We start from the raw sequence: 57671 nt of genomic DNA, 5'->3' as shown, positions 1-57671 counted from the left end.
TGCGCTTCACCGTGTGCGACGCCGGCCCGGGCATGAGTGCCGAGCTACGCACGCGACTGGGCAACTCGCCGGTCATGAGTACACATGGCGGGCACGGCATGGGGCTGTATCTGGCCTTTGCCAGCGCCCAGCGTCTGGGCGGCGACATCACCCTCACCCCCAACACGCCGCAAGGCACGCGCGCCGAGCTGCGCCTGCCGATGGCCACCTTCTTCTTCGGCTCGCGGAGTCAGACATGAACGCCTCCCACTTCCTTCTTATCGACGACGATGTCGTCTTCGCCGAAACGCTTGCCCGCGCGCTGACCCGGCGCGGCTATGACGTGCAGATCGCTGCCGACAGCGCCGCTGCATTGCTGGCGGCCCGCACGCGTCAGTTCGACCTGATCTCGGTCGACCTGCACCTCGGGCACGACTCGGGGCTGCCGCTGATCGCGCCGCTGCGAGCGTTGCAACCGAAGGCCCGCATGCTGGTGCTCACCGGTTACGCAAGCATCGCCACGGCCGTGCAGGCGGTCAAGGACGGCGCCGACAACTATCTCGCCAAGCCCGCCAACGCCGACACGATCCTGGCGTCCTTGCGCAGCGACGCGAGCGAAGCCCAGGCCGACGAAGCCATCGAGAACCCGTCGCCGCTGTCGGTCGCGCGCCTCGAATGGGAACACATCCAGCGCGTACTTGCCGAGCACAACGGCAACATCTCCGCCACGGCACGCGCACTGAACATGCACCGACGCACCCTGCAACGCAAGCTGCTCAAGCGACCGGTAAAGCAGTAACGCCGCCGACCGGTACGCGCGTTCGGGGGATCGCCTCCGGCGACACCCATGAAAAAAGGCCCCGAAGGGCCTTTTTTACAACCACAAACCGCAAACCATCACAGCACGTAGCGCGACAGATCTTCGTTCTGCGCCACTTCCTCGAGGAAGCGGTTGACGTACTCCGTGTTGATCGTCACCACTTCGCTCGACTGCTTGCCGGCGGAGTACGAAATCTCTTCGAGCAGCTTCTCGATGACGGTGTACAGACGCCGTGCGCCGATGTTCTCCGTCTTCTCGTTGACCGAGAAGGCGATCTCGGCGAGACGCTTGATGCCGTCCGGCGCAAATTCGAGCGTCACGTCTTCCGTGGCGAGCAGGGCCTGATACTGCTTGACCAGGCTCGCGTCCGTTTGCGTGAGAATCGCCTCGAAGTCCTCGACCGAAAGCGATTCGAGTTCGACGCGAATCGGGAAACGACCTTGCAGCTCGGGAATCAGATCGCTCGGCTTGGCCAGATGGAACGCCCCGCTCGCGATGAACAGGATGTGATCCGTCTTGATCATGCCGAACTTCGTGCTCACGGTCGTGCCTTCGACCAGCGGCAGCAAGTCGCGCTGCACGCCCTGACGCGACACATCGCCACCGCCCACTTCGCTGCGCGTGGCGATCTTGTCGATTTCGTCGAGGAACACAATGCCGTTCTGCTCGACGTTACGCAGGGCCAGTTGCTTGACCTCTTCGTCGTTGAGCATCTTCGACGCTTCTTCGTCGGTGAGGATCTTCAGCGCGTCCTTGATCTTGAGCTTCTGACGCTTCTTCTTCTGGTTGCCCAGATTCGCGAACATGCCCTTGATCTGCTCGGTCATTTCTTCCATTCCCGGCGGGCCCATGATTTCCATGCCCTGTGCGGGAATTTCGACTTCCAGCTCGATTTCCTTGTCGTCGAGCGCCCCTTCGCGCAAGCGCTTGCGGAACGTCTGGCGCGTGGCGTTATCCTCGGTGCTCGGCTCGCTCTCGTGCGAGGCCGCGCCGAAACGGATATCGCGCGACGATTCGCGCCCGGTCGGCAGCAGCAGATCGAGAATGCGATCCTCGGCACGATCTTCGGCCTTGGTGCGCACCTTCTTCATTTCGGCTTCGCGCGTCTGCTTGATCGCGATTTCCGCGAGGTCGCGCACGATGCTGTCCACATCGCGGCCCACATAGCCGACTTCGGTGAACTTGGTCGCCTCGACCTTGATGAACGGCGCGTCGGCCAGCTTGGCCAGACGGCGCGCGATTTCGGTCTTGCCGACACCGGTCGGGCCGATCATCAGAATGTTCTTCGGCGTGATTTCCTGACGCAGGGGCTCCGCCACCTGCTGACGGCGCCAGCGGTTGCGCAACGCCACCGCGACAGCCTTCTTGGCCTTGTGCTGGCCGATGATGTGTTTGTCGAGTTCGGAAACGATCTCGGAGGGGGTCATATGGGTCATGACGTTCGCCAGATTAGGGGGTTCGCACAGAGGGTGACGCCCGGCCGGTCGGCTGTCGTTCAGCCACCGGCCGTTTGTTCGCGCCGCAGGAGTCCACCTGCTGCAGCGCGTGCGTCGTCCGTCATTACTTCGCAGCCTTCGGCGGCAGCGATTCGATGATGTGATTGCCGTTCGTGTAGATGCACATTTCGCCCGCGATCGTCAGCGCCTTCTTGACGATTTCGGCCGGCGTGAGCTCGGTGTTCTCGACCAGCGCACGCGCCGCCGCCTGCGCGTACGAGCCGCCCGAACCGATCGCGGCCACGCCGCCTTCCGGATCGAGTACGTCACCATTGCCGGTGATGACCAGCGTGGTCTCGGCATCGGCAACAATCATCATCGCCTCGAGCCGACGCAGCATGCGGTCGGTACGCCAGTCCTTGGCCAACTCGACGGCCGAGCGCGTCAAATGCCCCTGGTGCTTCTGGAGCTTGGCTTCGAAACGGTCGAGCAACGAAAACGCGTCGGCCGTCGCACCGGCAAAGCCGACCATGACCTTGCCGTCATAGATCGTACGTACCTTGCGTGCCGTGCCCTTCATCACGATGTTGCCGAGCGTGACCTGTCCGTCGCCGCCGAGCGCGACCTGATCGCCGCGCCGGACAGAGACGATGGTGGTGCCGTGATATTGCTCCATGCCTGTTCCTTTTCGAGGGGCAACGTTCGCCCCGTAACGATTGGCCCGACGCCCCGGCGCGTCGCACGACTGTGACGACACCCCCGGACCGGGCGAGACGTGACTGTAGTTTAGGGCAATCGAAGGAATATCAAGAGGCGTCGACGGCGATGCGCGAGCACCGCCGCCGGGCACCACGCCGACACTGTCCCGATCGACAGGCGACGTCATGGATCGCAGGATTCGCGCGGCGTTGCACCGCGCGTCACCCTTGCTGCGAGGAAATTTCTCGGAATTTGCCTCGATGTTGCGGCGCGGTGCCGCTCAGAACGTGGTGCGCAACCCCACGCGTACCGAACGTCCACCCTGCGGCGCAATGTCGCGCAGCACCGAGCTCGCCAGGCGCACTTCCTGATTGGTCAGGTTCTCGCCCTTCAGATACGCGAGCCATTGCGCGCCACCCGCCTTGAACTGATACGTGAGCGCGGCGCCGAGTGTGGTGTAACCGCTCGTCGTCAGATCGTTGGTCGGCACGCGGCCCTGGTTGCTCGCATGCACCACTTCGAGGCGCGCCCCCCAGTGACCCAGGCCGTACACGAGCGCACCGGTCAGACGCAGCGGCGCGATGCGCGGCAGCGGCTCGCCCGTGTCGCGGTTGCGGCCGACCGTGTAGTCGCCGCGCAGTTCGACGTCGAGATTGCCGTAGCCCTGCCACACGCGCGCGCGGCCCTCGGCTTCCACGCCGTAGAGATCGGCGGGTACGCCCGCGTATTGGTAGACGGGAATCGTGTCGTCGTCGAGGGCTTCGGTGCGGCCGGTGTTGTTCAGCGCAATGAAGTTCGAGAAGCGGCTGTAGAACAATCCCACGCTGCCCTTGTTCGGGCCGTCCTGGTAACGCAGCGAGACGTCGGTCGAGAACGCTTTCTCCAATTGCGCCTGCGGATTGCCGATCTCCCACACGCCGGTCGCCAGATGCGGGCCGTTGGCATATAGCTCGTAGAACGTGGGCGCACGCTCGGTGTACGACGTGTTCACCGCCACCGACCATGCGGGGGCCAGCGCAAACACGACCCCGGCGGACACGCTGCCCGGCGTGAAGTTGCGCGACGGCAGGTTGTCGAAACGCTCATTGCCACCGGCATACGGCTTCACGCTCGAATGCTCGATGCGTGCGCCGAACGACAGCTTCACGGCCTGATTGACAGCCCACTCTTCGAGGGCGAACAGCGCCACGTTGGTGGTGTCGCTCTTGGGCACGAACGCCTCTTCGCCAAGCGCGGAGAAGGTGTTCTGCGAGAACTGCACGCCGACCGCACCTTCGAGCGGGCCGATCTTTGCGTGACGCGCTTCGATGCGGCCTTCATAGCCGTGATTCTTGAACGTCGTGCCCGTCTCGCCGTTCTCGATTTCCTTGTGTTCGTAGTCGGTGTAGCCGAAGTCGAACTTGAAGGCCGTGAACGGACCGCTCAGATTGCGCACTTCGCTCGCGAGCGCCAGACGCTGCTGTCGCAGGCGGATGCGCGTGCTCTGCTCCGCGACGGTGCCGTAGTCGGAGTCGTAACCGGAGTAGGACAGACCGGCATAACCGTCGGCCCACGTCCACGACGCCCCGGCGGCCGCGCCGCTCACCTGCCCGTCGCTATTGGGCAGCGTGCCGGAGGCTTGCGGCGCATCTTCGCCGTCGAGGGCGCGTTGCTGCGCGGAATGCGCGAAGCCCGGAATACGCAGGTCGGCGCTTTTGCGCGCGAAGCCGTCGACGTGGAACGCGAACTGGCCGTTGCCGAATTCCAGTTGTGCCGCACCGGCGCGCTCACGATTCGCGCCACCGTAGCTGAAGTCCGTCGCGCCGGAAATGCCGGTGAGCGATTCGCGCGGAATGCGATTGTCGATGGTGTTGACCACGCCACCGACCGCGTTGCCGCCGTAAAGCAGCGCCGCCGGGCCGCGCACGATTTCGATGCGTTCGATCGACAACGGGTCCTGCGCTACGGCGTGGTCGTAGGACAACGATGAGGCATCGAGCGAGGCGGTGCCGTTTTGCAGCACACGGATGCGGTCGCCGTCGAGACCGCGAATGATCGGCCGGCTCACGTTCGGGCCGTACGACGTGGACGAAACGCCGGGCAGGCCGTCGAGCGTTTCACCCAACGTGCCGGCACGGCGCAACGCCAGTGCCTTGCCGTCGAGTTCGGTGACCGGCGCGGCCAGATCGGCGATGGCGCGTCCGAGCGGGTTGCCGGTGACGAACGTCGCGGGGAGTGCGGCTTCCGGCGTGGCGGCGGGCGCGATCGAGACTGCTGGCGCGGCAACTGCTGCCGGGGCTGCGACCGTATCGGCGGCTGGCGCGGCATCTGCGGCATGGGCGCCCAACGCGCCGAAGGAGAGCGTTGCGGCGAGTGACAGCGGCGCCAAACGAGGCAAGCCACGGCGAGTGCGAACGTTGGCGGTAGCGGCGAGCGAGGGCACCGCGCGCTGACGCGCGGCGTGCGAGGAAGGAATAGCCATGTCGGTCTGTGTTCTATTGGATCTGGGCGGGACACCGTCAGCCGGTTCCCGGAGCCCCGTCATGCGGGGCGAACGAATGCCTGCCCGCGTTCGCGCCCCCGGAGGCAAACAAATGCGTAGCGATAGCCCGCCCTCGCAGGCGATCAGGCCACGAAGGTCGGTGCAATTTTCGGCAGGGATTCGCGCGGATTGTCGTGCGCGCGGCACGTGGGATCAGACCGCGACGGGCGGGGCGCGCGAGTCGAACGGCAGTTGAAGCACGCTGGCATGACTTCTGCCGGTAGTGCGTAACGGCGCTTCCGTCCTGGCGGTCGCACCGCCCCAGACCAGCACCGCGACAGCGATCGCCGCCGCCAGCGTGGCCCCTTCGAACAGATGGCAATGATGATGATGGCCGCCGAAGCCGAAGTGCGACGCGTAGGCCGAAGTGCCGGGTTGCCCGGACTCGTTGGCCGCCAGGGCGAACGCATCGTCATCCGAATCGACGGTATCGGAAGACAACGTCGTCGCACCCGAACCGGCGGCAGCGGATGTGCCGTCACCGGCGATTGCCGCGCGGTCCTGGTTGATGACATCGACGACACCGGCCAGCCCGCGCGCATGCACGATCTCGTGCTGCAGGCCCCACATCTGCACACAGACGAGGGCCACGATGAGCCATGCGATCCACGCGCTGCGCCCACGGCCGACAGGCATGCGCACGCGCGCACACCAGAGGCGGGAAACAGTTTCGATGAAAGGCATGGCTGAACGAATTTGCAACTGAGTTGCAATTCTGCCATAAACCACGGCGTGTCGCGAGCCTTACCGCGCGTTGCATGCGAACCACAGTTCGCGACGGGAAGGCCGTCGCCCGTCGGTTCGCGTCAAAAAAGACAACAAAAAAGGCATGTCGCAATGACATGCCTTTTGCAAGCCGAGGGACCCGCCGCCACCGCGCGGCGAGGGCCGGATTGCGCGATGCGGATCAGTCGCCGAACAACTTCTGGCGCAGTTCGCGGCGTTCCTGCGCTTCGAGCGACAGGGTGGCCGTCGGGCGCGCGAGCAGACGCGGCACGCCGATCGGCTCACCGGTTTCCTCGCACCAGCCGTACTCACCCGAATCGATACGGGCGAGCGACTGCTGCACCTTCTTCAGCAGCTTACGTTCGCGATCGCGGGTGCGCAGCTCGAGCGCGTGTTCCTCTTCGATCGTAGCGCGGTCGGCCGGGTCCGGCACGACAACGGTTTCGCGCAGGTTTTCGGTCGTCTGACCGGCATTGCGCAGAATTTCAGCTTGCAGATTTTCCAGACGATCCTTGAAGAAGGCGAGTTGTTCTTCATTCATGTAGTCCTTCTCGCCCATCTTCAGAATTTCGGCCTCGGTCAAAAGTCTTTTCTTGCTCATGGGTTTTTGTGGCGTCTCTTTCGGATAGTCCGGCGACGCCCCTGCAGCGGGTGGGGCGTCTTGCTTACCGGCGATGCCGCGGGCGGCTTCTTGGGTTACGTTCCTGCCGGACGATTTGGGCGCCCCCTTCCTGGCGGCGGCCTTTTCGCCCGTCTTCGATTTGCCTGCTGGAGCACGCTTGGCGCCCGCATCCGGCGCCGGTTCCGACCGGCGCGTGGGGCTTGCGGTGGCTGTCTTGCGAGAGGCGGTGGCCATGACGGTGCTCCCCTGCCTACCCTCCGGAATGCCGCGTCAGCTCGCTGGCGGCAGCCCCAGTGGGCAGGTATTGTAACCGAATCGTTCGACAGCCCCGGTTAAGGGGTTTCCCGTTGCCCGATTCGGCAGTCCCGCTCAGACCAGACAGCGTTCCAGCCCTTGCAGGATGATGTCTTTCGGCAGCTCGGCGCCAATGAACACCATCTTGGTATTCGGCGTCTCACCGGGTTGCCATTTCGTGCCCACGTCGCTGCCCATCATCTGGTGCACGCCCTGGAACACGACCCGGCGGTCGATGCCACGCATGTTTAATACGCCTTTATAACGCAATAAGCGTTCGCCGTACACCTGCAGGATGCTCCCCAGGAAATCCTCCAGCTTGGCGGGATCGAATTGCTTCTCGCTGCGGAAGACGAACGACTTGATGGCGTCGTCGTGATGTGCGTGATGGTGGTGGTGCCCGTGGTCGTGCCCCTCGTGGGCACACTGGCCATGATCGTGATCGCAACCGGCGTGATCGTGGTCATGGTCGTGGTGGTCGTGATCGTGCGCGTGCTCGTCGGCCGCGAGGAAATCCGGGTCGATATCGAGCTTGTCGTTCAGATTGAAGCCGTGGATATCGAAGATTTCCTTCAGATCCGCCTGACCGAAGTCGACCACCTGCTGCGGCGCGCGCGGATTCATGTGCGCGAGGCGATGCTTGAGGTCGTCGAGCGCCTCGGGCGTGATCAGATCGGCTTTGGTGATGAACAGGCGGTCGGCAAACCCGACCTGGCGCTGCACCACCTCGTGCTGGTCGAGCTGTTGCTGGCCGTGCTTGGCGTCGACCAGCGTAATGATGGCGTCCAGGCGATAGGTGTCGGCCACTTCGTCGTCGATGAAGAAGGTCTGCGCCACCGGGCCAGGGTTGGCCAGGCCGGTGGTCTCGATGACCACGCGGTCGAACTGGATCGTGCCCGCGTCGCGCTGGCTGTTCAGATCCGAGAGCGCCTGCACCAGATCGCCACGAATCGTGCAGCAGATGCAGCCGTTGCTCATCTGCACGATCTGCTCGGCGTTGTCCTGCACGAGGATGTCGTTGTCGATGTTCTCTTCACCGAATTCGTTTTCGATGACGGCAATCTTCATGCCGTGCGCTTCGGTCAGGATGCGCTTGAGAAGCGTGGTCTTACCACTGCCGAGAAAGCCGGTCAGGATAGTGACGGGAGTCATGAATGCAATGTCCTGTTGTAATGCGGCGTCGCCAATACCGCCGGAATGTCGCCCACTGTACCCGAGGTGACGGAAACCGGCAGGGAACGCGTCAGTTGGGGGCGCCCGCGCACTGGGCGCAAGTGCCGTGAATGAGCAGCTCGACCTGTTCGCCCACGAATCCCTTGGGCAGGCGCTTGAGTTCGCGCTCACTCAGTTGGGGATGCTGGGGCCAATCGTCAAGACAGAACGTTCGGTGGCAGCGTACACAACGGAAATGACCGTGTTGCGTATGCGGACGAGGAGAGGCGGCACGTTGCGGATCGACGTGCTCGGCCATGACAAAGCGGAAGATCCGGTCGTCGCCCGCCTGCTTGATGGCCCAGCCCTGGGCGACCAGCCAGTCGAGTACGCGGTAGGCTGTCACGCGGTCGAGCGGATCGGCGTCGGTGGCCAGGTCGGCCAGCACTTCCTGATGGGTGAGTGGGCGGCCAGCTTTGAGCAGCAGCGCCAACACACGTACACGCCCCGAAGTCACGCGGCCCGATTGCTCCTGCAAGCTCGCGCGGGCGGCTTCCAGATACGGTTGTAGTTGAGTAAGGCTCATGAATCGATTTAAGCACAGCCCCGCGAGCGCTGCAACCGAGTTGCAAAAACGACCGTCGCGACCATTTCCGGGGCAGATGACGACAATTTCGGCAAAACGTGACCGGAAGTGCGCAGGTAATGCGTCATACAATTGTCACAAAAAACGCCCGCCGCCATGTCGCTCACCGCTCTCGCCCTCGTCGTCACCGCCGCATTCCTTCACGCCACCTGGAATTTTCTCGCCAAACGCATCGATACCAGCGAAGGCGGCGGTCCGCAGCTCGTTTTCCTTTACGCCCTGCTCACGGTCGTGCTGTACACGCCGCTCGCGCTGTATTTCCTGATCGGCTCGGAAGCCCACTGGCCGACGGCGCTCGGCTGGGGCGTCATTACGTTGAGCGCCCTGCTGCACTATGGCTACACACTGGTGTTGCAGCGCGGCTACCGCGTGGGCGACCTGTCGGTGGTGTACCCGCTCGCGCGCGGCACCGGGCCATTGCTCTCGTCGCTGGGCGCCATCGTGCTGCTCGGGGAGCGACCGGGCTGGCTTGCCCTCGTGGGCATCGGGCTGGTGGTGGTCGGTGTGCTGGTGATTGCCGGGGGCGAGCGCCTGTTCCGTCGCGGCAGCATGCACGCCGGTGCGGGCTGGGGCGTACTGACAGGGGGCTTCATCGCCGCGTACACGCTGGCCGACGCGTATGCCGTTCGCACGCTGCTGCTCGCCCCGCTGGTCTATTACTACCTGGAGAACGTGCTGCGCGTGGTGCTTTCCGCGCCGATGGCCTGTGCGCGTCCGGGCCGCATGGCGATGCTCTGGCAGGCGAACTGGCGCAAGATCGTGCTGATTTCGCTGATCTCGCCGATGTCGTACTTCCTGATCCTGACCGCGCTCCAGTACGCGCCGGTGTCGCACGTTGCCCCCGCCCGGGAGATGTCGATGATGATCGCCGCGCTGCTCGGCGTGCGGCTGCTGGGAGAGGGCGAGATGCACCGCCGCGTGGGCGGTGCCGTGCTGATTGCGTTGGGCGTGGTGGCGTTGACGTTGGGTTGACGTCACCCGGACCAAAAAAGCAAGTGCTTACATCCGCTGCAACCAAAGCCCCTTGAGGTATTCGCCTTCGGGGAATTGCGTAAGCATCGGATGATCCATGCCGGCCGAGAGGCGACGCAGAATACGCGCATCGACAGCGGCGTCGACGGCCGCGCCCGCCACGATCTTCTGGAACAGGGCGGCATCGATCGCCCCCGAGCACGAGTACGTCAGCAACTGACCGCCCGGGCGCAGCAGCTTGAAGCCTGCCATGTTGATGTCCTTGTACGCCCGCGCCGCACGATCGACGTGATGGGCCGACGGTGCGAACTTGGGCGGGTCGAGCACGATCAGGTCGAACATCCGGCCTTCTTCGCGCAGGGCGCGCAGTGTCTTGAAGACGTCGGCATCGCGCCACTCGGCACGGGCCGCATCGAAGCCGTTGAGTTCCACGTTGCGCGCCCCGATGGCCAGCGCATCGCCCGACGAATCGATCGACAGCACGCTCTGCGCGCCGCCGGCGAGCGCCGCCAGCGAAAAACCGCCGGTGTAGCAGAAGCAATTCAGCACGTCGCGGCCCCTGGCCTGTTGCTGCACCAGCAACCGGTTGTCGCGTTGATCGACGTAGAAGCCGGTCTTGTGCCCGTTGCGCACGTCGACGTAGTACTTCACGCCGCACTCGTGCGTGGTCAGCGATTCCGGGGCTTCGGGCGGCTCGGCGCCGGCCAGTACGCCGGTAATGCTCGGCAGGCCTTCGCGCTCGCGCACGGCGGCGTCCGAACGCTCATACACGTTGGGGCAGCCCGTCGCGCCGACCAGCGCCTTCACGATGGCGTCTTTCCATGCTTCCACCCCGGCCGCCATGAACTGGCACACGAGCTGGTCGCTCTGCGGCTCGCCCGGTGCGGACTGGTAGCGGTCGACGATCAGTCCCGGCAGGCCGTCGGCCTCACCGAAGATCAGACGCGTGGCACCGGTGTCGCGCACCATCTGCTCGCGGTAGGCGAGCGCTGCAGACACGCGACGCTTGAAGAACGCGTGATCGACCGGCTCGTTTTCGTCGAACGTCCACACGCGGGCGCGGATGGCCGAGACCGGGCTGAAGGCCGCGCGTGCGAGGAAGCGACCGTCGGCGGCACGCACCACGACCGTGGCGCCGGAAGTCGGCTTGCCGTCCACATTCGCCACGGCGGTGGCGTAAATCCAGGGGTGACGGCGCAGCAAGGACTTTTCTTTGCCGGGCTTGAGGGTCAAGGTATTCATGCGGGACGGACCAACGGTTGCATTCGGAATGGCGGCAAGTCCGGCGATGGCGCCATCAACAGGCGATGTCCGGCACGCGGACAGCCTTCGGGACTTGCTGGGGAAGGACGCGATTCTACACCGACTCGGACGGACACCCCGGCGGCACCGCGCAATGCCGGATGGCGCCGGCGGTGCTCAAAACTTGCGCATGGGTTGACGCCCCGCGTCGCATTTCGGCCATTACCCCCCAGGCACGCACCGCGCATTGCCTCAGGGCTTCTTGCGTGAACGCGGGTGCGCCTGATCGTAGACCTTCGCGAGATGCTGGAAATCGAGCTTGGTATAGATCTGCGTCGTCGAAATGTTGCTGTGACCGAGCATCTCCTGCACCGCGCGCAGATCGCCGGACGATTGCAGCACGTGCGTGGCGAACGAGTGACGCAACATGTGCGGATGGACGTGCGTCGGCAGGCCGGCCGACAGCGCGTGATGCGCCAGCCCCTGTTGCACCGCGCGCGCGCCGATGCGTTTGCCGCGCGCCGACAGGAAGAGCGCGTGCGGCTCGGCCGTCGCCAACGGCGCACGCATCTCCAGCCAGTGCGCCAGTGCCTGCGCGGCCTTCTCGCCGACCGGTACGCGACGCCGCTTGTTGCCCTTGCCGGTCACGACCACTTCGCGTTCCGGCAAGTCGAGCCAACTTACGGAACGGTAGCCGTCGGCCTCGACATAGCGGTGGTCCAGGCTCGTGAGTTCCGACAGACGCAAGCCCGACGAGTACAGCAATTCGAACATCGCCCGGTTGCGAACGGCCTCGGCCGATGTGCCGGATTCGAACTCGACGAGTGCCGATGCCTGATCGGGCGACAGTGCTTTGGGCAGCGGCTTGGGTTGCTTCGGCGCGCGTACGCCCTCGACGGGGTTGGCCACGAGCGGCGTGCGCTGGGCGAGCCACGCGAAGTAGCCGCGCCAGGCGGAGAGCTTGCGAGCGATGGAACGGCCGACGAGCCCCTCGCTGTGCAGCTGCATGACGAAGCGACGAATGTCGCCGTGCTGCAGCGATTCGAGCGTGCGCCCGCGTGCGAGACGCTGCAACTGACGCAGGTCTCGCGTGTAGTTCTCGAGGGTGAGACCGGCGAGCTTGCGCTCGCTGGCCAATGAGGTGAGGTAGGCGCGGATGCCCGGCTCGAGCGGCAGTTCCGGCGCTTCCGGCGCAGCGTCGGCGGCAGCGGATGCCGCAGCACCGCCCGGCGTGCGGGCTTTCGCCTTGCCGGACGCCGCCTGCCGGGTTGCCATCAGTCGTTGGCGCGCAGCTTGCCGAGCGCCGCCCCGGCCAGCTCGCCGATCTGCGTCAGGAAATCGGTCGCCATGCCTTCGTGGAATCGGCGGGCGTCTTCCGAGCCCATCACGAGCAGGCCGAAGACCGGTCCGTCGCTCACCTGCGGGTCGCGCAGCGCGAGCAGCGCCACCGACGCCGGATCGCTCGGCGCCCCCAGCCACGTCACGGCCTCGAAGCCGGTGTTGGCGCCGCAGTACGGCGTGACGAGACTGTTCGCGAAAATCTTGACCTCTTCGCTCACGCTGCGGGCGAATTCGGCCGGCTGATACGGCGCGGCCACGCTCCACAGGCGCACGGCCGCGTAAGGGACGTTGAAGACGTCGCGCAAGCCGCGGGCGATCGCGTCGGGCAAGGCGTGCGGATCGCGCTCGCCGAGCAGGCCGAGCGTCCAGCGGTGCAGCTTGGCCGAGATGTCGTCGTTCTCGTGGCCGTAACGCATCAGTTCGGCGAGGCGTCGCTCGATCTGCTTGGTCTTCTCGCGCTGCATCTCGATCTGGCGCTCTTGCAGCGACACCGCACGCTGGCCGTGCGGGCTCGTAAGCCGCACGCCGGCCAGCAATTCGGCATGGCGCTCGAAGAAGTCGGGATGCGCGATCAGGTATTCCGCAATATCTCGGTCGTTCATGAGTGTCCGTCTGCTGTTCGTCAACTGCCGCACGCTATCCCTGAGCACAAGGATGGCCCGCGGCCGCCTGGGTCGCTAAATCAGAATCTGTCAGAAACCGGTATCGTACACGCCAGCGGCGTGGCGTCAGATCTCGATCGTGCCTTCGAAGACCGTGGTGGCCGGTCCCGTCATGATGACCGGGCCGGTGGTGCCGTCCCAGTCGATGGTGAGCGTGCCGCCATGCGTCTCGATCGCCACGGGCGTGCTGAGCAGCCCGCGACGGATGCCCGCCACGGCCGCAGCACATGCCCCGGTGCCGCAGGCCAGCGTCTCGCCGGCCCCGCGCTCGTACACGCGCAAACGTGCCTCGTGCGGCGACACCACCTGCAGGAAACCGGCGTTCACGCGACGCGGGAAGCGCGCATGACGCTCGATCAACGGGCCGTCCGTCTCGACCGGCGCCGTATCGACGTTCTCCACCACCTGCACGGCGTGCGGGTTACCCATCGAGACCACGGAAATCCACGTCGTCTTGCCTGCCACGTCCAGCGGCCAGAGCGTGTCGGCCCCCTCGCGGCGACCTTCCAGCCCGGCGGCGTCGAACGGGACATCCGACGGCGTGAGGATCGGGGCGCCCATATCCACGCTGACCTGCCCGTCTTCGCGCATCGTCAGCGTAATCACGCCCTGCTGGACTTCGACGCGCACCGAGCGCTTGTCGGTCAGCCCCGCGTCGCGCACGAACTTCACGAAGCAGCGCGCGCCGTTGCCGCAATGTTCCACTTCGCCGCCGTCGGCGTTGAAGATGCGGTAGCGGAAGTCGATGCCCGGCAGCGTCGAGCGTTCGACGAGCAACAGCTGATCCGCGCCGACGCCAAAATGGCGGTCGGCGAGGCCACGCCACTGTTCGGGCGTGAAATCGATGGTCTGCGAGATGCCGTCGATCACGACGAAGTCGTTACCGGCGCCTTGCATCTTGGTGAATTTGAGCTTCATGCCGCTATTGTAGTGGAGAAGGTCGACGCCCATCCGGTACCGTCAATACACGCCCGGCTGGCCCTCGGGGCGCGTCTTGAAGCGCTTGTGTACCCAGTAGTACTGCTCCGGCATCTTCAGGATCTGTTCTTCCAGGAAGGCGTTCATGCGGCGCGCGTCGGCGACCGGATCGCCGCTGGGGTAGTTCTCCCAGATCGGGAACACTTTCAGACGATAGCCCTTGTAGTTCGGCAGCACTTCGCCGATGAACGGCAGGATCTGGGCGCGGCCAACTTCGGCCAGTCGCGAAACCGAGGTCAGCGTGCAGGTTTCGACCCCGAAAAACGGCACGAAGGTCGAATTGCGCGCGCCGTAGTCCATGTCGGCGGCCAGCATCACCGGCTTGCGCTTGCGGAACATGCGCAGCACGTCGCGGGCGCTGTCGCCGCGCGGCATCATTTCGGCGTCGAAGCGGCCGCGCTGCTCGCGCGCCATCTCGTCGAAGGCCGGATTCGACATCGGCGTGTAGAGCGACGCACACGGCCGTTTCAGCGAGTAATTGATGAACACCGACGCCGCCTCGATGCCGACGAAGTGAAAGCCGAGCAGAATCGTGGGCGGCATGTCGGGATCGGTCAGATCGACGGCCGAATCAAGCTCGATGAGGCGCTCCAGTTTCTTGCCGTCGGCGAACCATTGCACGCTGCGCTCGGCGTAGCTGCGAATCGCATGCACGAACGACGCCTTGGCCACGCGCTCGCGCGTCGCCTCGTCCCAATGGGGGAAACACAGGCGCAGGTTGGTATGCACCACGCGTTTGCGCGAGCTGGGGATGGCGTAAAGCACGTGGCCGAGGCCCGCGCCGAAGCGGGCCACCCAGCTGTAGGGCAGCAGGTTCAGCCCGCGCAGCAAGCCGACGCTGAGGTAGTACCCGAGGGATTTCTTGGTGGTGGTAGCCATGTCGCAAGCAGGATTTCTTCAGGGGCGTATAATAAGCGACATCGCCGAGTTAACTGACAACTTGCGGGGCGATTCGAATGAGCCACCCTTTTTGGGCAGCGAATTCGACCAATTTTCCGCTAAAGCGTCGCCGCTTCCCCTCCGATGACGGCAACGTGAGTCGCCAAAATCGTTAGAGGAGCCAGAAGTGGCGAACGACTATCTCTTTACCTCCGAATCCGTTTCCGAAGGCCACCCGGACAAGGTCGCCGACCAAATCTCGGACGCGGTTCTCGATGCCATCCTGACGCAAGACAAGTACGCGCGTGTTGCTGCGGAAACGCTGTGCAACACGGGTCTCGTCGTGCTCGCAGGTGAAATCACCACGACCGCCACCGTCGACTATCAGCAAGTGGCGCGCGACACGATCCGCCGCATCGGCTACGACAACACCGACTACGGCATCGACTACAAGGGCTGCGCCGTGCTGGTCGCCTACGACCGCCAGTCGCCGGACATCGCCCAGGGCGTGGACCGTGCCCACGACGACAACCTCGATCAGGGTGCCGGCGACCAGGGCCTGATGTTCGGCTATGCCTGCGACGAAACGCCGGAACTCATGCCGCTGCCGATCTACCTGTCGCACCGTCTGGTGGAACGCCAGTCGCAGGTGCGCCGCGACGGCCGTCTGCCCTGGCTGCGCCCGGACGCCAAGTCGCAGGTCACGATCAAGTACGAAAACGGCCGTCCGCACAGCATCGACACGGTCGTGCTCTCGACGCAGCACCATCCGGACATCGCGCTGGAAGCCCTGCGCGAAGCCGTCATCGAAGAAGTCATCAAGCCGGTGCTGCCGGCCGACCTGATCAAGGGCGACATCAAGTTCCTGGTGAACCCGACCGGCCGTTTCGTGATCGGTGGCCCGCAGGGCGACGCCGGCCTCACGGGCCGCAAGATCATCGTCGACACGTACGGCGGTGCCGCACCGCACGGCGGTGGCGCGTTCTCGGGCAAGGATCCGTCGAAGGTGGACCGCTCGGCCGCCTACGCCGGCCGCTACGTCGCGAAGAACATCGTGGCCGCCGGTCTGGCATCGAAGTGCGTGATCCAGGTCTCGTACGCCATCGGCGTGGCGCGTCCGACGTCGGTCATGGTCAATACGTTCGGCACGGGCAAGATCAGCGATCAGCGCATCGCCGAGCTTGTCGAGAAGCACTTCGACCTGCGTCCGAAGGGCATCATCCAGATGCTCGATCTGCTGCGCCCGATCTACGAGAAGACGGCCGCCTACGGTCACTTCGGCCGCGAAGAGCCGGAATTCTCGTGGGAAGCCACCGATCGCGCCGACGCCCTGCTGGCCGACGCCGGTCTGCGCGCCGTGGCCTGATTACCACTCAGGTAGCACACTCACGACGACGACCGGTGCGAACCGGTCATCGCCGAAGACAAAACCCCCGCCCGGGTCACCCCGGCGGGGGTTTTGTTTTGCGCGGCGGCCTCGGGGGCGGCCTGCGTCAGCGCAACAGCTGGCGGATCATCGTCGCAAACAGCTTGCCGTAGGGCGGATTGAGCAGTCCGGCGCCGTTCCAGCGCGCCTGCCGGAAGATCGGCTTCTCCTTCGAGAACGTGCGGAAGCCCGCCTCGCCGTGATACCCGCCCATGCCCGACGGCCCCACGCCCGAGAACGGCAGTGTGTGCTCGCCCACGTGCAGCAGCGTGTCATTGACGGTCACCCCGCCGGACAAGGTGTTCTGCACCACCCGGTCGATGCGCACGTTGTCCGTATCGAACATGTACAGCGCCAGCGGATGCGGCCGCTCGTTGACATAGGCGATGGCCGAGTCGAGATCGTCGTAGGGCACCACGGGCAGCAACGGTCCGAAGATCTCCTCGCGCATCACCCGCATGCCGTCGTGCACGCCCGTCAGCACCACCGGCGGCAGTCGGCGGCGAGCCGCTTGCGGCGGCGTATCGAAGAGCGCATGCGCCGTCGCCCCCTGCGCCGTTGCTTCGCTCGCCAGCCCCGAGAGCCGCTCGAAGTGACGCGGCGACACGATGCTCGTGTACTGCGGGTTATCCACCGCGTTCGGATAGAGACGCACCGCTGCCTGCCGCGCCGTCGTCACGAAAGCATCGAGCTTTTCGCGTGGCACGAGCACGTAGTCGGGCGCGATACAGGTCTGCCCTGCATTGACGAGTTTGCCGAACATGATGCGCTCCACCGCGTGCTCCCAGCGCGCACCGGGGCCGATGATGGCAGGCGATTTGCCGCCGAGTTCGAGCGTCACCGGTGTGAGGTGCTCGCTCGCCGCGCGCATGACGTGATGGCCGATCGATGTCGCCCCGGTGAACAGCAGATGATCGAACGGCAGCGTCGAGAACGCGCGTGCGACCTGCGCGTCGCCGATCACGACCGTCACCCATTCCGGCGGGAACGTCTCGGCCACGGCCGACGCGAACACTTCGGCGAAACGTGGCGTGATCTCCGAAACCTTGATCATCACGCGATTGCCCGCCGCCAGCGCGTCGGTGAGCGGCCCCACCGAGAGCAGCACCGGATAGTTCCACGGGGCGATCACGCCCACGACGCCCAGCGGTTGCGGCACGATGGCGCGTCGCCCCGGCAGCAGCCACAGATTCGCCCAGCCATGCTCGCCGCGCATCCAGCCTCGTGTGTGGGCGAGCGCATGCTTCAGGTTGCCGTGCGACGGGAACAGTTCGAGCAAGTCCGTCTCTTCGGCACAGCGTCCGTTGAAATCCGCGTCGATGGCTTGTGCGAACGGTTCACGATACTTGTGCAGCATCGCTTGCAACGCCTGGAGATGGCGCTTGCGCGTCGGCCAGTCGACGTGCGGCGCGGCGTCGTGCGCCTGGCGCATCGCGTCGAAACGCGGCAACAGCAACGCGCGTGCAATGTCGTCGTCGATCGGCGATGCGGGTGCTGCTGCAGCGTCATGCAATCCGCCGATCTCGTGGTTGTGGCCCATGTCTTGCTCCTCCCTGCGCTCACGCGCGATGCGGATCGCATCGCACGTTGGCGTCGAATGTCGTGTTGTCGTTATACGTAAAACGAAGCGTGCAAACGGTACTAACGGTGCTAACGGTATCGGCAGCGTCAGGCAAGAAACGCCCGATCGAGCCACGCTCTTTGTGCCGCCACCGCGAGCGTGTCCGGCATCACGCCGTAGACCCGCCCGCCCGTCATACCGAAACGGCTTTCGATGAAACCATGCGCCAATTCCGAGGGCGCATGTTCGAGCAACAAGGCCGCTTGCGCCAGCAGCACGACCTGTTGCGCGATGGCGCGTGCACGCACCGCATGCGATGTCGGATCGGCCGCCAGCCAGCCGTGCAACTGCGCGAGCGCCGCACGCAGTACTGCGTGCGATCCCACGCGCTCGGTGAGCCATTCGAACCAGCGCTGCGCGACCTCGGGCTCGCGGCTCATGGCGCGCAGCACATCGAGACACATGACGTTGCCCGATCCTTCCCAGATCGAATTGACGGGTGCCTCGCGATACAGCCGCGCCAGCGGCCCCGTCTCGACGTAACCGTTGCCGCCCCACACCTCCATGCACTCGCCCGCGAGTTCGAGCGCACGCTTGCAGACCCAGAACTTCGCTGCGGGCAGCACGATGCGCCGCCACGCGCGCTCGACGGGCGAATCGTCGTCAGAGGCGCTCGCATCGAACGCGCGCGCGAGCCGCATCGCGAGCCACGTCGCCGCTTCGGACTCCAGCGCCAGGTCGGCGAGCACCGTCGTCATCAGGTCCTGATCGACAAGCTTCGCGCCGAACGCTGTGCGATGCCGTGCGTGATGAATCGCCTGCACGACACCCGCGCGCATCATCGCCGCGCTGCCGATCACACAATCGAGCCGTGTGTACGTCGCCATCTCGATGATCGTCGGCACGCCGCGCCCCGGGGCGCCGACGCGCGTGCCGTATGCCCCGAGAAATTCCACCTCGCTGCTCGCGTTCGAGCGATTGCCGAGCTTGTCCTTGAGGCGCTGGATCTGCACGGCATTCTTGCTGCCGTCGGGTCGGTATCGGGGGACGAAGAAACACGAGAGGGCATCGGTGTCGCTATCGCGCGCGAGCACCAGATGCGCGTCGCATTGCGGCGCGGAGAAGAACCACTTGTGACCGACGAGAGAGAACGCCTCGCCGCCCGCCGCCGTGGCGACGGTGGTATTCGTGCGCACGTCGGAGCCACCCTGCTTCTCCGTCATGCCCATGCCAACGAGCATGGCGTGTTTCTGCGCAAGCGGCACGTCGCGCGGATCGTGTTCCGGCGCGAGCAACTTGTCCTTGAGCATCGCATAGAGTGCGGGCGCCGCGCTCGCGAGCACGGGAATGCTGGCAAACGTCATCGTCGTGGGACACAACGCGCCCGCTTCGTTCTGCGCATGCAGGAAATACGACGCCGTACGCGCCGCCATCACGCCACCCCGCGGATGCGCCCATGGCAGCGATTGCAGTTGTGCACCGCGCAACAAACCCAGGAGCGCATGCCACGCCGGATGGAATTCGAGGTGGTCGATGCGATTGCCTCGCGAATCGAAGGATTGCAGCTCGGGCTCGTGACGGTTGGCCGTCTGCGCCCAGTCCTGCACCTCGGCTTCGCCCAGACGCGCCCCCTGACGATGCAATTCCCTGGCGTGCCAGTCGGCGTCGAACGCCGTCACGGCAGCTTGCAGCGCGGTGTCGGTCGCGTACAGGTTGTAGTCGACGAGTGGCGGCACCTGATTGGTGACGTCGTGGGTCTGCCAGGCTTCAGTCATCCGTGTCTCCCTGCCCGCTATCGGACGGTCACCCAAGTGCATCATTTCATCATAGCGGGTAGACCCGGTTGCGCCCGGAAATTAGAGGAATGCTTCACTTCGCCCCCGCGCACAGGGTTTGTCTGCCTACAATGAGTGCCGCTGCGAAGGGGTCACCGCGTCGCCTCGGACGTGCACCACAAAGAAGGTCACTCGCGGCGTGACACGAGACAGCGACACGCGCATAACGATAAGCAGAAGACCGCGAACAAGAAGTCAACAACAGGCAGTTCGAGCAGTGCCCATCCAAGGGAGGATGACAGCATGGACTACGACTACGTCATTGTCGGCGGAGGGTCGGCCGGTTGCGCCCTGGCCGCGCGGTTGGCTGACGGTGCGCCCGGGCGCACGATTGCGCTCATCGAAGCGGGCCCGCCCGACAACAGTTTTCTCGTGCGGCTGCCGCTCGGTCTCGCCGCGCTCGTGCCGTTTCGCTCGCGCCGCAACTATGGTTATCGCACCACGCCGCAGGCGGGACTCGCGGGGCGTCAGGGTTATCAGCCGCGCGGGCGTGGCCTCGGCGGATCGAGTTCGATCAACGCGATGATCTACACGCGCGGCCATCCGGACGATTACAACGACTGGGCACAGGCCGGTTGTACCGGCTGGGGCTGGGACGACGTGCTCCCGTATTTCCGTCGCAACGAGAACAACGAGCGTGGCGCCAACGCGTGGCATGGCAGCGACGGTCCGCTTAACGTGGCCGATCTGCGCACCGTCAATCCGTTCTCGCAGCATTACGTCGATGCCGCGCGCGAAGCGGGTTTTCCGGTCACCGACGACTTCAATGGCGAGCACTACGAAGGCGCCGGCATCTATCAGGTCACACAGAAGGACGGGCAGCGCTGGAACGCGGCGCGTGCGTATCTGCACAGCAAGTCTCGCGCAAATCTGCACGTCATCACCGACGCACTCGTGCAGCGCGTCGTCTTCGAGGGCAAGCGCGCGACCGGCGTCAAACTGCAACGGCGCGGTACGCTCGAAACGATTCGGGCGCGCGTGGAAGTCGTGTTGAGTGCCGGCGCATTCAATTCTCCGCAACTGCTGATGTGTTCGGGCATCGGCCCGGCGCAGCAGCTCCGCGCGCAGGGATTGACGGTGCTCGTCGACGCGCCGGGCGTGGGTGAGAACCTGCAGGATCACATCGACTTCATCATCAACAAATACGTCGGACATCGCGATCTGGTCGGGTACACGCCGGCCGGACTGTGGCATCTGCTCACACAGGGCGTCGATTACCTGCGCGAGCGGCGCGGGCTGTTCGCCAGCAATGTCGCCGAAGCAGGCGGCTTCCTGAAAAGCGACCCGGCGCTCACACGACCCGACTTGCAGATGCACTTTCTGGTGGGCATTTGCGACAATCACAACCGGCGTCCGCATTTGCCTCGCGGCCTGTCGTTGCACGCCTGTGTGCTGCGTCCGAAGAGTCGCGGACGCGTCACGCTGGCGTCGACCGACATGCGCGACGCGCCGCTGATCGACCCGGCATTCCTGCAAGCGCAGGAAGACGTCGACACATTGCTGCGCGGCGCGCGCGTCATACGACGCATTCTTGCGGCGCCGTCGCTTGCGAAGTTCGGAGGACGCGAATTGCACAGCCGGGGCGTCGAATCGGATGAAGCGCTCACCGCGCTGATTCGCGCGCGCGCCGACACGATCTATCACCCGGTGGGCACCTGCCGCATGGGGCGTGACTCAGCATCGGTGGTCGATCCGGAACTGCGTGTGCGAGGTGTCGAAGGGCTGCGCGTGGTCGACGCATCGATCATGCCGACCCTCATTGGCGGCAACACCAACGCCCCCTCGATGATGATCGGCGAGAAGGCTGCGGATCTGATGCTCGGACGCGTGTCGGGCGACGTCCGCGTGGTCTCGCCGGTGTCTTCCCCTGCCGGCACCCATGCAGAAGCCGAAGCGACATCGATGGCTTCATCGGTGCCCCTAGGGGCCCGCGCGGAGCCACAGGTTTAGGAACGACTCGCCCCACAGGACGCTCCCCATCGCGCCGAGACTCAACCACGGCCCGAACGGCAGCGGCTCGCGCAACGCGCGGCCGCGCCACATCGCGAGGGCAGCAAACGCAAGCGTGGCCGCCAGCGCGCCGAACGTCAGCATCAACGGCACGCCCACCCAGCCGAGCCATGCGCCGCATGCGGCCACCAGTTTGGCGTCGCCACCGCCCAGCCCGTCCCGGCCACTGACGGCGCGAAAGCCCGCAGCCATCGCCCACATCACGCCGTAGCCGAGTGCCGCACCGAGCACAGCCTCATCCACCGGCAGCGTGAGGCCCGCCACACTGCACAGCAATCCCGCCCAGAGCAGCGGCAGCGTGAGCACGTCGGGCAGCAGCCTGGTGTCGAGGTCGATGAGTGCGAGCGCCAGCAGCGTCGCTCCGAAGCCGCACCACGCGAACAGGGTGAGGTATTGCATCGACGGCACGAGACCCCATGCGATGCCCGCGAACATGGCGCCGGCGGTCAGTTCGACAAACGGATAGCGAACGGAGATACCTGCGCGGCAATGCACACAGCGTCCGCGCAGCCACAGGAAGCTGAATACGGGAACGTTGTGGCGTGCAGCGATGCGCGCGTCGCAACGCAGACAATGCGACGGCGGCCACGCGAGATGAAAGGCAGGGGTCACCGGCGGCAACTGCCCGGCCCACTCGGCGACGTCGCATGCCCATTGCGTCTCGAGCATACGCGGCACGCGATGCACGACCACGTTGAGGAAGCTCCCCACGAGCAGGCCGAGCACGCCCATTGCGGCGACGACGGCTTCGCGCGGCAGCGCGCGCAGGGCCAGCGAGAGGGCATCGAAAAAGCCGGTCATGGTCATCGTCAGAACATCGACTGGGCATACTCGCCCGCGGCGTGACCGATCTGCAACATGCCGCCCACGGTGAAGATGATGGTCAGACCCACAAGGGCGAGGAGCACCGAGCGCAGCGCTGCCGAACGCGACTTGATTCTTTCCGCGACTTCTTCGATGGTCATCAGCCCGATCTTGCGAATGCCGGCATCGAAGTTGGTGCGGCCCGAGTACTCGACGAGTCGATCGAACACGTCTTCGTTGAAGAGCCCCGTGTCCATCGCCTTGATCATGCTCCGGTCGCTCTTGAGCGACGCGCGCATGCGCAGCAGATGCCATCGCAGCCAGGGCGACGCTCGCGTCAGCAAGACCGAGACGGCGTCGAACACGGAAGTCTTCGCGCCGGTGAGCGCGGCGAGGGCGACGAGAAACTCGCCCGCCCGCACGTCGCGAAACACCGCGTAGGGACCGAAGGCATCGAAGCGCTGACGCAGCGGCCCCGTCCACCGGCTGAACGAGAGCGACATCAGCACCACGAGCACCGCGGGCACGCCATAGAGCAACGGCCACCAATTCGCCACGAAGCCCGACATCGCATAAAGGCCCGCGCCGACGAGCGGGAACTGCTCCGGCGGCATGATCTCGGTCATGATCGGCATCATGCCGTAGGCCACGCCCAACTGAATCGCCGCGAGCAGCACCGACATGAAAATGGGCAACGCGACCGCGCCCGCAATCGCGGCACGCGTCTGCTGCTGGAGCGTGACCACGCGCGCGAGAAAGCGCAGCGTGCCCGCCAGATCGCCCTTCTCTCCGGCCGCGATGACCACGAGATCCTCCTCGGGAATGGTGCCGGCCCAGGACTTCTGCAGGTTCTTCGAACTCGCCCTGTCGCGCCACACGGCATAGAGCGGTGCCATCGGATTGCGCCGCTCCTTCGCGCGCGCATAGCGGCGCGAGAACAACTCGAACGGGTTGGCGCCGTCGTCGATCGCGTCGGCGAAATCGCTGTAGAACTTGGCGCGATGCTTGCGGAATCGCCGCTTCGCTTTCGATAGTCCCGGATAGGGATCGCGGCCGCGCGTGAGATTGGCGAGAAGTCGGTTGGCTGCTTCGATCATGGGCCGTTGTGAAGAAGGTCAGACGAATCCCGGCGAGGGCGATGAACGTCGGGCCGGCGCGTCAAACGCTGGCGAGCCGCCGGGGCGTGAGTGTGTTGGGCGACGCCGACAGACGGGAATGGAATTTCTTGAGCTTGCAGAACGCGGCCTCGATGTCGCGCGGATCGACGAGCCCTTGCGACATCTTGTACATCGCATGCTCCATCGCGGACTTGCCGGTCATGTTCGGGCTACTGAGATCGCCGTCGTGAGAGGTGCGCCATTGCCGCTCCGCTTCCCAGAAATGGGCGTCGCGCAGCAGGTCGAGCAACTCGTCGGTGAGCTCGCACACTTCCGCCACGACCGTCTGCCCGCGCGTGCCACGCCCGTGACAGCGCTCGCATCCGGGGCCTTCCACGCGCACAATTGTCGGGTCGATGCCCAGCGAGCCGATCACCGTCAGGGCGGCCGCGTCGAGCACCTCGGCGGCGGCACGCTTGCAGTGCTCGCACAGTACCGGAATGAGCTTCTGGTAGACGATGGCCGTCAGGAAATTCGGAGCGGTCACTGCGGCGAGCGGCATGCCGATCTCGTCGCTGACCAGTCGCGTCACGATACCGAACGCGCTCGACGCGTGCACGGTCGACAGCACCTGATGCCCGGTCTCCGTCATCGACTTGGCGAAGGAGCCAGTCTCGGCATCGCGAATTTCCCCCGGCATGAGCTTGTCCGGGTCGCCGCGCAGCAGTACCTTCGCTGCGGCACCGAATGCCGATTCTCCGAAGCCGTCTTCTGCGCGTCGCTGAATCGGAATCTGCGTCATATGCGGCTGGATGTACTCGACCGGGTCTTCGATGGAGAAGAATTTCTTGCCGGAGTCGCGCTCGTAGGTCATCAGCGTGCGCAGCGTCGTCGACTTCCCCGAGCCGGTCTCGCCCGCGATGACGGTCAGCCCCGGGCTACGATGTACCGCGTCTTCGAGCATCTCGACCTGATCGTCGGAATAGCCGAGTTGCGAGAGCGTGAGCACGTCGCCTTCCATCGCTTCGTTCACGAGCAGGCGCAGCACCACGTCCACGCCGCGGTTCTCCTTCACGCTCTGAAAGCGCAGCTGGTACTTGCGCTGGCGCAACGTCAGTGGAATCGAGCAGCTCTGATGTTGCGCTTCGTCGAAATGGTTGTGACTGCGACTGCTCGGATCGGCGCGGGAGTTGTAGGCTGCCGAGACGGCGTCGAGCATGGCGTGATAGTCGCGCGCCAGACGGTCGCTGTCGCCGGTCATGCGCAGCTTGCCGTGAATGCGCATGCGCACGCGCACCTTGCTGTCGTCGCGGAACTCGAAGTGGATGTCCGAGGCGCCGGCGTCGATGGCACGCTCGATGATGAGATCGAAGTTGCGATACGTGCCGGTACGCCGTTCGTCGGAACGGTCACCGCCGTCGCCCTGCTGCTGCAGACGCGACTGCATGAGCAGGATCTCTTCCGTCGTGCCGACATAGATGCCTTCCAGGTCGAGACGATGTCTCGCGCGTACCGCCTGATCGAAACGTGCCAGCAGATCGGAACCTTGTGTGCGCACGAACGTGGTGTGCTCCAGCAACAACAGGTAGAGACGCGGCTTCATCGCCACGAGCACCAGCGAGCCGTGCTCGGCCCCTGCCAGCGTGATGCCGAGATCCTGGCGCCAGCCGAAGGTCTGGAGATCGGCCTCGTGCAGATCGGTGATGGGGCGCGCCACCACACGCGCACCGGTGCGTGTGCCCAGGCGCAGCAGCGTGGCGCGAACCCGTTCAGCGAGCGTTGCCATAGGACCGCTCGTCCGTCGTCTGCACCGGGACAGGTGCCGCACCGAACGCACTGGGCAGCAGCAAACGTTGCCGACGCGCACCACGGCGCACGTCGACGAAGTCGTCGCCGATCGCCACGATCTGCCATTCGCCGACCTTGTCGCCCTTCGTCACATTGCGGCCATAGCGACCGTCCACGCGCAGATGGGCGACCGTCGCGTTCTCCACGCTGTAAATGTAGAGCAGCTCGGGGGGCACTTCCGGGCGCGGCGGGGCGTCGTCCTGCGCGTTGGACGTGGCCGGAGCGCCCTGGATGGCGGCCTGCGATGCCTTGAGGTGTGCCCGCGCAAACGCGTCGATGGTCTCTTCGGCATTGGCGGACGCAGTTGCCGCCAATGCCAGCGGTGCGACCCAATGCGCCACACGGAGCGTGCGAAACGCCTTAGTGAACATAGTAGGTTCCTTGTGCGGAGAAGACAGGCTTGCCGTCGTCGATGGCGACCTTCAACTCGGTGAGCGACATGTTGCCCGCGCGCATCATCAGCCCGGCGACCGAGTCGAAGAAGGCCAGATGCCCGGCAATCTTCCACTCCCCTTTCGAGACGGCTGGCGGAATGTCGTTGCGCGATGCGGCGTCCGGCGGTAGCGGCACCAGCGGCGAAGGCATCGACAGCGCGATGTCCATGCCGTAATCGCCCAACGCCTGCAGACGCGCCCCCGCCGTGCGCAGGAATTGATTGCGCGGCACCGGCGCGACGCGCGCGTCGGCTGCCTCTTCGGGGGACTCGGCATCGCTTCCTGCTGCGCTGTCGCGCGGGTCCGCGTGCGGCGGCGTGGTAGTCGCAGTAGTCGCAGTAGTCGCGCTAGTCGCGGCAGAAGCACTCGACACCTCATCCGTCAGCATGAGCACCTCGCGCGCATGATCCAGATCGACGATCTGCGCGTTCGGACGCTGCGAAAGCAGCAGATCGAACGTGCCCCCCTCCTGGCGCTGCCACGCGATGTCGCAACGCTTTGCCTTGCAGTCGATCGTGACGGGCCGCCAGCCGCCGGCGTTCACCGGCAGTCGCTGTACCACACGCTGCACGTGCCGCGCGTACGAAGCGCCCGTGGAGAATGGTTCCGCCGCGATGGCCCGCGCAAGCGCCCGCTGGTAGGCAACAATCGGATCGACGCGGTTGGCGGCCGCAAGCTTGGCCTGCTGTGCACTGTCGTACCACGACCATCCCCACCAGAGCCCACCGCCCACGACGGCGAGTGCCACGACCAGCCCTGCGGCGATCTTGAGCTCACGCGCCGGGAGCGCCTTGCGCACGAGCTTGATACGCGCCTGCTCGAGCGCCTCCCGGGTCGCTTGCGCGTTGGACGGGTCCTGCCTGAGCGATGCCGCAATGTCGTCGAGCGTGAGCACGACGTCCGCATGCGGCAGGTCCATGCGCATCACGCCGACCCGCTTCACCGGCCCGTCGATCTCGGCGCACCACTGCTCCAGACGCTCCCGCAATGCCGACGCGGGTACGCTCAAATCGAGTTCGGGACGGTGATCGCGCAACGTGACGAACAACGCCATCGCCGGATCGTCGGGATCAGGGTGGAGGAAGGCGACGTTAGGCGCGTCGACGAAGGCGCCCAGTAGCGCGGCCAGCGCGTAGCAGGCGGGTGTATCGGCGGGCGAGGCACCCAAACCGGCCGCCAGACCCACCGTGCGCGTGCCCGCCCCGTCGTCGGTGACGGCGAAGTGCGAGGCGTCGCGACTGCGCGCCAGACTGCGGATCTCCGTCATCTCCTTCTGCAGGCCGATGAGCGTCTCCCACTGCGCGCCGACAACGAGGTGATTGGACAGTACGCGCGCCATCTCACACGCCCTCGGTCAGTTCTGGCGAGATCAGAATGACGACCTCGTTCACGCGCTGGTGCGCCTCTTTCGTCCCGCCTTCGTAGGCGTAGATGCCGTCGCGATCGGTGCTGTTGTCCTTGCGACGGAAGCCACTGAGCACCAGCGTGTCGCCCGACTTGAGCGACGCGCGCTGCATGGTCTGCAACGACGCCGTAAGCGGCAGCTGCATGAACGTGCCGATGCCCAACCCGTCGTCGCTGCGATCGCGATCGTCGCCCTTGCCACCGTCGACGTCGACCTGGGGTCCCTTGCCGTCGCCGGTGTTCACGTTCACGCTCGGCTTGCCATCGCCGCCGCTGTCCGACTCCTTGCCGGTGCGCAGATTGATCTTCTCCAGCTTCTTGAGATCGGACATGTCGATCTGCACTTGCAGCATCACGCTCCGGTTGTCCATGAGCGTGGGCAGCAGGTTCATGACGAAGCCCGTGGTCAGCACCGATTGCTCGGCCGTCACGATCGCCTGCCCGCCGTAGTTGCCCGGCGTCATCTTGGTTTGCGCGACGAACCCCTGGTTCTGCGTGACCGCCACCGGCGCGGGCTGGTTGTTCAGCGTCACGACCGTGGTGTCGATGACCGTGCTCACGCGGCCCTGCTGGCTGAGCGCCTTGAAGAAGGCAGTGGAACCGGCGAGGCGCCCGTTCGGAATCTTCGTCACGCTCAGGCCGCCGCGGTCGCCCATCAGCGCGCCGCTCAGCGCGGGGCCGCCCAGCTTCGCCACCAGACCGCTCGCAGACTGATACACGAGATTCCAGTCGATGCCGGCGGCCGAGCGTTCCGTCAGGTCGACGGAGTACACCTGCACCCGCAACTTGACCTGACGTCCGAGCACTGCGTTTTCCGATTCGATGTAGCGCGCAACGCGCGCCATGACATCGGCCGTGTCGGTCACGACCAGCGAGCTGGTGACGACCGACGGTGTGACGCGCCCGCCCGGCGAGAGCATGTCGCCCACCGTCTTCACGAGGTCTCTCCAGTAGTCGAGTTCCGACTCCACACTGACGTTCGCGTCGGCGTTGAAACTCAGATCGACCCCGCCGGACGAGCTTCCGCCGCTACCGCCCGACGCACCCCGGTCGGCCTTCATCTTCGAGGCCTTGCCGACCGATGCCGTGTACGACGAGCTGCCCGGCATCATCTTGATCTGGAACGTTTGCGTGACGTAGCGCGCGAAATGCACCACGCCGTCGCGATAGGTCCAGTGAGTCCCCGAACGTTGCGCAATGGCGTCGAGCAAACCGGCAAGCGGGCCGTTGTATTGGAGCGGCACCGCCGGCTCGCCCGACGCCGAGCAGTTGATCTGAAACACGGAAGTACCGCGACCGACTCCGCCCGGTCCCCGCCGCCCGTCCGGGCCACCGTCGCCGTTGCGCGATGCCCCGCCCTCGCAAGCGACGTCCGACGCGATGCGCACGGTCAGTCCGTTGCCGCGCGCCACCTGCGCAAGCAGCACCGACATGGGCAGCGGTGTCCCGGTGGAAAAGCGCACGTTGCGCTGGAAGAATTCGGGCAGTGCGACCGTTGCGTTCACGGCAACCGACTTTCTCGACAACCACGCACCGTCGACGTGTTCGATGGCGCGAATCGGCGGCGCCGAATGCGTCTCGAGCGACGCCTGGGCGCTGGCGCGGGTCTCGGTAACGTTCTCGTCGGTCTTCGACAACATGCCCGGCGTGCCGCATGCCGTCAGTAACGTGATGGCGCACAACACGCCGAGTCGCTTTCTCATTGAAATCCCGCATCCATTGTCATGGGCCGCGCGCCAGGCGCGGTGCTTGTCATTGCGTGGCGTGAACAACGCGCAGCACACGGTTGGCGGCGTACACCTTCACGCGAATCGGCGCGTCGGTGCTCTGCAGCGAGTGCACGATCTGCTCGACGATGCCGAGGAAGTCGCCGCGAAACGTCGCCGGATACTCGATCGGAAAATCGCGCTCGATCTCCCAGGCGAGTTGCCAGCCATGCCGTTCCGCGTAGCGACGAACGGCCTGCGAAACGCGCCCGTCCGTCGGCGTGAGCGCGAGTTCGAGTCCCGGCTCGAGGGCCGGGGCGGGTGTCACCTGCAACGCGGGCGCGTCGACCGTCTCCGAAACCAGATCGTCCGCATTCGCTTCGTATGCCTGCTGCGTCGTTACCCGACGCATGTCCTCGCCCTCCGCTCCCACGTCGGATGCAGCGCTTGCCTCCTGCGTGGGCGGTGTTGTTTGGGGGGACAGCGTGGACTGCATGAGCGGCTTATGGCTCGCCAACGTCCAGGTCGCATTGGGCGATGGCGCGAACGGTGTCGTTTCACCCACTACCGAGGCCTGCGCCGCGGTGACACCGCCGCACAGCGCCACGAGGAACATGCCGATACGCGTGCAAGAGAGAGTCATGATCTGTGCGCCTCCATGTCAGGTCCCCGGCCATCCTTCTCATCCGGCGATGGTGAAATCCAGCTCCGCCTGGGTGACGTCGTCGCCGCTTTTGCTTTTCTTGCACGCATCGACGATCTGCGTCTTGTCGATCTTCTCGCCCTTCTTGATCGACGTGCCGTTAATGTCGAGCGTGGCGAAAAGGCCGATCATCTTGGCCGAGAATTCCTCGCACTGTGCACTCGGGTAACCGAGCGACTTGACCTTCACGCCACTCGACGGATAGCCCTTCCCGTCGACCGGAGCGATGGTGATCGCCCCGCCGAAGCGGTTGAGCATCCGTGCGCCGCCGTCGGTGCGGTTGAACGGTTCGGCGATCGCCATCTCCTTGATGTTGTCCTCCGTCGACGTGGTCGTCAGAATTCCAGACGACACGCCGTTCTGCACTGCCAGCGCCGACATCTGCCAGTCCTTCATTTCCTGCGAGAGCTTCACGTTGTTCATGAGACGTGGCACCCCGACCATCGCCCCAGCCATGATCAGCCCCATCACGGCCACCGCCACAGAGAGTTCCACGAGCGTTACGCCGCGCTGACGGCGATTCCGGAGGCGTTCCATCATCGTTGGTTTGCGGTGCGTCATCGCGTTCGCGTTGGTACGTGCGGTCATATTTCCAGTCCGTTTGCTTTGAGAGGTTGAAAGAAACGACGCCGCGTTTCGTGATACCTCGCTCGCGACGACAGGGGCGATTTATGCCCGAACGTCGCCCGGCGCGTTGTCGCGTGCGGCCCGCATTTTTCGCAAATTGACATTCGCCGAACGCGAGGAATCGCCCATTGACGTGCCATTTCCGATACCGACGGACACGCGACGACAGTCACATCAGCACCGACAAATCGCGCGTTGCCCCCAATCCGCGCAAGCGTTCGGACACCACGACGCCGCGCGGCGCGCTCAAGAAAATTTCGGAATGGGACTAGACGCAAGCCGAGGACCCGCTAAGGCACGCGAATAAGAAAGGAATTAAGCGATTTCACAAGCCACAGAGCGTGGCGTGAAGCGGCGCGCGATCGGGGTCGTCGCGTCGCGAGACAACTACCGGAGGGATCGGTGACACGCGGCATTCGTTTCCGAATGCCGCGTGTCACACCAGTGAAAACGCAGTGCTTAGTGCGCGTGACCCGTCTGGCGCAGGTCGGCGCGCGCGGTGCCGTGGGCGTCGTGATCGCCGTCGCCGGCCGTACCACGATCGCCCGCATCGTTCGCCGCCTTGTCGCCGGGCAGCACGAGTGGCCCCTTGCCGGCGAAGCGGTCGAGATAGAGATAGATCACCGGCGTGATGTAGAGCGTGATGACCTGCGAGAACAGCAGGCCGCCCACGACCGCCAGACCGAGGGGCTGCCGCAGTTCCGCACCGGCGCCAAGGCCGAGCGCGATCGGCAGCGCCCCCATGAGGGCCGCGAGCGTCGTCATCATGATCGGCCGGAAGCGCAACGCACAGGCCTGTCGAATCGCCTCGGCCGGTGTCATGCCGCCGTTTCGCTGCGCGTCGAGCGCGAAGTCGATCATCATGATCGCGTTCTTCTTCACGATACCGATCAGCATCAGAATGCCGATCACGGCGATGAGCGACAGATCCATGCCGAACAGACGCAGCGTGATGAGCGCCCCGACCGCCGCCGACGGCAGGCCCGCGAGAATCGTGAGCGGATGGATGTAGCTCTCATAGAGCACGCCCAGCAGCACATAGATCACGAGCAGCGCGCCCACGAGCAGCACAACCTGACTCGACTGCGATTTCTGGAACGCCGCCGCGTCGCCGCCCCAACTCGTGATGATGCTCGGCGGGAATCCCAGTTGATGCTGGAAGCCCACGATCTTCTGCGACGCATCGCCCAGTGCCGCGCCCGGCGCCAGGTTGAACGACAGCGTCACCGCCTGCAACTGGCCCTGGTGGTTCACCGAAACGGGTCCCATCTTGCGCGCGACCGTCGCCACGGCGGACAGCGGCACCAGCGCACCGCCCTTGCCGCGCACGTAGATCTTGTCGAACGCCCCCTCGTCGCGACGGTCGTTGTCGGTCGCCTGCAGAATCACCTGGTAGCTGTCGCTCGGCGTGTAGATCGTCGACACCTGGCGTTCGCCGAACGCGCTGTACAACGCGCTGCGAATGTCGCCGATCGCCACACCCAGCGTGTTCGCCTTGTCACGGTCGATGGTGAGCTGCGCCTGCAACCCCTTCATCTGCGCGTCGGTGGTCACGTCTCGGAAGATCGGATCGGCACGCATCAGGTTCATCAGCCGGTCGGACCACATCTGCATCTCGCCCGGCTTCACGCTCTGCATCACATACTGGTACCGGCTCTTGCTCTGCTTGCCGCCCAGTTGCAGGTTCTGCACCGGGTTGAAGTACACGTTCAGGCCCGGCACCTGCTTGACGTCGTGCCGCAGCTCTTCGAGCACCTCGCTCATGTGCGGACGCTGACCATGCGGCTTGAGGTTGATGAACATGCGGCCCTGATTGCTGTCGTTGGCCGACACGATCACGGTCTCCACCGCCGGATTCGCGCGGATGATGTCGCCCGCGCGGCGAAGCAGCGCCGACATCGCGGTAAACGAAATATCCTGCGCGCCTTCCGCCGTCACCTGCACCTGCCCGATGTCCTCGCTCGGGAAGAAGCCCTTCGGAATCGTGGCGAACAGCACGCCGGTGGCCACGAACGTCGCGGCGGCAGCGCCCATCACCCACTTGCGATGCTCGAGGCACCAGTCGACGCTACGCACGTAGGCGTTCTGCACCCACACGAAGCCGTCTTCGAACCACTGTGTGGCGCGCAGCCCGATGCCTTCGTCCTGCTCGTGCTTGAGATAACGGCTGCACAGCATCGGAATCAGTGTGAGCGAGACAGCGGCCGACACCAGAATCGCCAGCGACACCACTACGGCAAATTCGTGGAACATCAGGCCGATCACGCCCGGCATGAAGAAGATCGGGATGAACACCGCCACGAGCGAGATCGAAATCGACAGGATCGTGAAGCCCATCTCGCGCGAACCGACCAGCGCGGCGCGCAACGGCGGCACACCGTTCTCGATGTGACGCACGATGTTCTCGAGCATCACGATCGCGTCGTCCACGACCAACCCCACCGCGAGCGTGATGCCCAGCAGCGAGATGTTGTCGATCGAATACCCCATGCCCTTCATGAGCGCGACGGTGCCGATCAGTGACACCGGCAGCGACATCACCGGAATCAGCGTGGCCGCGAGGCGCCGCAGGAACAGGAAGATCACCAGCGTGACGAGAATCACCGTCAGGCCGAGCGTGAACTGCACGTCGTCGATGGATTCGCGAATCGAGACCGAGCGGTCATTGAGCAGCTTGACCTGAATCGACTGCGGCATCTGTTCCGCCAGACGCGGCAGCGCCGCCTTGACCTGGTCGACGGTCGCCACCGTGTTGGCGTTCGGCTGACGCAACACCGCGAGCACGATGGAGCGCTCGCCGTTGACCCAGCTGCCGGTCTTGACCGACTCGACGCTGTCCTGCACTTCGGCCACGTCGCGCAGGTACACGGGGCTGCCGTTCACGCTGGCGATGATGAGATTGGCAAACTGGTCGGCCTTCGTCATCTGACGGTTGGCCTCGATGGTCAGCGTCTGGCGGTTGCCGTCGAGCGTGCCCACGGGGCTGTTGGCGTTGGCCGAGGCCAGTGCCCGCGCCACGTCGTCGAGCGTGAGCTTGCGCGCAGCGAGTGCATCGGGGCGCGCCTTCACGCGCACGGCGAAGCGCTTCTGCCCGAAGATCAGCACCTGCGCCACGCCGGGCAGCGTGGAGAGCGTGGGCGACACCAGGTTTTCCGCGTAGTCGTCGAGTTCGGCCAGCGACATCGACGGCGAATTCATCGCGAGGAACAGGATCGGCGCATCGGCCGGATTCACCTTGCGATACGACGGCGGCGTGGTCATCTCCACCGGCAGCTTGCGCTGCGCACGGAAGAGCGCCGCCTGCACGTCGACGGCCGCTGCGTCGATATCGCGGTCGCTGTCGAACTCGATGATGATCGACGTGGTGCCCTGCGTATTGGTCGAGCTGATGACCGCCACGCCTGCAATGGTCGAGAACTGCTTCTCCATCGGCGCGGCCACCGACGCGGCCATCGTCTCCGGACTCGCCCCCGGCAGCGTCGCCGTGACCTGAATGACCGGCGAGTTATAGCTGGGCAGCGCGGAGATCGGAATCTGGCCGTACGCGATCAGGCCCGCGACGACAGCTGCCACGCACAGCAGGATCGTCATGACCGGCCGGCGGATACACAGTTCGGAGAGGTTCATTGCGCCTTCCCTGCGGCGGCCGTAGCGCCGCCTTCACCGGCCTGAGCGGCCTGAGCGCCCTGGCCACCGTCACGCGACGCCACGATCGTCACCTTGTTGCCCGGACGCAGGTTTTCCGCGCCCTCCTGCACCACGCGCGCACCTGCCGCCACGCCGTCGACGACCGCGAGCTTCGCTTCCACATAACCGACCGTCACCGGCTTGGCGCTGACCTTGCCGTCGGCGCCGATCACGTAGACGAATTTCCCGTCCGGGCCGGTCTGCACCGCCTGCGGCGGCACCACGCTTGCCTGCTTGAGTACACGACCGATCACGGCCACGTTCAGGTACATGCCCGGCCACAATCTGGCATCGCGGTTGTCGTACGCCGCTTTGAGCCGGATGGTGCCGGTCTGCGAGTCCACCGCGTTGTCGATGAAGCTGAGTTGCCCCGTGGCGGTCATGCCAGTGGTGCCGAGGGTGGCCGTCACACTGACCGGACCGCCCGCACGCGCGGCCTGCAATTCGGCGAGGGCGCCCTCGGGCAGGGTGAAACTGATGTCGATGGGATCGAGCTGGGTGATGCTCACGAGCGCCGCCCCGCCCGGCGTGACGAGACTGCCCGGATGCACGTTGATCGCGCCGGTGCGCCCGTCGATGCCCGCACGAATCTGGTTGTAGTCGACGGCAACCTGGCTGGCCGAGATGGCGGCACGATCCGCGGCGACCTGCGCCGAGAGGCTGTCCACGCTGCTCTGCGCCGTGTCGAGCGCGCTCTGCGAGACGAAGTGTTCGGCGATCAGTTGTTTGGTGCGCGCAAGCGTGCGGCGGGCGTTGGCCAGATCGGCTTCGTCCTTGGTCAGTTGCGCCTGCACCTTCTTGAGGTTGGCCTCGTCCATGCGGGCGTCGAGCGAGAACAGCAACTGCCCGGCTTTGACGAAATCGCCTTCCTTGATGTGGACCTGACGAATCGTGCTGGAAATCTGCGGACGCACCTCGATGGTCTGACGCGCCGTGACCGTGCCGTTGGCGATGAGCCGAACGGGCACGTCGCGCACCTCGACCGTGGCCACCGTGACGGACGGCGATGCCGCCGCGCGGGCGGGCTTCTCGGCGCCGCGCGAACGCAGCCAGGCCCCGGCGCCAAGCGCCACCACGACGGCCAGCACAGCCACCAGCCAACGGCGTGAGCGCGGTCCGCCCGCCTTGCCCGGAGGCTTGCCACCGGCGTCGTGTGTGCCGGACGGTGTTGTGCGCTGTTGCTGTGTCGCCTGCCCGCGGGCAGCCGCGTCCTCCGGCAACGACCGGTGGGCGTTCTCGTCACTCATCTTCTTCCCCGTTCCCCATGCGACGCCCGCTCCCCGGCAAACCCCCGTTCGCCCGGCGGCGTCTGTTTCTTCTGTCAAAACGGCCGGAGAGGCTCCGGCCGGTTACGTCCTGCCAATGTGTCGTTTGCTGCGGTGCAACGTCACCGGTTTATTCCACCTTCATGCCCGTCAGCTCGGGCCTGGGCGGCGGAAAACTAAGTTTCAGCTCGGTGAGCGCCTGCACCAGCAACTCTGCCACCATCAGATTACGGTGGCGTTTTGAGTCGGAAGGCACGATATACCACGGCGCATATTCCGTCGAGGTGGCCGATAAAGCCGCCTCGTACGCCTTGGTGTACTGCGGCCAGAAGCTGCGCTCCTTGATATCGTTCATCTCGAACTTCCAGTGCTTGTTCGGATCGTCGATGCGCTCCTGCAAACGCTTGCGCTGCTCCTCGGCCGAGATGTACAGGAAGCACTTGATGATGTGCGTGTGGTTGTCGGCCAGCAGGCGCTCGAATTCATTGATGTGATCGAAACGGCGTTTGCACTCGCTGGCATCGATCCAGTCGTGCACGCGCGTGATGAGCACGTCTTCGTAATGGCTGCGGTTGAAGATCGCCAGTTCGCCCGCTGCCGGCACGACCATGTGGACACGCCAGAGGAAATCGCGCGCCAGCTCGATGGGCGTAGGCGACTTGAAGTTGGCCACGCGGATACCGAGCGGATCGACGTTCTGGAAGACGGCGCGAATGGTGCCGTCCTTGCCGCTGGTGTCCATGCCCTGCAATACCAGCAGCACGCGATGCTTGCTGTTGGCGTGCAGGATCGTCTGAAGCTCGTCGAGCTTCGCGCCCAACTCGGCCATGCGCGCCTTGTCGTCGTCCTTGGTGTCGCCGGAGAACGGTTTCTCGCCCGGGTCGAATGTCGACAGGTCGAGCTTCTTGCCAAGCGGTACGCGGTATTTCTCGAACATCGCCAATTCCTCATGACACGCCAAACGGCTAACCGGCAGTATCGCGCACTTTGCGAAGCACGAAAAAAAAGCGCGGTGCCGTCATGGCAACCGCGCCTTGTTTCCGTCGCCCCGGCCAGTCAGCGCACGGATGCACCGCCCGGGAGCGTCGGGCTTTTTCGCCTATCGGCCCGACTTATGTAGCCCACTTGTGTGGCCGGCTCAGGCGCCGAGCTTCTTCTTGAGCAGTTCGTTGACCTGCGCAGGATTGGCCTTGCCCTTCGTGGCCTTCATCGCCTGGCCGACCAGCGCGTTGAACGCCTTCTCCTTGCCCGCACGGAATTCCTCGACGGACTTGGCGTTGGCGGCCAGCACTTCGTCGATGATCTTCTCGATCGCGCCGGTATCGGTGATCTGCTTGAGGCCCTTCGCCTCGATGATGCGGTCCGCCGCGCCGTCGTCGGTGGCACGTTCTTCCCACATCAACTGGAAGACTTCCTTGGCGATCTTGTTGGAGATCGTGTTGTCGGCGATACGGGCGAGCAGACCGGCCAGTTGGGCGCTCGAGACCGGGCTCGCGTCGATGGCGATGTCTTCGCGATTGAGCAGCGACGAAAGCTCGCCCATGATCCAGTTCGCGGCCGGCTTGGCGCTCGCCTTGCCTGCCTTCGCGACCACAGCCTCGAAGTACCCGGCCTGCGCCTTCGACTGCGTGAGCACGGCAGCGTCGTAGTCGGACAGGCCATAGGCCTCGACGAAACGCGCCTGCATGCCGGCGGGCAGCTCGGGCAGCGCACTGCGCACGCGTTCGACCCAGTCGCTGTCGATCACGAGCGGCATCAGGTCCGGGTCAGGGAAGTAGCGGTAGTCGTGCGCGTCTTCCTTGCTGCGCATCGAACGCGTTTCCTTCTTGTCCGGATCGTACAGACGCGTTTCCTGCACCACCTGGCCACCGTCTTCGATCAGTTCGATCTGACGACGCACTTCGTAGTGGATCGCCTCTTCGAGGAAGCGGAACGAGTTCAGGTTCTTGATTTCGGCACGCGTGCCGAATTCCTTCTGACCCACCGGACGCACCGAGACGTTCGCGTCGCAACGGAACGAACCTTCCTGCATGTTGCCGTCGCAGATGCCGAGCCACACCACCAGACCATGCAGCGCCTTGGCGTAGGCCACGGCCTCGGCGGCACTGCGCATGTCGGGCTCCGTCACGATCTCGAGCAACGGCGTGCCGGCGCGGTTCAGGTCGATGCCGGTCATGCCCGCGAAGTCTTCGTGCAGCGACTTGCCGGCGTCTTCCTCGAGGTGCGCACGCGTGAGCGTGACGACCTTTTCGTAGGCCTCACGGCCGGTGCGGGCGTCGGCCTCGACCTGGATCTTCAGCGAGCCGCCCTGCACCACCGGAATCTCGTACTGGCTGATCTGGTAGCCCTTGGGCAGATCGGGATAGAAGTAATTCTTGCGCGCGAAGATGCTGCGCGGCGCGATCGTGGCGCCAATGGCCAGGCCGAACTCGATCGCACGCTCCACGGCGCCGCGATTAAGCACCGGCAGCACGCCAGGCAACGCCAGATCCACCGGGCAGGCCTGCGTGTTGGGGGCCGCGCCGAACTGCGTCGATGCGCCCGAGAAAATCTTGGAAGCAGTGGAGAGCTGTGCGTGCGTCTCCAGACCAATAACGACTTCCCATTGCATAAGGTTCACCCTGTCTCAACTTGTCGGCACGGCGTATTCGCCCTGCCGTTACTGCCGGCCGCCCCCTTGGGCGACATTCCGGCCTGTACTTTCGGTTCGTGCCGATGGCGCGACAGACTCCTGTGCGCCCCGTCCGACTTCCGCCCAATCCCTGCGACGGCCGTCGATGGCCGTCGATTGCCGCCGATGACCGCCGATTACCGGCGCGTATCCGACGCGCAAATCCCCGAGCGCGGATCGAAGCTCACCGGCCACGCGTTCTCGTAAATGCCCGGCGTGCAATATGCCTCGCAGTTGGCATGGCCGATGGTCACGTTGCCCGGATCCTGCCAGATGAGCAGCTTGCAGCTCCCGCTGTTCGCGCGCAGCTCGATGCTCGGCTTCCACTGCGTCTGGTGGAAATCCGCCAGATTGAAGTGGCAGCTCCCGCGCTTGCCGACCCACAGCCGCCAATCAAGCGCCTGCACCTGATTGCCCGACACCTTGAGCGTCGCCTGCTCGCGAAAACCGTCTTCGTCCGTCTGCGAGCAGTAGCCCGACAGATTGATTTCGCGGTAGGCGATGGGCGTCGGACGCCCGAACGGCAGCGAGCACGACGCCAGCGTGAGCACCATGCCCGCCAGCGCCAGCCCCTTCGAGGCAAAACCGGTCAGTCCACCGATACGGCCGATGGAGCCGGTGCTTTCGAGCGACGTCGACACGCGGGGGGCGCTCATGATCAGACGCCCGACGGTGCGCGCTGGTGCCAGTCGGTCGCGCGCTGGAACGCGTCGGCCACTTGGAGCAGGCGGGCTTCGTCGAAGTAGTTGCCGATCATCTGCAGGCCGACCGGACGCGTGTCGCGCCCCGTGCCGACCGGCAGGCTCATGCCCGGCAGACCGGCCAGGCTCACCGACAGCGTGTAAATGTCGGCCAGATACATCTGCACCGGATCGGCGCTCTTCTCGCCAAGGTTCCACGCCACCGACGGCGCCACCGGCCCCATGATGACGTCGCACTGGGCGAACGCATTCTGGAAGTCCTGCGCGATCAGGCGGCGGATCTTCTGGGCCTGCAGGTAGTAGGCGTCGTAGTAGCCGTGCGAGAGCACGTACGTGCCCACGAGAATGCGGCGTTTGACTTCGGTGCCGAAGCCCTCGGCACGCGACTTCTTGTACATGTCGAGCAGATCGCGGTACTCGGCGGCGCGATGACCGTAACGCACGCCGTCGAAACGCGACAGGTTCGACGAGGCTTCGGCCGGGGCCAGCACGTAGTACACGGGGATCGACAGTTCCGTCTTCGGCAGCGACACCGGCACGCGCACGGCGCCGAGCTTCTCGAACTCGCCGAGTGCGGCGTCGATGGCTTCGCGCACGTCGGCGTCGAGGCCTTCACCGAAGTACTCGGCCGGCAGGCCGATGCGCAGACCGGCCAGCGGCTTGTCGGCCGTGGCGCCGTCGAGCGGCTTGCCCAGACCGCGAGCGAAGTTTTCATCGGCGCGCTCGAGGCTGGTCGAATCACGCGCGTCGAAGCCTGCCATGCCGTTGAGCATCCAGGCGCAGTCGGCCGCGCTGTGACCGAACGGGCCGCCCTGATCGAGCGACGAGGCAAACGCGATCATGCCGTAGCGCGACACGCGGCCATACGTCGGCTTGATGCCGGTCACGCCGCAGAACGCCGCCGGCTGACGGATCGAGCCGCCGGTGTCGGTGCCCGTGGCCACCGGTGCGAGACGCGCGGCGACGGCGGCTGCCGAACCACCCGACGAACCGCCGGGCACGGCGCGCTTGTCCCACGGGTTCTTCACCGGGCCGAAGTGCGAGTTTTCGTTCGACGAGCCCATGGCGAACTCGTCCATGTTGGTTTTGCCCAGCGTGACCATGCCGGCGTCTGCGAGACGCTCGACCACGGCCGCGTCGTACGGGCTCGTGTAGTTCTCGAGCATGCGCGAGCCAGCGGTGCTGTGCCAGCCGCGCGTGACGAACACGTCCTTGTGCGCGACCGGGATGCCCAGCAGCGGCTGGTTCGCACCGTCGCCCGCGGCAATGCGCGCATCGGCCGCACGGGCCTGCGCGAGGCTCGCCTCGGCGTCGACATGGACGAAGGCGTTCAGGTCGGCCGCACCGGCGATGCGGTCCAGATAGTGCTGCGTGAGCTCGACGCTCGAGACGCGCTTGGCGTCGAGCGCGGCGCGCAAATCCTGCAAATGAATCAGATCTTGTTCCATGGTGGCTGCTGTACTGGGTAGCGCATGAGGGAATGAGGCTTGGCGTGGCGGGATACGCGCCCGGCAAGGCACGGGCCGCGCGCCGGACTCACTCGATGACCTTCGGTACCAGATAGAGGCCGTCCTGCACGGCGGGGGCCGGACGCTGATTGCTCTCGCGATCGACCACCTCGGTCACGGCGTCGGTGCGAAGGCGCTGGGCAACCGCCTGGATTTGCTCGATCGGGTGCGCCAGCGGCGCGACGCCGGTCGTGTCGACCGATTGCATCTGCTCGACGAGCGCGAAGAAGCCGTTGAGCTCCTTTTCCATGTGAGCCGCCTCGTCATCGGCCAGCTCGAGACGCGCGAGGTGAGCGATGCGTTTGACGTCTGAGAGATTCAAAGCCATGAAGAAATCCCGAAAAATTGCGCATTGGAGGGCAGCCGGATGCATACATGACGCCGATATTAGGGCCAGAATGCGGAACCTGTGCGAATGCGCAGCGACTTGTCTGCGGTTTCGCTCCATGCACCGGGCTGCGCAGCAGGGCCGGCACGCCGTGCCACAAGGCTCCCGGCGTGAGTGCCGGGGGCACCGAATGTGGTGTCAACGTGCTCGTTTTTCCTGCAAAACCTGCGAAATTATAAGGTATCATTGCGCATTAAATTTGCGTCGGAGCGTGTTTTTGCACCCTTCGACGCTGTCGCGCAGGCGGGCCACGGCAAGTCCGGGGGGCGCGACAGACGATTGCGCAGTCCATCGGAAGACCCTGACGCGACGGATTTATGACGGCAGCCCCGCCTCCTGCCCGGTACAGCATTCCTCGGTTTGTCCGCACGTTTCGCGAGCCGCTAAGTAGCGCCTGGCGATTTTTTTGCGAACAGGCCGGAACCCAGATGACAGGCCGCCGTCCCAGTCACATCCATTGGGACGGCCTCACGCAAACACAGGATTTTGCATGTTCGGTTTTCTTCGCAGCTACTTCTCCAACGACCTGGCCATTGACCTGGGCACGGCCAACACCCTCATCTACATGCGCGGCAAGGGCGTCGTTCTCGACGAACCGTCGGTAGTCGCCATTCGTCAGGAAGGTGGCCCGAGCGGCAAGAAGACGATTCAGGCCGTCGGCAAGGAAGCCAAGCAGATGCTCGGCAAGGTGCCGGGCAACATCGAGGCGATCCGCCCGATGAAGGACGGCGTGATCGCCGACTTCACCGTGACCGAGCAGATGATCAAGCAGTTCATCAAGATGGCTCACGAGTCGCGTCTGTTCTCGCCGTCGCCGCGCATCATCATCTGCGTGCCGTGCGGTTCGACCCAGGTCGAGCGCCGCGCCATCAAGGAAGCCGCACACGGTGCCGGCGCCTCGCAGGTGTACCTGATCGAAGAGCCGATGGCCGCTGCCATCGGCGCCGGTCTGCCGGTCTCGGAAGCCACGGGCTCGATGGTCGTCGACATCGGCGGCGGCACGACCGAAGTGGGCGTGATCTCGCTCGGCGGTATCGTCTACAAGGGTTCGGTACGCGTGGGCGGCGACAAGTTCGACGAAGCCATCGTCAACTACATCCGCCGCAACTACGGCATGCTGATCGGCGAACAGACCGCCGAAGCGATCAAGAAGGAAATCGGCTCGGCCTTCCCGGGCTCGGAAGTCAAGGAAATGGAAGTCAAGGGCCGCAACCTCTCGGAAGGGATTCCGCGTGCCTTCACCATTTCGAGCAACGAAATCCTCGAAGCCCTGACCGATCCGCTCAATCAGATCGTGTCGTCGGTGAAGATCGCCCTGGAACAGACCCCGCCGGAACTGGGTGCCGACATTGCCGAGCGCGGCATGATGCTCACGGGCGGCGGCGCGCTGCTGCGCGATCTCGACCGTCTGCTCGCCGAAGAGACCGGCCTGCCGGTGCTCGTCGCCGAAGACCCGCTCACCTGCGTGGTGCGCGGCTCGGGCATGGCACTCGAGCGCATGGACAAGCTCGGCAGCATCTTCTCCTACGAGTAATCCAACGTGCGTGGTTCGTCATCCGGCGCGGTGGGACCTTTCCCCCCACACCTCGCCCCGGATGACCGGCCACGCAGCAAGACCACGCGCACGGAGCCAGACCTCATGCCGTTCCGTCGCGCCCGACTGAACTCACTCGCGCACCGCAGCGTTTCGCTGCGCGTGCTCCCCTGAAGGGCCCACCATGCAGTACAGTCCGCCGCCACTGTTCAAACAGGGTCCGTCGGCGTTGGCCCGGCTGATCTGTTTCGTCGCGCTCGCCATCGGCCTGCTCGTGGTCGACTCGCACTACAACACGCTGGAACGGGTTCGCGCTGTCGTCGGCACCGCCCTCTATCCCGTGCAACGCATGATGCTGTTGCCCCGCGATGCCATTCTGGGTGTCGCCGGCTTCTTCTCGACCGAATCGCAACTGACCGGCGAGAACCGCACCCTGCGCGAAAAGAATCTCGAACTCTCGGTTCAGGCCCAGCGCAACAATCAACTGGTCGCCGAGAACGAACACCTGCGTCAGATGCTCGACCTGCGTCAGCGTCTGGCCGTGCCCAGCATTCCCGCCGAAATCGAATACGACACCCGCGACCCGTTCACGCAGCGCGTGGTGATCGATCGCGGCACCAAGCACGGCGTGAAGCTCGGCGCGCCTGTCGTGACCGAACAGGGCCTGCTCGGTCAGGTCTCGCGCGTGTTCCTGCTGCAAAGCGAGGTCACGCTGCTCACCGACAAGGAACAGGCCGTGCCGGTGCAGGTCACCCGCAGCGGCGTGCACAGCGTGATCTACGGCGGGCTGCGCGGCGACGTGCTCGATCTGCGCTTCATCCCGCTGTCGGCCGACGTGAAGGTCGGCGACGAAATCGCCACCAGCGGTCTGGACGGTATCTACCCGGCCGGCCTGCCCGTGGCCCGTATCACCAAGGTCGACCGCGTGTCCGACACGGCGTTTGCGCGCATTCTGTGTCAGCCGGTCGCCAATCTGCGCAGCCAGCGTCAGGTGCTGGTGCTGCAATACACCACCCCGCTCGCCCTGCACCCGGACGCCGCCGCCGATCTCGCGCGCGCCTCCGATCCGTCTGCCAGCGGCGGCAAGCCCGCGCCGAAGGGTGCCACGCGCGCGGATCCGAAGCTCGCGCCGGGCGCCCGCAAGGGTCATTGAGGAATCGACATGCCACGACCGCAATACATTCTGCTGCCGGTCAATCCGTACTTCATCGCGCTCAGTCTCGTGGTGGCGTTTCTGGTCAACCTGATGCCGTGGGGCCATGCCCCCGCCATGCCCGACTTCGTCGCACTGGTGCTGATGTTCTGGAACATCCACCAGCCGCGCAAGGTCGGCATGGGCGTGGCGTTTCTCGTCGGGTTGCTCATGGACGTGCACAACGCGGGCCTGCTCGGCGAACACGCCCTCGCATACACGCTGCTGTCGTACGGTGCGATCATGATTCACCGCCGCGTGCTGTTCTTCACGCTGCTCGGTCAGGCGCTGACCGTGCTGCCGCTGTTGCTGCTCGCCCACGTGGTGCCATTCATCATTCGTCTGGCGACCGGCGCGGCGTTCCCGGGCTGGTGGCCGCTCGCGGCAAGCTTCGTCGAAGCGTTGCTGTGGCCGGTGATCAGTATCTTGCTGCTGGCGCCGCAGAAACGCGCCGTCGACCGCGACGACACGCGTCCGATCTGAGGGGCCCCATGCCCGCACGATCGCACCACCGAGGCCCGCCCCAGCCAGCATGACCGAGTTCAAGAATCCCCAGCAACAACTGCAGACGTTTCATCTGCGGGTGACGGCGGCCGCGCTTTTCGTGCTGATCTGTTTCAGCCTGCTCGCGGTGCGTTTCGTCTATCTGCAAGTCTTCCGTCATAACCAGTACGCCCTGCAAGCCGACGAAAACCGCGTGTCGCTCGCCCCGATCGTGCCCAACCGGGGCGTGATCATGGATCGCAACGGCGTGGTGCTCGCCCGCAACTACTCCGCCTACACGCTCGAAATCACGCCGTCGAAGATCGGCCGTCCGCTCGAAGACGTCGTCACGGATCTGGCCGACGTGATCGAGATCACGCCGCGCGACCGTGCACGCTTCAAGAAGCTCATGGACGACAGCAAGAGCTTCGAGAGCCTGCCGATCCGCACGCGCCTGACCGACGAGGAAGTCGCCCGCTTCACGGCGCAGCGCTTCCGCTTCCCCGGCGTCGACGTTCACGCCCGACTCTTCCGGCAGTACCCGCTCGGCGAGACGGCCGCGCACGTGATCGGCTACATCGGCCGGATCTCGATGCGCGACCGCCAGCGCATCGAGGCGATGAGCGAGGAGAACGACAGCGACAGCGCGAAGTACGACATCCGTCGCGACGTCAACAACTACAAGGGCACCGACTACATCGGCAAGATCGGCGTGGAGCAGAGCTACGAAACGCAGCTTCACGGCATTACCGGTTTCGAGGAAATCGAAGTGACGGCCGGCGGTCGTCCGGTGCGCACGATCTCGCGCACGCCGGCCACGCCAGGCGACAACCTCGTGCTGTCGATCGACATCAAGCTCCAGCAGGTGGCCGAGCAGGCCTTCGCCGGACGCCGCGGCGCCGTGGTGGCCATCGAACCGAAGACGGGCGACGTGCTCGCGTTCGTGTCGGCGCCGAGTTTCGATCCGAACCTGTTCGTCGAAGGTATCGACCAGCAGAACTGGGACGCCCTGAACACCTCCGCCGACCGGCCGCTGCTCAACCGTCCGTTGCGCGGCACGTACCCGATCGGCTCGACGTACAAGCCGTTCATGGCGCTCGCCGCGCTCGAACTCGGCAAGCGCACCACGAACTGGGGCTTCCAGGATACGGGCTCGTTCACGCTGGGCAATCACACGTTCCGCAACGACGTGCGCAACGGTCAGGGCTGGATCGACATGTACCGCTCGATCGTCGTGTCGAACGACACGTATTACTACATGCTCGCGCACGATCTCGGCGTGAACGCCATTCACGACTTCATGGCGCCGCTCGGCTTCGGTCAGTTGACGGGCATCGACATCGAGGGCGAAGCGCGCGGCATCCTGCCGTCGACCGAATGGAAGCGCAAGGCGTACAAGAAGCCCGCGCAGCAAAAGTGGTACGACGGCGAGACGATCAGTCTGGGCATCGGTCAAGGGTACAACTCGTTCACGATCCTGCAACTCGCCCACGCCACGGCTACGCTGGCCAACAACGGCGTGGTGATGAAGCCTCACCTCGTGAAGGCCGTCGAAGACCCGGTCACGCACTCGCGCCAGCTCACCGTGCCGAAGGAAAGCGCCCGCCTGCCCTACAAGCAGGCGGACATCGACTTCGTCAAACGCGCGATGGTCGGCGTGATCAAGGAAGGTACGGGCCGTCAGGCCTTCGCAGGCGCGCCGTACGATGCCGGCGGCAAGACCGGCACGGCGCAGGTGTACTCGCTCGGCAAGAACGAGAAGTACAACCACAACGCCATTCCCGAATTCAAGCGTGACCACGCGCTGTTCATCGCCTTCGCACCGGCCGAAGATCCGAAGATCGCCATCGCGCTGATCGTCGAGAACGCCGGCTGGGGTGGTGCACAGGCCGGTCCGGTCGCCCGCCGTCTGCTCGACTACTACCTGATCGACGAACCGAAGGAACGCGCCGCCGAGGCAGCAGCGCTGCAGGCCGGCGCATCGGGCGCGAGCGCCGCCTCGGGAGCGCTCGCCGTATCGGCGACACCCGATGCACCGCCGGCCAGTGCCGCCGAACTGGGCGCACGCCCGGCTGGCAGCGCGGCCACGTCAGCGGCCCGTGTGGCCCCCGGCGATGCGAAGGCGTCTGCCGCTGGCGCCCCCGCCGCGCCGGGCACACCCAAGGCACCGCAGCGGCAGCAACCCGCCGTGAGCCCGACCGTCGCCGACGAGGCCCGCCATCGCGCCGCGATCCGTGCGCAAGGAGGAACGCCATGATGGCGCTCGACAAACATACGTGGAAAGAGCACGTCAAACGCATCTTCGTCGCGTTCGACAAGCCGCTCGCCCTGATCGTCTTCCTGCTGCTCTGCGTCGGCCTCGTCACGCTCTTCAGCGCGAGTATCGACGTACCCGGACGCGTGGAAGACCAGATCCGCAACATCGTGCTCACGTTCATCCTGATGTGGGTGCTGGCCATGTTGCCGACCCAGACCCTGATGAAGTTCGCGGTGCCGCTCTACACCGCCGGGGTCGCCCTGCTCATTGCGGTGGCGATGTTCGGCCTGACAAAGAAGGGTGCGAAGCGCTGGCTGAACGTCGGCATGGTGATCCAGCCGTCCGAAATCATGAAGATCGCCATGCCGCTCATGCTCGCGTGGTACTTCCAGAAACGCGAAGGCAACATTCGCTGGTTCGACTACCTCGTGGCGCTGGCCCTGCTGGGCGTGCCCGTGGGGCTGATCGCCAAGCAGCCTGACCTTGGCACCGGCCTGCTGGTGGCGGCCGCGGGTCTTTACGTGATCTATCTGGCGGGGCTGTCGTGGAAGCTGATCCTGCCGGTGCTCGTCGCCGGCGTGCTCGGCATCGGCACCATCCTCGCGCTCGAAGACAAGATCTGCCAGCCGGACGTCGAGTGGCACATCCTTCACGACTACCAGAAGCACCGCGTGTGCACGCTGCTGGATCCGACCTCCGACCCGCTCGGCAAGGGCTTCCACACGATCCAGTCGGTCATCGCCATCGGGTCGGGCGGCACCATGGGCAAGGGCTGGCTCAAAGGCACCCAGGCGCACCTCGAATTCATTCCGGAAAAGCACACCGACTTCATCTTCGCGGTGTTTGCCGAAGAATTCGGGCTGATCGGCGAAGGCGTGCTGCTGGTGCTGTACCTGCTGCTCGTCGCCCGTGGCCTGATGATCGCCGCGAGCGGAGCAACGCTGTTCGGCCGGTTGCTCGCCGGCGCCGTGACGATGATCTTTTTCACCTATGCCTTCGTGAACATGGGCATGGTGAGCGGCATTCTGCCGGTGGTGGGGGTGCCTCTGCCGTTCATGAGCTACGGAGGCACGGCGCTGGTGACGCTCGGCCTCGGGGTGGGCATTCTGATGAGCGTCGCGCGCGAGAAGCGGCTCATGCAGAGTTAGCGCGCCGCGCACGCATCGTTTCGCCAGAACGGCAGGGTCTTCGCCCTGCCGTTTTTTTATGCGGCGGAACTGCGCGCAACCCGAAGCTTCGCCACGCGTCAGGGGCGGTCCGCCGTGTCCTGGATCGACGGCATTACTTCGCGACAGGTGCGCCGGGGCTGGCCCCCGGCTCACGAAGCGGCGCGCGGCTGCGTTCGCGATTCATGGCGTCGAGCTTGCCTTGCGCGGCGACGTCGCCTTGCGCAGCCGCCTTCTCGTACCAGACGCGTGCCTGTGCGAGATCCGGTGTCACGACGCCGTAGCCGCGCTCGTAGTAGCTCGCCACGATGTATTGCGACGGCAGGTCGCCGCCCTGCGCCGCCTTCTCGTACCAGCCGAACGCGACCTTGTAGTCCTTCGGCACGCCGCGACCGATGAAGTACTCGTTGGCGATGGCCGCCTGTGCTTGTACGTGGCCCTGCTTCGCCGCTCTCTCGTACCAGCGATTCGCGTCGGGAATGGATTTGCCGACAACGTAGCCGTCGTCGAACATCTTCCCGTAGACGTATTGCGCCTGCGTCATGCCCGCGTTGGCGGCACGCTCAAGCCAGTGCACGGCGCCATTCGGATCGGCGGCAACGCCCTCGCCATTGAGCAGCATCATCGCGTAATCGAACTGTGCGAGACGATTGCCCTGCTCGGCCGCACGACGAAACTCGTCGAGCGCCTGCGATTGCTGCCCGGCTTCGTAGTGATGCACCGCCTGATCGGTGAGCGACTGCGCGGGCGCTTGCGCGGCAGCCACCGCATAAGGGATCGGGGTACACGCGGCACTGATCAGCGCTGCGGCAAAACCGGCGAAAAACCGGCGCGTAGCGTAAGACGTCGACATGACAGACCTCCGGGGGCAGGCGTTCGCCTATTGTGCGCCCATCCGCCACCACGTGCCCGACCCCGCCGGGCAAACAAAAAGCCCCGGCACGCGGCCGGGGCTTCGGTTCGTCGCGAAAGACGCGCGTCTCAGGGCTTGATGTACGCGTAACCCTTCTGCTGCAGGCGCGTGATCTCGACCACGCCGGACGGCGTGAAGTCGGCGTCGAGCACGAACTGCTCCTTCTTCAGGTTGCGCTGCTTCATCGTGATCTCGCAGACCTCGAATTTCACGCCGCGCGCGTGCAGGGCAGACACCAGCGGGTCCACCACCGCGGCATCCTTGTAGTTTTCCATCAGGAAGTCGACCCCCTTCGCATGCGCGACGACCACGATATCGGTGTCAGGCGCCGTATCGAGCTGGTTGCGCACATTTCGCAGGCCAGCCAACGCCTGGCTCTCGGCGTCGTTGATGTGATACACGACCTTGTCGCGCGCGAACGCCGACGTTGCCGGCATGGCAAACACGGAAAACAGGAATGCGGTCAGCAGGCCGCGCAGCAGCGTCTTCATTGGAGGTGTCCCCTGTCAGTTGCGTTGTGTGACTCGCATGATAGCGCGCCAGATGCGTCCACGGGCAGGCGAAAGAAGCTCTGATGAGGCTCCCTCCACGCCGGGCGGCAGATACACGGGTGGCGCTTCGAACAGCTCGATCGCACCGTATGGCGGCGGCGGACTCGCGGGAAGATAGGGCGCGCTTACGCCCGGCGGCGAGTACGGCGGCGGTGGATCGTCGAAACCGGGGGACGACGGTGGCGGGATGTCCAGATGCAGGCCCTGGGTCTCGGGGGCGACGTTGCCGCGTGCCGCCCGGAGATCGTCGCGAAACGCGTCTCGCGAGGCCGCCGAGGGCTCGGTAAACGTAGCCGGTGGTATTTCCGCCGATCGAACGTTCAACACGCGCGCAAGCGAGCGCAGGCTTTCCTGTGAGCCGACCCGATGGATTCCGGTTATCCGGACATGTGCGGAATCATCGAACGCGACGATGCCGTTGGACGCTGAAATTCGTGCCATACCTTCTCCGAAAATGAAAAACCCGCCAGACAGAGGTCTGACGGGTTGGCACTTTCGGTGATCGGCACATCGACGGGCGTCGACTTCGGGAGAAGAGTATCGAAATCGGTCGGCTCTGGGCCGGCTCCCGGCCAAACGACGGGCAAGTCGGCCGATCGGTCTTCAGCGCGTCCGGTGGCTCAGGCGGTGACTTCCGACCAGCAGTTCGGCGTCTCGTACAGGCGCAGACGCACCAGGCGCAGGTCGCGACCATAGTGCGCGTCGAACACGCCGCTCAGCTTGTCGAACGCGGCTGCCGCGAGATTCTCGACGGTCGGCACACGATCGAACACGACCGTCTTGTGATCGGGCATGGTGTCGAGGAACGCACGCACGGCGGTGTCACCCTCGTACACGAGAAACGCGTGATCCCACACCGACACGAGATGCTCGTTGGCGAGCGCCTTCACGTCGGCGAAGTCCATCACCATGCCGTTGTCGGACGCACCGCTCTCACGGCTCACTTCGCCCGCGAGCGTGATCTCGAGCACGTAGCGATGCCCGTGCAGGTTGCGGCACTGGCTTCGGTGATCGGGAATGCGGTGGCCCGCATCGAATTCGAGTTTCCGGGTAATCGTAATCACGGCAACGGCTCAGGGAATATTCAGGTATTTGTGCGTCTGCATCGACAGCGACCAGCGCGGATGCGACTTGCAGTAATCGATGGCCAGCTTCGTATTGGTGTCGCGCAGCGGACCGTCCATCGGCTGGAGGTAGAAGTGCTGGAAGTCGAGCGCCTCGTAATCGGCCAGACGCTGACGATCCTGCGGCACGACGACCTTCAGTTCGTCGCCGCGCGTGACGACCAGCTCGGCGTCGGCCTTCGGGCTCACGCACACCCAGTCGATCCCGTCGGGGACGACTTGCGTGCCGTTGGTTTCCACGGCAATGCGAAAGCCTTCGGCGTGCAAGGCGTCGATGAGCGGCGCATCGAGCTGGAGCAGCGGCTCGCCGCCGGTGCACACCACGAAGCGATGCGCGCGATCCGCTTGCGGCCACAACGCCACGATCTGCGCGACCAGCTCGGCCGGCGTACGGTACTTGCCACCGTTCTCGCCGTCGGTGCCGACGAAATCGGTGTCGCAGAACTGGCAGACGGCCTCGGCACGGTCCTCTTCGCGGCCGGTCCACAGGTTGCACCCTGCAAACCGGCAGAACACCGCCGGACGACCGGCGTTCGCGCCCTCGCCCTGCAAGGTGTAGAAGATTTCCTTTACCGCGTACGTCATGATTCTCTCGATTCTCGAAGGGTCAGGCCGCGCCGCGATCCTGATCGTTACCCCGGGCACGCCATTGTTCGTAGCCGCGCTGGCGCAGCTGGCATGCCGGACATTCGCCGCAACCGTAACCCCACGGATGCAGCACGCTGCGCTCGCCCAGATAGCATGTGTGCGTATCTTCGCGCACCGTCTCGACGAGCACGTCGCCGCCGAGATCCTTCGCCATCTGCCACGTGTCGGCCTTGTCGATCCACATCAGCGGCGTTTCGACGATGAAGCGCCGGTCCATGCCCAGATTGAGCGCGACCTGCAGCGCCTTCATGGTGTCGTCGCGGCAGTCGGGATAGCCGGAGAAGTCCGTCTCGCACATGCCGCCGACCAGCACGCGCAGACCGCGCCGATACGCAATGGTCGCACCGATCGTCAGAAACAGCAGGTTCCGGCCCGGCACGAACGTATTCGGCAGATTATCGGCCGCCATCGCAATGGTGGTCTCGCGCGTAAGCGACGTCTCGCTGATCTGCCCCAGGATCGAAAGGTCGATCATGTGGTCGTCGCCCAGACGCGGTGCCCACTGCGGGAAGCGCTGACGCAGCTTCGCGAGCACGTCGGTGCGGCACTCCAGCTCCACGCTGTGGCGCTGGCCGTAATCGAAACCCAGCGTCTCCACGCGTGCGTAACGCGCCAGTGCCCATGCAAGGCAGGTGGTCGAATCCTGTCCACCGGAGAACAGGACCAGAGCGGAATCGGTGCTTGTCGTCATGATCATGCGCTAGCAGTATCGCCCTCGCCGTCTGAGCGACGGGGGCCGGGGCACGGGTGGCGATGCCGTCCGGCCATCGGTGACCGATTGGACCTGCCGGAGCCGCCTGCGTGCGGAATATGTCACGCGATTTTGAACCGCGTTGCCCCGCGTCGCTATCGCCGGAGCGTTATACCCATCATCGGGTGGCGTTTTCGTTCAAACGCAAAAAGGGCTTGCGATATGCGCAAGCCCTTCGAATTTGGTGGCCTGGGTCGGAATCGAACCAACGACACGCGGATTTTCAATCCGCTGCTCTACCAACTGAGCTACCGGGCCAAGAGAAAAGCGATTATAGAGACTGCAGACGCTTTATGCAAGCCCTTCGTCGAAAAAATCTGCGAGAAAGCGGCATCGACGCGTGCGGGCATGCGTCAAGCCGCGATCAGGTCTTGCTCTTGGACAGCTCCACGCCCAGTTGCTTGAGCTTGCGATACAAGTGCGTGCGCTCCAGACCGGTCTTCTCGGCCACGCGCGTCATGCTGCCGTGTTCCTTGGCCAGATGGTAGGCGAAGTAGGCACGCTCGAAAGCATCGCGCGCTTCGCGCAACGGCACGTCGAACGAGATGTCCGACGACATGGCCGCGCTGGCAGCCCCTGCCCCGGTCTCGGCATCGAGACCGCCAAGCGGTGCGTGATGCGTTGCCGCGCCATTGAGTCCGGCGCCCGGGTGACGCGAATCGCTCTCGCCGAAGACACCGGCGTCGAGCACTTCGTCATCAGCATCGAACGCGCTCGGCGCGCCGCCGGACGCATCGCGCTTGCCGCGGGCGAGACCCTGCTCCACCGCCTGCAAGAGCTTTTGCAGGGCGATGGGTTTCTCGAGGAAGTTGAGCGCACCGATCTTGGTCGCCTCGACGGCGGTGTCGATCGTGGCGTGTCCCGACATCATGATCACGGGCATGGTCAGCAGTTGCTGTGCCGCCCACTCCTTGAGCAGAGTCACGCCATCGGTGTCGGGCATCCAGATATCGAGGAGCACGAGGTCGGGCGTGTTCGCGGCACGGAACGCGCGCGCTTCCTGCGCGTTCTCCGCCACTTCCACGACGTGCCCTTCGTCGCTCAGAATCTCCGAGAGCAGCTCCCGGATTCCCATTTCGTCGTCCACCACCAAAATGGTTGCCATTTACGCTACCTTCGTGTGTTCTGCCGGCTTGTTGCGCGGCAGGTCCTGGTCGTCAGCCAATTGAGTAAACAAGATCGAAATCTGTGCACCTGCACTGCCTTCGCCCTCGGGTAATGACCGGTTGCGAATGTCGATTCGCGCCTGATGCTCGTCGATGATCTTCTTGACCATCGCCAGCCCAAGCCCGGTGCCCTTCGCCTTGGTGGTCACGTACGGCTCGAATGCGCGGGTCAGAATGCGTGCCGGGAAACCCGGGCCGTTATCCGTGATCGTCAGCCGCACTGCCGTGCGTTTCGGTTCACCCGGATGCACATCCGTTCCTGCGTATTCTACTGTCTTCGTTTCCACCGTGATAAGAGGGTTTTCGGTTCCGCCAACGGCATCTTGAGCATTCTGCAGCAGATTGTGAATAACCTGCCGCAATTGCGTCGAGTCGCCGCGAATTTCCGGCAGGTCCGCGTCGAGGTACGGACGGATCGTGCCGCGCCCTTCATCGACACCGTATAACGTCAACACCTCGCCGATCAACTCGTTGAGCTGCAGCGGATGCATGATCGCCGGCGGCAGACGCGCGTAATCGCGGAAATCGTCGACCATGCGCTTCATTGCCGCCACCTGATTGACGATGGTCGTGGCCCCTTTGCGCAGGAATTCCGCTTCGGTCGGCGGCAGCTTGTCGGACAATTTCATCTGCAAGCGCTCGGCCGAGAGCTGAATCGGCGTGAGCGGATTCTTGATCTCGTGTGCGAGACGTCGCGCCACTTCGGCCCACGCCACCGAGCGCTGCGCCGAAATCACGTCGCTGATGTCGTCGAACACCACCACGTAACCGCCACCGGCGCGCGTGGGCACACCGGCCACCGCCACCATCGGTTCGGGCAGATGCGAGCCGCGCACGAGCAACGTCACGGGATCGGTTTCGCCGGGCAGTGTCAGGCCGATCTGCTGCTGCCAGTGCCCGCCCGGGCCGAGATCGACGTTCGCGTCGCGATCGGCGAAGGCACGGCGCAGCGTCTCGCCGAATTCCACCAGCGCCGGAATATGCGCCGGCGAACGGTTCAGCTCACCCTGGAAGCTCTGCTTGAAGATGCGCTCGGCACCCGCGTTGGCCGTCGTCAGATGAAAGTCGCGGTCGAACACGAACACCCCGGCGGTCAGGCTCGACAGGATACTTTCCAGGTGAGCCTTCGAGCTTTCCAGCGCCAGACGATTGCGCTCGACCGTGGCACGCGCATCCGAGAGCTGACGCGTCATCGCATTGAACGCCTGCGTGAGAAAACCAAGTTCGTCGTTCGTGCGCACTTCGCCTTTGGGCGACAAATCGCCTGCGGCCACTTCCTGCGTGCCGCGTGCGAGCAGGAACAGCGGACGCGCAAGCTGATTGCCGAGCGCCAGCGCGAGCATCATCGCGACGAACGTGGCGAGGAACAGCGACAACGTCAGCGTGCCGATGTACATCTTGCGCAAGCCGGTGCGGCCCAGCGCCTTCTCCTGATACTCGCGATAGGCGTTCTGCACCGCCTCGGCGTTTTGCGCCAGATTGGCAGGCACCAGCTGCGTGACCTGGAGGAATCGCTCTTCGTCCTGCAACGACGACGAGTAGGCCGACGGAATGCGCATCACCACGCGCCAGCGCAACTGATCGTGGTCCTGATGCCTGTCGTAGCCCTCGCTGCCGCCCTCGATAGCCGTATAGCCGCGCGACTGCGCCCGCGCCTGACGCAGCATGAGCGGCGTGGGCAGATCCGGCACGAGCGCGTTGAAGTTGCCCGAGGCGGACGCCAGCACCCGGCCGTTGCCGTCGACGATCGTGGCGTCCTGCAAGCCGAACTGATCGCGCATGCGCAGCAGCGTAAGGGTGCCGCCCTTGTCGCCGCTCGACGCCAGATTGTCGGCCACCAGTTGTGCCTTGGCGCTCAGGTCCGACAGGCCATTGTTAAGGATGGCGCGTCCGAGTTCGAGTCCGGAATCGAGCGCGGTTTCCACGCGCACGTCGAACCATGACTCGATACTGCGCGAGACGAACTGCAGCGACACCAGGTAGATGATGCCGCCCGGCAGCACGCCCACCAGCGCGAAGAAGATGGCGAGCTTGGCCAGCAATCGCGTGCCGAAGCGGCGCTGACGCAGCCGCACGAGAATGATCCAGACCAGTGCGCCGACGATGAAGATGAAGATGATCGCCACCGCGACGTTCGCGGTATAGAGCAGCGAATAGTAGCGATCGAAGAATTCGGTGTTGGCCGACGCGAGCGCGAGCAGGCCGAACAACCCGATGGCGACGAGCGCCATCGTGACAATCGATGTTCGGATGACGATCTGCTTGAGCAGGTTGCCGCCGTTATTTGACACGGGCGGCTCCGGGCGGCAGTGCCGCGTTGAAGGCGAGCGGCAAGGTGCCCGTCAGGCGCGCCGGGTTCGACGTGTTAGGTCCCGCGCCGCCCGGCCGGGCCGTCGGCACCAGCGACGCGCCGGGTGAGGACGCTGCGGCGCTGACCGGCGACGATGCCGACGCCACGGCCGGTACCGCCGCGCTCGTCGCGTTGGCCGCAGCCGACGGTGGCGTCGGCGTGAACATGAAGCGCGACCAGTCGGAACTCAGATTCCAGTCGCGATTGTTCACCGCGTCGATCTGGAACGGCTTGGGCATGAGCGCGTTGTCGAGCCGCATGCGCACCGATGCCTGATATTGGGTGCCGGGCTTCACGACACCCTTTTCGATCACCCGCCAGCCGCTGACATTGCGCACCAGCGCCAACGCATCGCGCAACGAGCCGAAGCCGAGTTGCAGGCCGTTGCTGCTGTTGTTGCCGCTGTTGCTCGACACACGGTACTGGCGCGTGAGCGGCTGGAACCACAGCCGTACGCTTTGCGAGGTCGTGACGACCTTTTCGTCGAACCAGTACCAACGCGAGCGTGTGAGCTCGAAGTCGGTCGTGAAATAGAGGGAGATGCCGCGATTGACGGCGTCTTCGAGACTGCTGTTGAGTTCGAAGGCGAAGCGCGCGTCGAGCGACCAGCCGCCATCGGACGGTTCCAGCCGGGCTTCGCGCACCTGGATTTCATTTTCGGCGCGCGCAGGCGCTGCGAAGCCGAGCGAGAGAACGCACAGCAGCAGCGGCAGCAGACAAGCCAGTAGCCGTTGGGAGAAGGTCACCGTTTCTGGAAGCGAGCGTAATAGAAGCCATCGTGGGCGCCGCCAGGGGTCATCAGCAATTGCCCGGGAGCGTCCAATCGTACCGCATCTGTGCGAACACGTTCAAACCATTGCGCTTGCTGTTCATTTTCCGCCGGGAAGACGGAGCAGGTGGCATAGATCAACTCGCCACCCACGGCCAGCGTGTCCCACAACGCCAGCAGAATGCGCTGCTGTTCTTCCACCAGCGCGGCGATGTCGGCCGCACGACGCAGCCAGCGAATATCGGGGTGACGGCGCACGATCCCGGCCGCCGAGCACGGCACGTCGGCCAGAATGCGGTCGAACGGCACGCCGTCCCAACCGCCGCCCGACCACTTCGACGGCGCGCCGGCGTCGCCGATGCGCACGTCTGCCGTGAGGCCCAGTCGCTCCAGATTCTCGTAGATGCGCGGCACGCGGGTGCGATCCGACTCCAGTGCCGTGACCTGCACGTCGGCCAGTTCCAGCAGGTGGCCGGTCTTGCCGCCGGGCGCTGCGCAGGCGTCCAGCACGCGCATGCCCGGGCGCGGGTTGTCGCCGAGCACGAGCGGTGCGGCCAGTTGCGCCCCGGCATCCTGCACCGAGACCCAGCCGTCGGCAAATCCGGGCAGGCGATCCACCGGCACCGCCTGGGCGAGTCGCAGCGCGACCGGGCCGATCACTTCGGATTCCATGCCCGCCAGCGTCAGGCATGCCTGCATCGCAGCCACGCTGATGCGGCGCGTATTCACACGCAGCGTCATCGGGCCGCGACTGTCGCCGGCGGCAAGCAGCGCCTCCCATTGATCGGGATAGGCGTCGCGCATCATGTCGATCCACCAGGCCGGATAGTTCCAGCGTGCTTCGGGCTGGGAGGCAATCTCGGCCATGAGCGCGTCGCGCTCGCGCAGGAAACGACGCAACACGGCATTGGCAAGCCCCTTCGCGGCCACCGTGCGACGCTGGGCGGCAATCGCCTCCACCGCCTGATCGACGACCGTAAATTCGGTGTACGCAGCATCTTCGGCGGCGTCTTGCAGCAGGGCGAGCGCGCACAACAGGATGTCGCGCACGCGGGCTTGCAGCGCAGGCTTGACCAGCACGACGAGCAAGGCTCGGCTGCTACCCAGGCGGCGCACGGCCCGGTAGGCCAGATCCTGGGCGGCGGCGCGCACGGGCGGCGCGCACTGCGCGGTGGCCAGCGCCAATGCCTGCGGCAATGCCGTGCCCTTCTGGACGGATTCGAGGGCCTGCGCGGCGCGCTGAAGCGCGTAGGCCAGGGATTCGGTGGGCAGACTCGGTTGCGGCATGGGCGTTCTGGAAACAAACATGCCCGCACGACGGCGGGCATGGGGGGCTATCGGATGGCTGTCGGGCGACAGGATAGCAGACTGACCGTTGCCGATCAGGCAGGGTACTGGCCGGTACGCGCCATCTCCATCAGGCGGGCAATGCGTTCTTCCGTCGCCGGGTGGGTCGAGAACAGATTCGCGATCGTGCCGCCGGACAGCGGGTTCATGATCATCATCTGTGCCGTGGCCGGGTGCTGCTCGGCGGTTTCGAACGGGATGCCCTGCGCATAGCGGTGGATCTTGTCGAGCGCCGCCGCGAGCGATTGCGGGTCGCCGGAGATCTCGGCTCCGCCACGGTCCGCTTCGAACTCGCGGGCACGCGAGATCGCCATCTGGATCATCGCCGCCGCCAACGGTGCGAGCAGCGCCACGGCAATGCTGGCAATCGGGTTCGCCGGACGCCCGTTCTGGTCGCGTCCACCGAAGAACATGGCGAAGTTGGCCAGCGCCGAGACGGCACCCGCCATCGTGGCCGAGATCGTCGAGATCAGAATGTCGCGATGCTTCACGTGCGCCAGCTCGTGCGCCATCACGCCGCGCAGTTCGCGGTCCGAGAGCACGCGCAGAATACCCGTCGTGGCCGCCACGGCCGCGTGCTCGGGATTGCGGCCGGTCGCGAACGCGTTGGGGGCGTCCTCGTTGATCAGGTAGACCTTCGGCATGGGCAGGCCCGCACGTTGCGACAGCTCACGCACCATGTTGTAGAACTGCGGCGCACTCGTCTCGTCGACCTGCTGCGCGTTGTACATGCGCAGCACCATCTTGTCCGAGAACCAGTACGAGAAGAAATTCAT

Annotated in this window: 49 protein-coding genes, 1 tRNA gene and 1 pseudogene (1 of these 51 running past the window's edge); 10 read left to right on the top strand and 41 right to left on the bottom strand. The window is 65.1% G+C overall.

The window, feature by feature from the left end; translation table 11 throughout:
- Positions 1-239, top strand: the final stretch of a protein-coding gene (locus ABWO90_RS18725; protein WP_353192727.1) for an ATP-binding protein. Its footprint begins 1030 nt before the window's first position; 239 of the gene's 1269 nt are visible here — the last part of the coding sequence; the start codon falls outside the window, past its left edge; it ends in the stop codon at positions 237-239.
- Positions 236-778: a response regulator transcription factor gene (locus ABWO90_RS18720; protein ID WP_150667641.1), complete on the top strand. Its 543-nt coding sequence runs from the start codon at positions 236-238 to the stop codon at positions 776-778. Before ABWO90_RS18725 ends, ABWO90_RS18720 begins: the two co-directional genes overlap by 4 nt.
- Before the next feature lie 98 nt (positions 779-876).
- Here ABWO90_RS18720 and hslU read toward each other — a convergent pair whose 3' ends face one another.
- The 7 genes from hslU to ABWO90_RS18685 form a co-directional block, all read right to left on the bottom strand.
- Complete coding sequence (hslU, locus tag ABWO90_RS18715) at positions 877-2235, bottom strand: ATP-dependent protease ATPase subunit HslU (protein ID WP_353192726.1); 1359 nt, start codon at positions 2233-2235, stop codon at positions 877-879.
- Between the two features lie 124 nt (positions 2236-2359).
- Positions 2360-2911, bottom strand: a complete 552-nt coding sequence (hslV, locus tag ABWO90_RS18710; RefSeq protein WP_023598076.1) for an ATP-dependent protease subunit HslV — start codon at positions 2909-2911, stop codon at positions 2360-2362.
- Between the two features lie 303 nt (positions 2912-3214).
- On the bottom strand, positions 3215-5395 hold the full coding sequence (locus ABWO90_RS18705) for a TonB-dependent receptor (RefSeq protein WP_353192725.1): 2181 nt from the start codon (positions 5393-5395) through the stop codon (positions 3215-3217).
- Positions 5396-5608: 213 nt separating this feature from the next.
- Entirely contained in the window at positions 5609-6139 is a 531-nt protein-coding gene (locus tag ABWO90_RS18700; protein WP_353192724.1) for a hypothetical protein, read from the bottom strand.
- A 223-nt stretch (positions 6140-6362) separates the two neighbouring features.
- Complete coding sequence (gene dksA / locus ABWO90_RS18695; protein ID WP_353192768.1) at positions 6363-6782, bottom strand: RNA polymerase-binding protein DksA; 420 nt, start codon at positions 6780-6782, stop codon at positions 6363-6365.
- 390 nt (positions 6783-7172) lie between these two features.
- A complete protein-coding gene (locus ABWO90_RS18690) occupies positions 7173-8249 on the bottom strand; it encodes a CobW family GTP-binding protein (protein WP_353192723.1) in 1077 nt (358 codons plus the stop codon).
- Between the two features lie 91 nt (positions 8250-8340).
- Positions 8341-8835, bottom strand: coding sequence for a Fur family transcriptional regulator (locus ABWO90_RS18685; protein ID WP_150566077.1), 495 nt, complete (start codon positions 8833-8835; stop codon positions 8341-8343).
- A gap of 156 nt (positions 8836-8991) precedes the next feature.
- On the opposite strand from ABWO90_RS18685, the gene ABWO90_RS18680 reads away from it, so the two are divergent.
- On the top strand, positions 8992-9867 hold the full coding sequence (locus ABWO90_RS18680) for an EamA family transporter (RefSeq protein ID WP_353192722.1): 876 nt from the start codon (positions 8992-8994) through the stop codon (positions 9865-9867).
- A gap of 27 nt (positions 9868-9894) precedes the next feature.
- Here the strand turns inward: ABWO90_RS18680 and ABWO90_RS18675 are convergent, their stop codons facing one another.
- The 5 genes from ABWO90_RS18675 to ABWO90_RS18655 all read right to left on the bottom strand — a co-directional run bounded on the left by ABWO90_RS18675 (position 9895) and on the right by ABWO90_RS18655 (position 14969).
- Complete coding sequence (locus ABWO90_RS18675; protein ID WP_353192721.1) at positions 9895-11109, bottom strand: class I SAM-dependent rRNA methyltransferase; 1215 nt, start codon at positions 11107-11109, stop codon at positions 9895-9897.
- Positions 11110-11361: 252 nt separating this feature from the next.
- Positions 11362-12384 (bottom strand): tyrosine recombinase XerC, encoded by a 1023-nt coding sequence (xerC, locus tag ABWO90_RS18670; RefSeq protein ID WP_353192720.1) that lies wholly within the window; start codon positions 12382-12384, stop codon positions 11362-11364.
- Complete coding sequence (locus tag ABWO90_RS18665) at positions 12384-13052, bottom strand: DUF484 family protein (RefSeq protein WP_353192719.1); 669 nt, start codon at positions 13050-13052, stop codon at positions 12384-12386. Before ABWO90_RS18665 ends, xerC begins: the two co-directional genes overlap by 1 nt.
- A gap of 126 nt (positions 13053-13178) precedes the next feature.
- Positions 13179-14030, bottom strand: a complete 852-nt coding sequence (gene dapF / locus ABWO90_RS18660; protein WP_353192718.1) for a diaminopimelate epimerase — start codon at positions 14028-14030, stop codon at positions 13179-13181.
- Positions 14031-14072: 42 nt separating this feature from the next.
- Positions 14073-14969, bottom strand: a complete 897-nt coding sequence (locus ABWO90_RS18655) for a lipid A biosynthesis lauroyl acyltransferase (RefSeq protein WP_353192717.1) — start codon at positions 14967-14969, stop codon at positions 14073-14075.
- A gap of 187 nt (positions 14970-15156) precedes the next feature.
- Here ABWO90_RS18655 and metK point away from each other — a divergent pair, with 187 nt between their 5' ends.
- The gene (gene metK / locus ABWO90_RS18650; RefSeq protein WP_353192716.1) at positions 15157-16335 is read left to right on the top strand and encodes a methionine adenosyltransferase; all 1179 of its coding nucleotides are present in this window, start codon (positions 15157-15159) and stop codon (positions 16333-16335) included.
- A 127-nt stretch (positions 16336-16462) separates the two neighbouring features.
- Here the strand turns inward: metK and ABWO90_RS18645 are convergent, their stop codons facing one another.
- Together ABWO90_RS18645 and ABWO90_RS18640 are read right to left on the bottom strand one after the other, a co-directional pair.
- Positions 16463-17827 (bottom strand): coniferyl aldehyde dehydrogenase, encoded by a 1365-nt coding sequence (locus ABWO90_RS18645; RefSeq protein WP_353192767.1) that lies wholly within the window; start codon positions 17825-17827, stop codon positions 16463-16465.
- 236 nt (positions 17828-18063) lie between these two features.
- Positions 18064-19731, bottom strand: a complete 1668-nt coding sequence (locus ABWO90_RS18640) for an isovaleryl-CoA dehydrogenase (protein WP_353192715.1) — start codon at positions 19729-19731, stop codon at positions 18064-18066.
- Between the two features lie 303 nt (positions 19732-20034).
- Here ABWO90_RS18640 and ABWO90_RS18635 point away from each other — a divergent pair, with 303 nt between their 5' ends.
- Positions 20035-21741: a GMC family oxidoreductase gene (locus ABWO90_RS18635; protein ID WP_353192714.1), complete on the top strand. Its 1707-nt coding sequence runs from the start codon at positions 20035-20037 to the stop codon at positions 21739-21741.
- On the opposite strand, the gene ABWO90_RS18630 is transcribed toward ABWO90_RS18635, so the two are convergent.
- The 15 genes from ABWO90_RS18630 to gatC all read right to left on the bottom strand — a co-directional run bounded on the left by ABWO90_RS18630 (position 21712) and on the right by gatC (position 40584).
- Entirely contained in the window at positions 21712-22602 is an 891-nt protein-coding gene (locus tag ABWO90_RS18630; RefSeq protein WP_353192713.1) for a prepilin peptidase, read from the bottom strand. The genes ABWO90_RS18635 and ABWO90_RS18630 overlap by 30 nt on opposite strands.
- Positions 22603-22610: 8 nt before the next feature.
- Complete coding sequence (locus tag ABWO90_RS18625; RefSeq protein ID WP_353192712.1) at positions 22611-23702, bottom strand: hypothetical protein; 1092 nt, start codon at positions 23700-23702, stop codon at positions 22611-22613.
- A gap of 61 nt (positions 23703-23763) precedes the next feature.
- On the bottom strand, positions 23764-25488 hold the full coding sequence (locus tag ABWO90_RS18620) for a GspE/PulE family protein (RefSeq protein ID WP_353192711.1): 1725 nt from the start codon (positions 25486-25488) through the stop codon (positions 23764-23766).
- On the bottom strand, positions 25472-25921 hold the full coding sequence (locus ABWO90_RS18615) for a hypothetical protein (protein ID WP_353192710.1): 450 nt from the start codon (positions 25919-25921) through the stop codon (positions 25472-25474). The genes ABWO90_RS18620 and ABWO90_RS18615 overlap by 17 nt, the downstream gene beginning before the upstream one ends.
- Positions 25911-27323, bottom strand: a complete 1413-nt coding sequence (gene pilO2, locus ABWO90_RS18610; protein ID WP_353192709.1) for a type 4b pilus protein PilO2 — start codon at positions 27321-27323, stop codon at positions 25911-25913. Before pilO2 ends, ABWO90_RS18615 begins: the two co-directional genes overlap by 11 nt.
- Before the next feature lies 1 nt (position 27324).
- A complete protein-coding gene (locus ABWO90_RS18605) occupies positions 27325-29091 on the bottom strand; it encodes a secretin GspD/PilQ domain-containing protein (protein WP_353192708.1) in 1767 nt (588 codons plus the stop codon).
- Positions 29092-29140: 49 nt separating this feature from the next.
- Positions 29141-29737: a toxin co-regulated pilus biosynthesis Q family protein gene (locus tag ABWO90_RS18600; protein WP_353192707.1), complete on the bottom strand. Its 597-nt coding sequence runs from the start codon at positions 29735-29737 to the stop codon at positions 29141-29143.
- A 39-nt stretch (positions 29738-29776) separates the two neighbouring features.
- Positions 29777-30385 carry a type II secretion system protein gene (locus tag ABWO90_RS18595; protein WP_353192706.1) on the bottom strand — a complete coding sequence of 203 codons (609 nt, stop codon included), beginning with the start codon at positions 30383-30385 and terminating at the stop codon, positions 29777-29779.
- 498 nt (positions 30386-30883) lie between these two features.
- Positions 30884-34051 carry an efflux RND transporter permease subunit gene (locus tag ABWO90_RS18590; protein ID WP_353192705.1) on the bottom strand — a complete coding sequence of 1056 codons (3168 nt, stop codon included), beginning with the start codon at positions 34049-34051 and terminating at the stop codon, positions 30884-30886.
- Positions 34048-35358, bottom strand: coding sequence for an efflux RND transporter periplasmic adaptor subunit (locus ABWO90_RS18585; protein WP_353192704.1), 1311 nt, complete (start codon positions 35356-35358; stop codon positions 34048-34050). The genes ABWO90_RS18590 and ABWO90_RS18585 overlap by 4 nt, the downstream gene beginning before the upstream one ends.
- Before the next feature lie 148 nt (positions 35359-35506).
- Positions 35507-36313: a polyphosphate kinase 2 family protein gene (locus ABWO90_RS18580; protein ID WP_353192703.1), complete on the bottom strand. Its 807-nt coding sequence runs from the start codon at positions 36311-36313 to the stop codon at positions 35507-35509.
- Positions 36314-36514: 201 nt separating this feature from the next.
- A complete protein-coding gene (gene gatB / locus ABWO90_RS18575) occupies positions 36515-37987 on the bottom strand; it encodes an Asp-tRNA(Asn)/Glu-tRNA(Gln) amidotransferase subunit GatB (protein ID WP_353192766.1) in 1473 nt (490 codons plus the stop codon).
- 197 nt (positions 37988-38184) lie between these two features.
- Positions 38185-38601 carry a hypothetical protein gene (locus ABWO90_RS18570; RefSeq protein WP_353192765.1) on the bottom strand — a complete coding sequence of 139 codons (417 nt, stop codon included), beginning with the start codon at positions 38599-38601 and terminating at the stop codon, positions 38185-38187.
- 104 nt (positions 38602-38705) lie between these two features.
- Complete coding sequence (gatA, locus tag ABWO90_RS18565) at positions 38706-40196, bottom strand: Asp-tRNA(Asn)/Glu-tRNA(Gln) amidotransferase subunit GatA (RefSeq protein WP_353192702.1); 1491 nt, start codon at positions 40194-40196, stop codon at positions 38706-38708.
- Between the two features lie 88 nt (positions 40197-40284).
- Entirely contained in the window at positions 40285-40584 is a 300-nt protein-coding gene (gene gatC, locus ABWO90_RS18560) for an Asp-tRNA(Asn)/Glu-tRNA(Gln) amidotransferase subunit GatC (RefSeq protein WP_353192701.1), read from the bottom strand.
- A gap of 550 nt (positions 40585-41134) precedes the next feature.
- Between gatC and ABWO90_RS18555 the strand changes: the two genes are divergently transcribed.
- From ABWO90_RS18555 to rodA, 5 genes are all read left to right on the top strand, one after another.
- A complete protein-coding gene (locus tag ABWO90_RS18555) occupies positions 41135-42178 on the top strand; it encodes a rod shape-determining protein (RefSeq protein ID WP_010805637.1) in 1044 nt (347 codons plus the stop codon).
- A 184-nt stretch (positions 42179-42362) separates the two neighbouring features.
- Positions 42363-43331: a rod shape-determining protein MreC gene (mreC, locus tag ABWO90_RS18550; protein WP_353192700.1), complete on the top strand. Its 969-nt coding sequence runs from the start codon at positions 42363-42365 to the stop codon at positions 43329-43331.
- 9 nt (positions 43332-43340) lie between these two features.
- Positions 43341-43853: a rod shape-determining protein MreD gene (mreD, locus tag ABWO90_RS18545; RefSeq protein ID WP_058376794.1), complete on the top strand. Its 513-nt coding sequence runs from the start codon at positions 43341-43343 to the stop codon at positions 43851-43853.
- 49 nt (positions 43854-43902) lie between these two features.
- On the top strand, positions 43903-46110 hold the full coding sequence (gene mrdA, locus ABWO90_RS18540; RefSeq protein ID WP_353192699.1) for a penicillin-binding protein 2: 2208 nt from the start codon (positions 43903-43905) through the stop codon (positions 46108-46110).
- A complete protein-coding gene (gene rodA / locus ABWO90_RS18535; protein ID WP_353192764.1) occupies positions 46110-47258 on the top strand; it encodes a rod shape-determining protein RodA in 1149 nt (382 codons plus the stop codon). Before mrdA ends, rodA begins: the two co-directional genes overlap by 1 nt.
- A gap of 133 nt (positions 47259-47391) precedes the next feature.
- On the opposite strand, the gene ABWO90_RS18530 is transcribed toward rodA, so the two are convergent.
- The 12 genes and pseudogenes from ABWO90_RS18530 to htpX form a co-directional block, all read right to left on the bottom strand.
- Entirely contained in the window at positions 47392-48129 is a 738-nt protein-coding gene (locus tag ABWO90_RS18530) for a tetratricopeptide repeat protein (RefSeq protein WP_353192698.1), read from the bottom strand.
- A 128-nt stretch (positions 48130-48257) separates the two neighbouring features.
- The gene (locus tag ABWO90_RS18525) at positions 48258-48680 is read right to left on the bottom strand and encodes a DsrE family protein (RefSeq protein ID WP_353192697.1); all 423 of its coding nucleotides are present in this window, start codon (positions 48678-48680) and stop codon (positions 48258-48260) included.
- Positions 48681-48695: 15 nt separating this feature from the next.
- Positions 48696-49181 (bottom strand): hypothetical protein, encoded by a 486-nt coding sequence (locus tag ABWO90_RS18520; protein ID WP_353192696.1) that lies wholly within the window; start codon positions 49179-49181, stop codon positions 48696-48698.
- Between the two features lie 179 nt (positions 49182-49360).
- Positions 49361-49801, bottom strand: a complete 441-nt coding sequence (queD, locus tag ABWO90_RS18515) for a 6-carboxytetrahydropterin synthase QueD (RefSeq protein ID WP_502922658.1) — start codon at positions 49799-49801, stop codon at positions 49361-49363.
- A gap of 12 nt (positions 49802-49813) precedes the next feature.
- Positions 49814-50449 carry a 7-carboxy-7-deazaguanine synthase gene (gene queE / locus ABWO90_RS18510; protein ID WP_353192694.1) on the bottom strand — a complete coding sequence of 212 codons (636 nt, stop codon included), beginning with the start codon at positions 50447-50449 and terminating at the stop codon, positions 49814-49816.
- A gap of 22 nt (positions 50450-50471) precedes the next feature.
- Positions 50472-51209 carry a 7-cyano-7-deazaguanine synthase QueC gene (gene queC, locus ABWO90_RS18505; RefSeq protein WP_353192693.1) on the bottom strand — a complete coding sequence of 246 codons (738 nt, stop codon included), beginning with the start codon at positions 51207-51209 and terminating at the stop codon, positions 50472-50474.
- Between the two features lie 236 nt (positions 51210-51445).
- Positions 51446-51521, bottom strand: a tRNA-Phe gene (locus ABWO90_RS18500).
- 106 nt (positions 51522-51627) lie between these two features.
- Entirely contained in the window at positions 51628-52368 is a 741-nt protein-coding gene (locus ABWO90_RS18495) for a response regulator (RefSeq protein ID WP_353192692.1), read from the bottom strand.
- A complete protein-coding gene (locus ABWO90_RS18490) occupies positions 52369-54660 on the bottom strand; it encodes a sensor histidine kinase (protein WP_353192763.1) in 2292 nt (763 codons plus the stop codon).
- Between the two features lie 277 nt (positions 54661-54937).
- A pseudogene (locus ABWO90_RS18485) lies at positions 54938-55525 on the bottom strand (DUF4390 domain-containing protein); the annotation flags it as partial.
- Positions 55522-56835, bottom strand: a complete 1314-nt coding sequence (rsmB, locus tag ABWO90_RS18480) for a 16S rRNA (cytosine(967)-C(5))-methyltransferase RsmB (protein WP_353192691.1) — start codon at positions 56833-56835, stop codon at positions 55522-55524. The pseudogene ABWO90_RS18485 and the gene rsmB, both read right to left, overlap by 4 nt.
- 95 nt (positions 56836-56930) lie before the next feature.
- Positions 56931-57671, bottom strand: a 741-nt coding sequence (gene htpX, locus ABWO90_RS18475) for a zinc metalloprotease HtpX (protein ID WP_353192690.1), incomplete at its 5' end; no start/stop codon positions are given.

It is taken from the genome of Pandoraea pnomenusa (assembly GCF_040391475.1).
Taxonomy (GTDB): domain Bacteria; phylum Pseudomonadota; class Gammaproteobacteria; order Burkholderiales; family Burkholderiaceae; genus Pandoraea; species Pandoraea pnomenusa_C.
The sequence above is the reverse complement of the archived record's forward strand: the minus strand, read 5'-3'. Positions and strand labels throughout refer to the sequence as shown.

Coding starts and splice junctions, on each gene's coding strand:
- ABWO90_RS18720 (WP_150667641.1), top strand. CDS start 236: ATGAACGCCTCCCACTTCCTTCTTATCGACGACGATGTCGTCTTCGCC.
- hslU (WP_353192726.1), bottom strand. CDS start 2,235: ATGACCCATATGACCCCCTCCGAGATCGTTTCCGAACTCGACAAACAC.
- hslV (WP_023598076.1), bottom strand. CDS start 2,911: ATGGAGCAATATCACGGCACCACCATCGTCTCTGTCCGGCGCGGCGAT.
- ABWO90_RS18705 (WP_353192725.1), bottom strand. CDS start 5,395: ATGGCTATTCCTTCCTCGCACGCCGCGCGTCAGCGCGCGGTGCCCTCG.
- ABWO90_RS18700 (WP_353192724.1), bottom strand. CDS start 6,139: ATGCCTTTCATCGAAACTGTTTCCCGCCTCTGGTGTGCGCGCGTGCGC.
- dksA (WP_353192768.1), bottom strand. CDS start 6,782: ATGAGCAAGAAAAGACTTTTGACCGAGGCCGAAATTCTGAAGATGGGC.
- ABWO90_RS18690 (WP_353192723.1), bottom strand. CDS start 8,249: ATGACTCCCGTCACTATCCTGACCGGCTTTCTCGGCAGTGGTAAGACC.
- ABWO90_RS18685 (WP_150566077.1), bottom strand. CDS start 8,835: ATGAGCCTTACTCAACTACAACCGTATCTGGAAGCCGCCCGCGCGAGC.
- ABWO90_RS18680 (WP_353192722.1), top strand. CDS start 8,992: ATGTCGCTCACCGCTCTCGCCCTCGTCGTCACCGCCGCATTCCTTCAC.
- ABWO90_RS18675 (WP_353192721.1), bottom strand. CDS start 11,109: ATGAATACCTTGACCCTCAAGCCCGGCAAAGAAAAGTCCTTGCTGCGC.
- xerC (WP_353192720.1), bottom strand. CDS start 12,384: ATGGCAACCCGGCAGGCGGCGTCCGGCAAGGCGAAAGCCCGCACGCCG.
- ABWO90_RS18665 (WP_353192719.1), bottom strand. CDS start 13,052: ATGAACGACCGAGATATTGCGGAATACCTGATCGCGCATCCCGACTTC.
- dapF (WP_353192718.1), bottom strand. CDS start 14,030: ATGAAGCTCAAATTCACCAAGATGCAAGGCGCCGGTAACGACTTCGTC.
- ABWO90_RS18655 (WP_353192717.1), bottom strand. CDS start 14,969: ATGGCTACCACCACCAAGAAATCCCTCGGGTACTACCTCAGCGTCGGC.
- ABWO90_RS18645 (WP_353192767.1), bottom strand. CDS start 17,827: ATGCGCCAGGCGCACGACGCCGCGCCGCACGTCGACTGGCCGACGCGC.
- ABWO90_RS18640 (WP_353192715.1), bottom strand. CDS start 19,731: ATGACTGAAGCCTGGCAGACCCACGACGTCACCAATCAGGTGCCGCCA.
- ABWO90_RS18635 (WP_353192714.1), top strand. CDS start 20,035: ATGGACTACGACTACGTCATTGTCGGCGGAGGGTCGGCCGGTTGCGCC.
- ABWO90_RS18630 (WP_353192713.1), bottom strand. CDS start 22,602: ATGACCGGCTTTTTCGATGCCCTCTCGCTGGCCCTGCGCGCGCTGCCG.
- ABWO90_RS18625 (WP_353192712.1), bottom strand. CDS start 23,702: ATGATCGAAGCAGCCAACCGACTTCTCGCCAATCTCACGCGCGGCCGC.
- ABWO90_RS18620 (WP_353192711.1), bottom strand. CDS start 25,488: ATGGCAACGCTCGCTGAACGGGTTCGCGCCACGCTGCTGCGCCTGGGC.
- ABWO90_RS18615 (WP_353192710.1), bottom strand. CDS start 25,921: ATGTTCACTAAGGCGTTTCGCACGCTCCGTGTGGCGCATTGGGTCGCA.
- pilO2 (WP_353192709.1), bottom strand. CDS start 27,323: ATGGCGCGCGTACTGTCCAATCACCTCGTTGTCGGCGCGCAGTGGGAG.
- ABWO90_RS18605 (WP_353192708.1), bottom strand. CDS start 29,091: ATGAGAAAGCGACTCGGCGTGTTGTGCGCCATCACGTTACTGACGGCA.
- ABWO90_RS18600 (WP_353192707.1), bottom strand. CDS start 29,737: ATGACTCTCTCTTGCACGCGTATCGGCATGTTCCTCGTGGCGCTGTGC.
- ABWO90_RS18595 (WP_353192706.1), bottom strand. CDS start 30,385: ATGACCGCACGTACCAACGCGAACGCGATGACGCACCGCAAACCAACG.
- ABWO90_RS18590 (WP_353192705.1), bottom strand. CDS start 34,051: ATGAACCTCTCCGAACTGTGTATCCGCCGGCCGGTCATGACGATCCTG.
- ABWO90_RS18585 (WP_353192704.1), bottom strand. CDS start 35,358: ATGAGTGACGAGAACGCCCACCGGTCGTTGCCGGAGGACGCGGCTGCC.
- ABWO90_RS18580 (WP_353192703.1), bottom strand. CDS start 36,313: ATGTTCGAGAAATACCGCGTACCGCTTGGCAAGAAGCTCGACCTGTCG.
- gatB (WP_353192766.1), bottom strand. CDS start 37,987: ATGCAATGGGAAGTCGTTATTGGTCTGGAGACGCACGCACAGCTCTCC.
- ABWO90_RS18570 (WP_353192765.1), bottom strand. CDS start 38,601: ATGGTGCTCACGCTGGCGTCGTGCTCGCTGCCGTTCGGGCGTCCGACG.
- gatA (WP_353192702.1), bottom strand. CDS start 40,196: ATGGAACAAGATCTGATTCATTTGCAGGATTTGCGCGCCGCGCTCGAC.
- gatC (WP_353192701.1), bottom strand. CDS start 40,584: ATGGCTTTGAATCTCTCAGACGTCAAACGCATCGCTCACCTCGCGCGT.
- ABWO90_RS18555 (WP_010805637.1), top strand. CDS start 41,135: ATGTTCGGTTTTCTTCGCAGCTACTTCTCCAACGACCTGGCCATTGAC.
- mreC (WP_353192700.1), top strand. CDS start 42,363: ATGCAGTACAGTCCGCCGCCACTGTTCAAACAGGGTCCGTCGGCGTTG.
- mreD (WP_058376794.1), top strand. CDS start 43,341: ATGCCACGACCGCAATACATTCTGCTGCCGGTCAATCCGTACTTCATC.
- mrdA (WP_353192699.1), top strand. CDS start 43,903: ATGACCGAGTTCAAGAATCCCCAGCAACAACTGCAGACGTTTCATCTG.
- rodA (WP_353192764.1), top strand. CDS start 46,110: ATGGCGCTCGACAAACATACGTGGAAAGAGCACGTCAAACGCATCTTC.
- ABWO90_RS18530 (WP_353192698.1), bottom strand. CDS start 48,129: ATGTCGACGTCTTACGCTACGCGCCGGTTTTTCGCCGGTTTTGCCGCA.
- ABWO90_RS18525 (WP_353192697.1), bottom strand. CDS start 48,680: ATGAAGACGCTGCTGCGCGGCCTGCTGACCGCATTCCTGTTTTCCGTG.
- ABWO90_RS18520 (WP_353192696.1), bottom strand. CDS start 49,181: ATGGCACGAATTTCAGCGTCCAACGGCATCGTCGCGTTCGATGATTCC.
- queE (WP_353192694.1), bottom strand. CDS start 50,449: ATGACGTACGCGGTAAAGGAAATCTTCTACACCTTGCAGGGCGAGGGC.
- queC (WP_353192693.1), bottom strand. CDS start 51,209: ATGATCATGACGACAAGCACCGATTCCGCTCTGGTCCTGTTCTCCGGT.
- ABWO90_RS18495 (WP_353192692.1), bottom strand. CDS start 52,368: ATGGCAACCATTTTGGTGGTGGACGACGAAATGGGAATCCGGGAGCTG.
- ABWO90_RS18490 (WP_353192763.1), bottom strand. CDS start 54,660: ATGGCGCTCGTCGCCATCGGGTTGTTCGGCCTGCTCGCGCTCGCGTCG.
- rsmB (WP_353192691.1), bottom strand. CDS start 56,835: ATGCCGCAACCGAGTCTGCCCACCGAATCCCTGGCCTACGCGCTTCAG.